General features: G+C 41.0%; 37 protein-coding genes (1 of these 37 running past the window's edge). 26 read left to right on the top strand and 11 right to left on the bottom strand.

Annotation, left to right across the window (positions count from 1 at the left end):
* The 7 genes from KTO63_RS09030 to KTO63_RS09000 all read left to right on the top strand — a co-directional run.
* Window positions 1–1,226 carry the 3' portion of a pectinesterase family protein gene (locus KTO63_RS09030; protein WP_217790932.1) on the top strand. Its footprint begins 298 nt before the window's first position, so the window shows 1,226 of its 1,524 coding nt (coding positions 299–1,524); its start codon lies beyond the left edge, outside the window; its stop codon occupies window positions 1,224–1,226.
* 261 nt (window positions 1,227–1,487) lie between these two features.
* Window positions 1,488–2,621 (top strand): FecR family protein, encoded by a 1,134-nt coding sequence (locus KTO63_RS09025; protein WP_217790931.1) that lies wholly within the window; start codon window positions 1,488–1,490, stop codon window positions 2,619–2,621.
* Between the two features lie 317 nt (window positions 2,622–2,938).
* Window positions 2,939–6,139: a SusC/RagA family TonB-linked outer membrane protein gene (locus tag KTO63_RS09020; RefSeq protein WP_217790930.1), complete on the top strand. Its 3,201-nt coding sequence runs from the start codon at window positions 2,939–2,941 to the stop codon at window positions 6,137–6,139.
* Window positions 6,140–6,147: 8 nt separating this feature from the next.
* Window positions 6,148–7,566, top strand: a complete 1,419-nt coding sequence (locus tag KTO63_RS09015; RefSeq protein ID WP_217790929.1) for a RagB/SusD family nutrient uptake outer membrane protein — start codon at window positions 6,148–6,150, stop codon at window positions 7,564–7,566.
* Between the two features lie 148 nt (window positions 7,567–7,714).
* Window positions 7,715–8,599, top strand: coding sequence for a TlpA family protein disulfide reductase (locus KTO63_RS09010; RefSeq protein WP_217790928.1), 885 nt, complete (start codon window positions 7,715–7,717; stop codon window positions 8,597–8,599).
* 52 nt (window positions 8,600–8,651) lie between these two features.
* Window positions 8,652–9,779 carry a TlpA family protein disulfide reductase gene (locus tag KTO63_RS09005; protein WP_217790927.1) on the top strand — a complete coding sequence of 376 codons (1,128 nt, stop codon included), beginning with the start codon at window positions 8,652–8,654 and terminating at the stop codon, window positions 9,777–9,779.
* A gap of 59 nt (window positions 9,780–9,838) precedes the next feature.
* The gene (locus tag KTO63_RS09000; protein WP_217790926.1) at window positions 9,839–11,071 is read left to right on the top strand and encodes a TlpA family protein disulfide reductase; all 1,233 of its coding nucleotides are present in this window, start codon (window positions 9,839–9,841) and stop codon (window positions 11,069–11,071) included.
* Window positions 11,072–11,435: 364 nt separating this feature from the next.
* Here KTO63_RS09000 and KTO63_RS08995 read toward each other — a convergent pair whose 3' ends face one another.
* Window positions 11,436–12,026 carry an RNA polymerase sigma factor gene (locus KTO63_RS08995; RefSeq protein ID WP_217790925.1) on the bottom strand — a complete coding sequence of 197 codons (591 nt, stop codon included), beginning with the start codon at window positions 12,024–12,026 and terminating at the stop codon, window positions 11,436–11,438.
* A gap of 416 nt (window positions 12,027–12,442) precedes the next feature.
* Between KTO63_RS08995 and KTO63_RS08990 the strand changes: the two genes are divergently transcribed.
* Entirely contained in the window at window positions 12,443–12,955 is a 513-nt protein-coding gene (locus KTO63_RS08990; RefSeq protein WP_217790924.1) for a hypothetical protein, read from the top strand.
* 681 nt (window positions 12,956–13,636) lie between these two features.
* On the opposite strand, the gene KTO63_RS08985 is transcribed toward KTO63_RS08990, so the two are convergent.
* Complete coding sequence (locus KTO63_RS08985) at window positions 13,637–15,772, bottom strand: M3 family metallopeptidase (RefSeq protein WP_232373107.1); 2,136 nt, start codon at window positions 15,770–15,772, stop codon at window positions 13,637–13,639.
* 591 nt (window positions 15,773–16,363) lie between these two features.
* Between KTO63_RS08985 and KTO63_RS08980 the strand changes: the two genes are divergently transcribed.
* The 9 genes from KTO63_RS08980 (at window position 16,364) to KTO63_RS08940 (ending at window position 32,900) form a co-directional block, all read left to right on the top strand.
* Entirely contained in the window at window positions 16,364–19,606 is a 3,243-nt protein-coding gene (locus tag KTO63_RS08980; protein ID WP_217790923.1) for a SusC/RagA family TonB-linked outer membrane protein, read from the top strand.
* Between the two features lie 20 nt (window positions 19,607–19,626).
* Window positions 19,627–21,450: a RagB/SusD family nutrient uptake outer membrane protein gene (locus KTO63_RS08975; protein ID WP_217790922.1), complete on the top strand. Its 1,824-nt coding sequence runs from the start codon at window positions 19,627–19,629 to the stop codon at window positions 21,448–21,450.
* A 166-nt stretch (window positions 21,451–21,616) separates the two neighbouring features.
* Window positions 21,617–23,407: a hypothetical protein gene (locus tag KTO63_RS08970; protein WP_217790921.1), complete on the top strand. Its 1,791-nt coding sequence runs from the start codon at window positions 21,617–21,619 to the stop codon at window positions 23,405–23,407.
* A 44-nt stretch (window positions 23,408–23,451) separates the two neighbouring features.
* The gene (locus KTO63_RS08965) at window positions 23,452–25,818 is read left to right on the top strand and encodes a GH92 family glycosyl hydrolase (RefSeq protein ID WP_217790920.1); all 2,367 of its coding nucleotides are present in this window, start codon (window positions 23,452–23,454) and stop codon (window positions 25,816–25,818) included.
* Window positions 25,819–26,023: 205 nt separating this feature from the next.
* Entirely contained in the window at window positions 26,024–27,862 is a 1,839-nt protein-coding gene (locus tag KTO63_RS08960) for a right-handed parallel beta-helix repeat-containing protein (RefSeq protein ID WP_217790919.1), read from the top strand.
* A gap of 15 nt (window positions 27,863–27,877) precedes the next feature.
* On the top strand, window positions 27,878–29,941 hold the full coding sequence (locus tag KTO63_RS08955) for a hypothetical protein (RefSeq protein ID WP_217790918.1): 2,064 nt from the start codon (window positions 27,878–27,880) through the stop codon (window positions 29,939–29,941).
* 389 nt (window positions 29,942–30,330) lie between these two features.
* Window positions 30,331–30,960, top strand: coding sequence for a hypothetical protein (locus KTO63_RS08950; RefSeq protein WP_217790917.1), 630 nt, complete (start codon window positions 30,331–30,333; stop codon window positions 30,958–30,960).
* Between the two features lie 40 nt (window positions 30,961–31,000).
* Window positions 31,001–31,783, top strand: coding sequence for a DUF2490 domain-containing protein (locus KTO63_RS08945; protein WP_217790916.1), 783 nt, complete (start codon window positions 31,001–31,003; stop codon window positions 31,781–31,783).
* Between the two features lie 67 nt (window positions 31,784–31,850).
* Window positions 31,851–32,900 carry a DUF481 domain-containing protein gene (locus tag KTO63_RS08940; RefSeq protein ID WP_217790915.1) on the top strand — a complete coding sequence of 350 codons (1,050 nt, stop codon included), beginning with the start codon at window positions 31,851–31,853 and terminating at the stop codon, window positions 32,898–32,900.
* A gap of 80 nt (window positions 32,901–32,980) precedes the next feature.
* Here the strand turns inward: KTO63_RS08940 and KTO63_RS08935 are convergent, their stop codons facing one another.
* From KTO63_RS08935 to KTO63_RS08925, 3 genes are all read right to left on the bottom strand, one after another.
* Window positions 32,981–34,051, bottom strand: coding sequence for a fatty acid desaturase family protein (locus tag KTO63_RS08935; protein ID WP_217790914.1), 1,071 nt, complete (start codon window positions 34,049–34,051; stop codon window positions 32,981–32,983).
* A 291-nt stretch (window positions 34,052–34,342) separates the two neighbouring features.
* Complete coding sequence (locus tag KTO63_RS08930) at window positions 34,343–34,924, bottom strand: hypothetical protein (RefSeq protein WP_217790913.1); 582 nt, start codon at window positions 34,922–34,924, stop codon at window positions 34,343–34,345.
* 221 nt (window positions 34,925–35,145) lie between these two features.
* On the bottom strand, window positions 35,146–37,371 hold the full coding sequence (locus KTO63_RS08925; protein WP_217790912.1) for a hypothetical protein: 2,226 nt from the start codon (window positions 37,369–37,371) through the stop codon (window positions 35,146–35,148).
* A gap of 658 nt (window positions 37,372–38,029) precedes the next feature.
* Here KTO63_RS08925 and KTO63_RS08920 point away from each other — a divergent pair.
* Complete coding sequence (locus tag KTO63_RS08920) at window positions 38,030–38,704, top strand: NYN domain-containing protein (RefSeq protein ID WP_217790911.1); 675 nt, start codon at window positions 38,030–38,032, stop codon at window positions 38,702–38,704.
* Between the two features lie 30 nt (window positions 38,705–38,734).
* Here the strand turns inward: KTO63_RS08920 and KTO63_RS08915 are convergent, their stop codons facing one another.
* Window positions 38,735–39,622, bottom strand: coding sequence for a hypothetical protein (locus KTO63_RS08915; RefSeq protein ID WP_217790910.1), 888 nt, complete (start codon window positions 39,620–39,622; stop codon window positions 38,735–38,737).
* Window positions 39,623–39,907: 285 nt separating this feature from the next.
* On the opposite strand from KTO63_RS08915, the gene KTO63_RS08910 reads away from it, so the two are divergent.
* From KTO63_RS08910 to KTO63_RS08890, 5 genes are all read left to right on the top strand, one after another.
* A complete protein-coding gene (locus KTO63_RS08910) occupies window positions 39,908–40,510 on the top strand; it encodes an RNA polymerase sigma-70 factor (RefSeq protein ID WP_217790909.1) in 603 nt (200 codons plus the stop codon).
* A gap of 191 nt (window positions 40,511–40,701) precedes the next feature.
* Window positions 40,702–41,805 (top strand): FecR family protein, encoded by a 1,104-nt coding sequence (locus tag KTO63_RS08905; protein ID WP_217790908.1) that lies wholly within the window; start codon window positions 40,702–40,704, stop codon window positions 41,803–41,805.
* A 322-nt stretch (window positions 41,806–42,127) separates the two neighbouring features.
* Complete coding sequence (locus tag KTO63_RS08900; protein WP_217790907.1) at window positions 42,128–45,373, top strand: SusC/RagA family TonB-linked outer membrane protein; 3,246 nt, start codon at window positions 42,128–42,130, stop codon at window positions 45,371–45,373.
* 37 nt (window positions 45,374–45,410) lie between these two features.
* Entirely contained in the window at window positions 45,411–46,883 is a 1,473-nt protein-coding gene (locus KTO63_RS08895; RefSeq protein WP_217790906.1) for a RagB/SusD family nutrient uptake outer membrane protein, read from the top strand.
* 227 nt (window positions 46,884–47,110) lie between these two features.
* The gene (locus tag KTO63_RS08890; protein WP_217790905.1) at window positions 47,111–48,514 is read left to right on the top strand and encodes a glycoside hydrolase family 30 protein; all 1,404 of its coding nucleotides are present in this window, start codon (window positions 47,111–47,113) and stop codon (window positions 48,512–48,514) included.
* A gap of 233 nt (window positions 48,515–48,747) precedes the next feature.
* Here the strand turns inward: KTO63_RS08890 and xth are convergent, their stop codons facing one another.
* From xth to KTO63_RS08875, 3 genes are all read right to left on the bottom strand, one after another.
* A complete protein-coding gene (gene xth / locus KTO63_RS08885; RefSeq protein WP_217790904.1) occupies window positions 48,748–49,515 on the bottom strand; it encodes an exodeoxyribonuclease III in 768 nt (255 codons plus the stop codon).
* A 182-nt stretch (window positions 49,516–49,697) separates the two neighbouring features.
* Window positions 49,698–51,002, bottom strand: a complete 1,305-nt coding sequence (locus tag KTO63_RS08880; RefSeq protein WP_217790903.1) for an alpha-L-fucosidase — start codon at window positions 51,000–51,002, stop codon at window positions 49,698–49,700.
* Window positions 51,003–51,027: 25 nt separating this feature from the next.
* Window positions 51,028–51,906, bottom strand: a complete 879-nt coding sequence (locus KTO63_RS08875) for an AraC family transcriptional regulator (protein WP_217790902.1) — start codon at window positions 51,904–51,906, stop codon at window positions 51,028–51,030.
* Window positions 51,907–52,295: 389 nt separating this feature from the next.
* Between KTO63_RS08875 and KTO63_RS08870 the strand changes: the two genes are divergently transcribed.
* The gene (locus KTO63_RS08870) at window positions 52,296–53,300 is read left to right on the top strand and encodes a DNA/RNA non-specific endonuclease (protein WP_217790901.1); all 1,005 of its coding nucleotides are present in this window, start codon (window positions 52,296–52,298) and stop codon (window positions 53,298–53,300) included.
* 212 nt (window positions 53,301–53,512) lie between these two features.
* Window positions 53,513–54,550 carry an MBL fold metallo-hydrolase gene (locus KTO63_RS08865; protein ID WP_217790900.1) on the top strand — a complete coding sequence of 346 codons (1,038 nt, stop codon included), beginning with the start codon at window positions 53,513–53,515 and terminating at the stop codon, window positions 54,548–54,550.
* A 54-nt stretch (window positions 54,551–54,604) separates the two neighbouring features.
* Here the strand turns inward: KTO63_RS08865 and KTO63_RS08860 are convergent, their stop codons facing one another.
* Window positions 54,605–55,627 (bottom strand): LLM class flavin-dependent oxidoreductase, encoded by a 1,023-nt coding sequence (locus tag KTO63_RS08860; protein WP_217790899.1) that lies wholly within the window; start codon window positions 55,625–55,627, stop codon window positions 54,605–54,607.
* Between the two features lie 274 nt (window positions 55,628–55,901).
* Complete coding sequence (locus KTO63_RS08855; protein ID WP_217790898.1) at window positions 55,902–57,041, bottom strand: MFS transporter; 1,140 nt, start codon at window positions 57,039–57,041, stop codon at window positions 55,902–55,904.
* Between the two features lie 178 nt (window positions 57,042–57,219).
* Here KTO63_RS08855 and KTO63_RS08850 point away from each other — a divergent pair, with 178 nt between their 5' ends.
* A complete protein-coding gene (locus KTO63_RS08850) occupies window positions 57,220–57,612 on the top strand; it encodes a hypothetical protein (protein WP_217790897.1) in 393 nt (130 codons plus the stop codon).
* Window positions 57,613–57,671: the final 59 nt, after the last annotated feature.

Genomic DNA, 57,671 nt, shown 5'->3' with positions numbered 1-57,671 from the left:
TCAGCTTTATAGGAGAAAGTGCAACAGGCGTAAAACTGACCTATGATAATTATTCGAGTAAGATCAATCCCGCTACAGGCTCAGGTTATGGCACATCAGGTTCTGCCAGTACTTTTATAAAAGGTGAAGGTTTTTATGCTTCCAATATCGTATTTGAAAACTCTTCAGGGCCGGTTGGCCAAGCACTTGCGGTAAACATAACGGCAGATAAAACCGTTTTTAATAATTGTCGGTTTCTGGGGAGGCAGGATACATGGTATGCCGGAAATTGTCGTGTATATTTAAAAAACTGTTATGTCGAAGGCACAACAGACTTTATATTTGGCGCAGCTACTGCTTTCTTTGAAGGATGCAGTTTGTATAGTTATGGCGGTTCTGCTCTAACAGCGGCTAACACTGCTGATTATGTTCCTTATGGTTTGATATTTAATAATTGCACGGTTACCGGAGCTTCTGGAATCACCACCCTTTTAGGCAGGACATGGGGTGGCTATGCAGCAACTGCTTTTATCAATTGTAATTTATCTTCCATTATTAGTGCCAGCGGTTGGAACGACTGGGGGAATGCTGCCAACGACCTCACTGCAAGGTATTGTGAGTATGGCAATACTGGTAGTGGTGCTGCCACTTCCGGCAGGGTGTCCTGGTGCAAACTACTTACGGCTTCACAGGCATCCAATTATAGTTCCTACCTGAATGTTTTAAAAACAACGTATTCCAGTAGTCCCGTAACCGATAATTGGGATCCCCTTGCGGTGATCAATGATCCCTCATCCTCCCCGGGTGCAGGCATAGTTTCTGGTGCTACTTATAAAATCACTTGTAAGCTAAGTGGTAAAGCGCTGGATGTTGTTGAAATGTCAACAGCGAATGGTGCATTAATTCAGCAATGGAATTACGCAGGGGGGGCCAATCAGAAATTTATTGTAAACGATGTCGGAGGTGGTTATTATAGCATAATCAATGTCAACAGTAATAAAGGACTCGACGTAAAGGATGCATCCACTGCCAATTATGGTGTTATTCAACAATGGAACTATTCTGGTGGTTCCAACCAGCAATGGTCCATTGTAAGTACGGGTGACGGTTATTATAAAATTCTTAATCGCAATAGCGGAAAATGCATTGATGTGAAAGACCAAAGTACAAGCAATGGAGCTGCCATACAGCAATACAACTTTGCCAATGGCGATAACCAGCTCTGGCAATTTTCAACCGTAAATTAACTGAATTACAGTTAAAAGGATCGCTTTTCTCGCATATTAGGCAAACGCTTGGTTAGGCCATCGATTGTAGCACGAGGTTGTATCGATTTTTCGATGCAGCCTCTTTTTTTGAGAATACAGTGGTCGTTCTTATCGTATCTGGAAAATTTGTGGTCCGGATCATGGAAATTGAAGAGCTGGTCAAATTTCAATAATAATTTTTTTTGTTGAGTACCCGATCGCCTTTTGCCGTTCGTTTTATTATAGTAAACATGACAATGAATGACAGATAAGGAAGAATTTTTTAAGTTACTCGATAAATATGTCGAGGGACTATGCTCAGAAGAAGAGAAAGCTTATGTTGAAAACTGGTATGCACACTTTAACGAAGACGCTTCCCGGCAGGTACTGTCAGCTGAAACATTGGCTGATGTAGAGGATAGATTAAGGAGCAGGCTCTCCCTTTCGAGAAAACAAAGTTTTCTTAATAAGCACCGTTATTTTGCGGCGGCGTCAGTACTTCTGGTTCTTATTACATTAGGCGGTATTCTTTACCGGTATCAGAATAATGATGAAAAACGACTTGTCAATCAAGCTCAGATATTACCCGGCTCCAATAAAGCAGTTTTAATTTTAGCAGACGGCAGGAGCATAGACCTTGCTGATGCACCAAAAGGCAATCTGGCTTCCCAGGGCAATACCACCGTGTCGAAAAAAAGTTTTGGGGAAATTGAATTTTCCCGGTCTGTTGAAGATGAAGCTAAAACAAATAATAATTTACAAAACACTATAAGTATCCCCAGAGGCGGGCAATGGAAATTGACTTTAAACGATGGCTCGACAGTATGGTTGAATTCAGCTACCAAACTACATTTTCCAACAAATTTTAACGGAAATAAAAGAGAGGTATTCCTGGAAGGCGAAGGTTATTTCGAAGTTGCAAAAGATATACATCACCCCTTTATTGTACACTCCGGTAATCAAACCCTCGAGGTGCTTGGCACAAGCTTTAACATTAATGCGTATTCGGACGAAGGCCAAATACAGACGACACTGTTAGAAGGCGCTGTAAAGATAAACGGATCGGCATTGTTAAAGCCTGGTCAGCAATCTTTATTTGATGGTAAAGATACCAGGGTGGCTAACGGCGATATTGAAGAGGCTGTGGCATGGAAAAATGGAAATTTTATTTTTAACAACACGGATTTGGGCTCCATCATGTTGCAGATTAGCCGCTGGTATGACGTGGACATAAAATTTCAGAAAGACGAGTTGAAAAAAATAACCTTCAGCGGATTCATTGCTCGCTCTGCATCCATATCAACAATTTTAAGACGGTTGTCTCTTACCAAGGAAGTAAACTTTAAAACGGAGGGCCAAACTATCCTGGTTTTGCCAGCTGGAACAGATAAATAATAATTTTTAAACCTCAACCAAATGCTAATGACAAAATAACCATCACTGACCATGAAGCTAAAAAAAGACCGGAGGTGCGGCAAACACCTACCGGCGTAAATTCTGAGCTAACGTTCCGGTAAACCGGCTAAAAAAGTAACCAACTAATTTATTGTTAACCCAAACATTTCAAATGTATGAATTTTCCTGCTTATTCAGAAGATTCCACGTCGTGTAGGCGTGTGTCAAAACTGTTGTTAATTATGAAGCTCTCCTTAATTCTTGTTTTGTGCTCAATTTTTCAAGTCAAAGCCTCAAGTTTTGCTCAAAATGTGACTTTGAAAAAGGATGGTATCAGTTTAAAGTCGCTGTTCCGGGAAATAAAGAAACAGACGGGCTATGATATCATTTATGCGGACAAAATTCTGGACGATCGTCAAACGATTAATGCTCATTTCATAAATACGCCTTTAAACAAAGTATTGGAAAACGCACTAAGCGGCCAAGCTGTAAATTTTGTCATAGATGAGAATGCTATAGTCCTTAACCGAAAAATAAAATCAGAGGATCAAGTCCTTAATTTACCTGATCTTGAACTTAAAGGAAGAGTGACTGATGAAAATGGTCAGCCTTTGGCAAGCGTAACCATAAGGGTGGCTACCACTATTAGTAATTCAACAAGACCTTCCTCTGCGCAACTTCTTTATACGGCGACTATTTTAACAAAGAGTGATGGAACATTTTCATTTACGGCTGGCCCTCAATCTGAATTCTTAATTTTTAGTTTTGTAGGATACGAGAATAAAGTCGTAAAAATTGGCGATCAACGATCTTTTGTTGTAAGTCTGAACGTTAATAAAAGTCCGTTGGATGAAATCCAGGTGATTGCGTACGGAACCACCACCAAGCGTTTTGCAACGGGTTCCATAGGAACGCTAAAGCGTACGGATATTGAAAAGCAGCCGGTTTCAAGTCCTCTACAGGCACTGGAGGGTCGTATTCCCGGAGTTTATATCAGTGAAGCTTCAGGTATTTCAGGAAGTGGTATTTCTGTTCAGATACGTGGTGCCAACTCACTTCAGGCAGGCAGAAATCCTTTATACATTATTGATGGTGTTCCATTTACTGCAACTCCAACAGAAACATCTTCGGGTACCTTTCAGATACCAACTCCTTTGCTTGGAGGAAATGGCACATTTAGCCCGTTTGATAATATTCCAACAAGTGATATTGAAAGCATAGAAGTTCTTAAAGATGCGGATGCAACGGCTATTTATGGTTCAAGAGCTGCAAATGGGGTAGTTATGATCACAACGAAGAAGGGAAAGTCCGGCAAAATGAGGATAAACGCAAATATTTATTCTGGTGTTAGCAAAATTGCCCGTAGTATGGATATGCTTAATACTGAACAGTATTTAAAAGTACGTAATCAGGCATTTGCAAATGACAATATTACCCCAACCTCGACAAATGCACCTGATTTGTCTTTCGGTGATGGATATACTAACTTTTTACAGTCTGTTATGGGCAATACCGGGCATTTCACAGACGGTACCCTTGCTGTTTCCGGAGGTAACAAACAAACGCAATACCTGATTAGCGGTAATTATCGTCATCAGTCCACTGTATTGCCTGGCAATTATGCTGATAAAAAAGCGACAGTTCATTTCAGCATTCAAAGTCAATCTGATAATAGCAAGTTTAGCATAAGTTTATCGGGAGCGTATACAAAAAATAACAATAATCTTCCGTCTGCCAATATAAATTCTTATTACGCACTTCCGCCAAATCTACCGATTTATAATGCTGATGGGACATTCTTTTGGATACCATCCGGCGCTTATACAAATCCGGTAGCTGCGTTGAAGTCCCCTAAAAGTGTAGTAACTGATAATATTATTGGGAACGCAACGCTGAAATATAATATTTTACCTGGGCTTAGTTTTAAAACTGATGTGGGCTTTAATAGAATCAATTTTAATGCAGTAACCGCAACTTTGAAAGCTAATAAAAATCCATTTTTGGCCTCGAGCGCCACTGGTAGCGTTGCCCTGCAGGAAAACTTCAACCAGGTCTTTAATATAGAGCCACAACTTAGTTATACCCGCAAAATCGGAGCAAGCAAGTTTGACGTTTTATTAGGAGATACCTACCAGTATTCGCAGTTTGTTCAACCTTTCCTGATCAATGGCTCATTTACAAATGATGCACTTTACAATGACCTCGGTTCAACTACTATTCAATTGACCAGTAGTGGACGAACTGAAAGTAAATTCACCTCTCTTTTTGGTCGTGTTAATTATACTTTGTTGGATAAATATGTGTTGAATTTTAATGGTAGGAGGGACGGATCTTCCCGATTCGGTCCGGGAAACAAATTTGGAAATTTTGGGAGTGTTGGCGCTGCGTGGATATTTTCTGAGGAGAAGTTTTTCCGCAATAGACTGCAATGGTTATCATTTGGTAAGATCCGAGGAAGTTATGGCACTTTGGGGAACGACCAGTTGCCTGAATATCAGTATTTATCACTCTATTCAAATGGAGCCCTTGCAGCATCCTATAATGGGGTGAATACGCTGGTTCCAGCAAGCTTTCAAAATCCTAAATTGGGATGGGAGGTGACGAAAAAACTTGAGTTCACGGCAGATTTGAATTTTATCAAAGATCGTATCAACTTAAGTGCTTCATGGTACCGTAATGTATCGGACCATTTGTTAACTTACCTGCCTTTGGCTACACAAACCGGTTTCAGCGGTTATAACGGTAATTTTCCTGGCACAGTGGAAAACAAAGGTTGGGAGTTCTCGCTGGAAACCAAAAACATCCAAAAAAAGGATTTCACCTGGAGCACGTCTCTCAACTTAACGATTCCAAAAAATAAATTGGCTTCATATCCCAAATTAGCCAGTTCAATCTATGCAAATAGCTACGTTGTTGGACAATCATTAAGCACCGTTTTAGCGTATCATTTTACTGGTTTTGATCATGGTGTGCCCCAATTTGAAGACATGGACGGAAGCAAATCAATCTCAGGAGGGAACTATGCAACTACCGGAAAGGGTGATTATATTGTAGCTGGAAATACAGATCCGAAATTTTACGGAGGTTTCAATAATAGCTTTAGTTATAAAGGGTTTCAATTAGACTTTCTATTTCAATTTGTAAAGAAGGATGGATACAATATATATAACAGTACCGCTACTCCAGGAAGTGCTACCAATCTGCCTTTGGACGTACTGAATTTACCTTTTCAATACACCACTCTGGCAACCTCTGCTGCTGGTGCCGGTTTTACTCGATATAAAATTTCTGATGCCGCATTCGGTGATGCTTCTTTTATACGATTGAAAAACGTGTCGTTGAATTATAAGTTTAAAGATGTAGTCATAAAACGTATTGGACTTCAAAGTTTAAATGTTTACATGCACGCTCAAAACTTGTTGACTTTTACCAAGTATCTGGGATTTGATCCGGAAACCTTAGGGACTTATGTTCCCCCTACCAAATTAATCAGTTTCGGTTTACAAACTACTTTTTAATAATTGATATGAGAAATATAAAACTAAAAGATATAGGTCATGGTGCTTCACCCATAACCAAGGCCACGCAATTAATGAATAGGTTATTTTTTATTTCTTTTGTTGCATGCGTTATTTTGTTTTCCGGTTGCAGCAAGTTAGTTGAAATTGGACCGCCGCGTAATTCCATTTCATCCACGTCGGTCTTTACTGATCAGGCTGGTACAAATGCAGCGATTGCCGGGATGTATGCCAGTCTTTATAACTACACAACCAGTTATCAATATGGTATAAGCCTTTTGAGTGGTTTGCAGGCCGATGAAATGGTCTATAACGGAACGACTTGGGATCAGTATAAAAACAATGATCTTTTATCCAATGAATCAAATGTAGCGGGAACCTGGTCGGGGTCATATTCTGGGATATATCAGGCCAACGCAATTATTGAAGGAGTATCCAGCAGCAATTTCCCGGCAGCCTATAAAAGCCAGGTGACAGGTGAAGCTCTTTTCATGCGCGCATTTTGTCATTTTTACCTGGTTAATTTATTTGGAGATGTACCGTTAACCACTTCTACTTCTGTACTCGACAATCAACAGAAGCCTAGAACTCCTGCTGATCAGGTATATACCCAGATTATTACAGATTTGGAAGAAGCGGAAAAATTACTACCGGAAGCTTATCCTTCAGGAAATAACCGTACTCGTGTCAACAAATATGCTGCGGCAGCATTACTTGCAAGGGTATATCTATATCAAAAGAACTACAAAAGTGCAGAAGCTAAAGCGACAGAGGTGATCAATGCCATGTCTGGCTCTTCACTCCTTTATGCACTGCCAGCAGATCTTAGCATGGTTTTTCTCAATGCCAGTACAGAAACAATTTGGTGTTTTGATGATGCTATCTATGGTTATACTTGGGTGGGGGGACAAACACTGCCTAATACCAATGTCATTCCGAACTTTATCCTTTTGCAGGGTTTGCAAAATGCTTTTGAGGTGGGCGACAAAAGGAAGGTTAGTTGGGTCGGTGTTTCTGCTGGCCAAAGCTATCCTTACAAATACCGCACTAAAACCAATGTTAAGCAGGAGTATGATGTTGTACTTCGCCTTGCAGAACAATATTTGATCAGGGCAGAAGCCAGGGCATTATTGAATAATATTGAAGGAGGGCAGGCGGACGTAAATGTCATCAGAAATAGAGCTGGGTTACAAAGTCTGACTTTGACAGCTTCATCTATTCTTCCCGCGATTGCTCAAGAACGACGCGTGGAATTATTTTCAGAATGGGGACATCGATGGCTGGATCTGAAGCGTACGGGTAAGGTTGATTCAGTTATTGGAGCATTAAAGCCTGGACTATGGCAATCTACTGATGCGTTATATCCAATACCATTGAACGATATGTCCAACAATACAAACCTCGTACAAAACCAGGGATATTTCTAGCAATTTCCTTAGTGTCATGTCCGGTAATAATTATGCCGGACATGACTTTACACAACCATCTCCACCGCAATCCTAGCAGGATAAATTTCTGTTATACAACCAACTCGAAAGACTAAGAGTAGGCGAGTTGCCATTTTTAAAAACGATTATGAAAATTCAAATATTAACAATTATTGCGCTGTCATGGGCAACGCATATTTTCTCCCAAACTACTACAGAAGCGAGCAAACCTGCGCCAAAGCCAAAGACAGCTGAGCAATTAGCGTATGAAGAACTTTTCAAGGACTGTCATCTCCGAAGTGATTCGTTAACGGCAATATATAAAAATCTTACCGCGGAGGAAAAGAAGTCTTCGCCAGCGTTGGACTCTTTGATAAAGAAAAGCAAGGAAATAGCCGCACAAATGCAATCAATCAGAATAAAATATCTGGAATCACATGCTGAATCTGTCTTTTCTCTCAAGGTTATAAAAGAGATAGATAACGGAGGGTATGTTATGGATGCATCTGTTGAAGAGCCTTTGTTTAATAAACTTTCAGAAAAAGTTAAGGATTCTGAAGAAGGGAAAGCATTTCTTGTAAGATTGGAAAAGGCAAAAAAATTGGCTATTGGACAGCCGGCTCCAGTGTTTACCCAGCCAGATACCAGTGGAAAAATGATATCATTAACCGACTACAAGGGCAAATATGTATTGGTCGATTTTTGGGCTAGTTGGTGTGCGCCTTGTCGTGCCGAAAATCCAAATGTATTGAAAGCATATGAAAAATATAAGGGTCAGAATTTTACGGTTATAGGTGTTTCAATGGATACAGAAAAAGCGAAAGCTGCGTGGCTTAAAGCCATTAAAGACGATGGTATGCCGTGGGCACAGGTTTCTGAATTGAAAGGTTGGGAAAATACCGCGGGAGTCCTTTATGATATAAATGCTATCCCGCAAAATTACCTGATTGACCCATCAGGTAAAATAGTAGCTAAAAACATCCGTGGTGAACAATTGCAAGTAACACTTGCGAAATTTCTTGCCGCTAAATAATGGTGCAATTAAATTTTGAATGAATACACTGGATAACAACATCGCTTAGGATATGAAAAGAGATATTTTAAAAAGCTTCAAATTGATAGTATTCCTGATAGGATCATTTGGAGTTTCAATTTCAACTTTTGCTCAGGGAAACGTTACGCTAAAAATCGGAAGTCAGGCGCCTGAACTTCGCTTTTCTAAATGGCTAAAAGGAACACCAGTTAACAGTTATGAAAAAGGGAAGTTATATGTAGTGGAATTTTGGGCCACCTGGTGCGTTCCTTGTAAAGTGGCGATGCCTCATCTATCACAATTGGCTAAAAAATATTCAGCTAATGCAACCTTTATAGGCGTAAATATTTGGGAAATGACCGGAGATAAGCCTTATGAAAGTGCTTTACCAGAAGTGAGCAAATTCGTTTCAGAGATGGGCGATAAAATGGCTTATAATGTTATAGTTGACAACAGTCAAAAATATATGTCTGAAAATTGGATGAAGGCAGCAGGACAGTCGGGGATTCCAGCTACCTTTTTAATTCAGGATGGCCGGATAATCTGGATTGGACTTCCAAGTGATCTCGATAATGTAATGGAAAAGGTTTTGGCTGGTAGTTATGATATGGCAGACTTTAAATCGGGATTTGATGCGAAAGTATCACAAGCAGCTACAGAGTCAGCAAAAATGACGATGGTACTTAAGCCCATAAGCGAACTCATCGAAGCTAAGAAGTTACCCGAAGCTTTCGCAATGATCGATAAGGCACTTATTGAAAATCCTTCTATGTCTATTACTTTAAAGGATTTGAAGTTTAGCGCTTTGCTGAATAATTCAAGCGAAGCAGAAGCTATTTTATTTGCAAAACAATGGTCAGCGGAAAATAGTGCAGGAGCCTATATTGTGGCCAAAACTATTTCTGATAAAAACGGGCTAAATAAAGACACCTACTTGTATGCGGCACATATTTTTGAAGAAAAGCTAAAAAGTCCAAAAGCTTTAGCGCCTGTTCTTAATCATGCCTTAGCTAGTTGCTATAGTAAAAGTGGAGACAATCAAAAGGCTATAGAAATTGAAAGCAAGGCTATTGAGGGAGCAAAAGCTGCGCTAAGTGAAGGCAAATGGCCGGGAGCGATTATGGCTTCAACAATTACCCAGTACGAACAAACTCTTGAAATTTATAAGGAAAGACTGTAATAATTAATGGACTAGATCTATTAAATGAACTTGCTTTTGAAATTCACAAACTATTAGTAATGAAAAATAATATATTGATATTCTGTATTACAGGTTGTATATCATTATTTGCTGGCATTAAATCGACGGCGCAAACTCCGCCTGCTGACACGAGTTATGTGGGGCTTTTCAATGCATTGAAATCCGAACCTGATGCTTCAAAGAAGGAATTTTTGCTAAACATCATGAAGACCAAGCCTCGACAAAAGAATACGCAATTATTGCTTGATGCGAGTTCGCAATATATAGCAGTGGCATATGCGGAAGCTGGTAATGCAGATAAAGCAATTTATTACAGGAATCAAATCGTTGACTCGAACTGGAGAAATGGAATGACAACGTCAATTGTTCACTACTTGCTTGATCTAAATAAGTTAAAAGATGTTGAGCAAATCCTTGAACCTATTGTTAACCCAACCAATTCAAGAGACACAACTGCAAAACAACTGTCAACACAAGAAATAGGATGGCTGAGCTGTCAATATGGGATACTTAAATATAAGCAGGGTAAATTCAAAGAATCCTTACCTCTTTTAGCACCTTCCTCAGAACGCCAGATACGTGATGGTGCTGAATTGTATGTACTTGCTTTGATTAAAACAAACGATAAAGAATTAGCCTTAAAAGAGGCAGATTCACTTTTAAGTAAAGGCAACAAAGTTAGCGAGGATTTTAAAGCTGCCGTGGAACCAATTTTTGTTAGTTCATATGGAAATTCAGCTCATTATCAATCTCTGTTGGATTCTATTGATGTGAAGTACGAAAGGCAAATAGCACAAAAAATAAGTAAAGGGAAAATCTATGAGCCAGCTCCGTATTTTGAAATTAAAGATACCAAAGGAAAAACTGTTTCTTTGAATAGTCTTAAAGGTAAAACGGTGGTTATTGATTTTTGGGCGACATGGTGTATTCCTTGCATCGCTTCATTTCCAGGAATGCAAAAAGCGGTGAATTATTATAAAAACGATACCTCAGTTGTTTTTATGTTTGTCCATACTTGGGAAAAGGGAAATGTTGGCACTGCCGAAGCGCAAAAATTGATAGATAGTAAAGGGTACAATTTTAATGTCTATATGGATTTGAAAGATAAGGAAAGTGATAAAAATCCATTGTCAGAGGCATTTAAACTTTTAGCGCTCCCAACAAAAGTGGTTATTGATAAAGACGGGATAATACGATTCAAAAGCCGTGGGGGAACTAGGGAGGAAGATGTATTGCCTGAAATTAAAGCAATGATTGAGTTATCAAAATAATTTCAAGTTATGTTTGGGATAATGATGAGCAATAGATACGAACCGTTCTTAAAAATAAAAACTCGCAAGCTTTTATAAGTTTGTAATTTAATATTTGATTTCCTTCCGAATCATATTTTTTCAATATTATTTTGATTAACATTGAAAAAAACTACCAAGTCATACAGGCGTCGAAATGGAAATTTTTATTCATCTAACAAGTCTACACCATAGGTATTTTTGTACGATTAGGCACGTTGATTAAAAATCAAACATTTGCTAACGAAAGTGCTTCTATAATTTGTTGAAAATTATAGAAGCATATTATATCACCTGTTAACCTAAGAGAAATAAAAAAAGGTATGATTCGGCAGGAAATCTTTTATTAGTTGCTACCTAAAATATTTGCAAGGAACACAATGAATATTGCAATTTTTAGTTTCAATCGAAGTGTCTTTAAGGCTTTCTTCATGTGAGTTGCAGCAGTAGCTTCAGAAATGCCCATCTCCTCTGATATTTGCCTAATTGATAGATAGTTTTTGTACCTAAGTTCAAAAGCTTGACGCATTTTGGGTGGCAATAAAGAAATCTCATGAGCTATCAGGGCCTCGAGCTGTTTCTCACGAATTAAGAAATCTGTTGAATAGGTTTTTGTATAGAGATTGCTTGAGTAGAACTCCTCAGTTATATTGCTTAATTTTTTTTTCCTTACATGGTCGATTACTTTGTTTCTGGCCAACAAAAACAAGAAGCCCGGAAACTTATAGGTTAAATCAATTTCATTTCTTTTTATCCAAAATTGGCTAAATATTTCCTGAACTGTATCTTCTGCCTCAAACTCGTTGCGCAACTTATTATAAACATGGGAATAAATTAAAGCATTATATCTTTCGAAAATCATCGAATACGCCAAGTGATCATCATGCTCCTTTATTAGCCTAAGCAACGCTTCATCAGTATATGCTTTATAGTTCAATACTCAATTTATTTTGAAACGAATTTAAGAAATAATATAAATGTAATTTATCAAGGAGCAATAATTGTTGTATAATCAATTTATTTAGTAAAGGTTATTCAAAAACGCCTGAAAGTCTGTGATATATCATTAATCCTCCATTTGCTGCAAACGCCCAAAATAGATTTAAAACTATTTTTGTTACAAAACTCAATACCGCACAGTCAGGCAGCACAATTGGCTTGGTACGTCCTGCGGTAGCGGTGTAAATACAAAAGAAGTGGTTGTGTGCCCTTGATAATTAAATTTGTAATATTTACATAATGAAACATGAACAGCAAATTTGGTAACTATTAAAAGCCTGCTATAACTATTATCCTGTTGGGGCATTAAGGTTTGCTAATAGTTATCCCGGACATTTACTTATGCAAAAAATAATGGACGATAAAATTAGTCAGATAATTGTGGGTCCTAACAGTTCTTGGAAAAATTTGGTAGAGGAGCTAAAAAATAGCAGTGAATATGAAATTGTTGATGAATGCCATCAGCATTTTCCATCATGTAAATGTTATCTAGTACTATCTCGAACAGAGTTACAGGGAAAAGTCTATGAAAAAAGGCTAGTGTTAACAATGTCGTTCCTCGTTGAATACTTTACGTGTTATTTTGAAGAGTTAGTGCATTTTAATGAACTTGATGTTCTTCCATTCAGAGTAATTTATAATAAAACTTCAACGAATGCGAACTCTTATGAAGAAATAAATAGTCGAATAATTGAAATTGCATCTAAGAACTTTTCTACGCACAAATATTTGGATCACTATCCACTTTTTTCACAACGTTTAGATGCGGTTTATCCTTATACGGATGATTATACAACTATTGTTTCTCTATTTACGCTTTTGTTTAACGGGTACGAGAAATTGGAGCAAGTTGAAGTGTTTGAGTGATCCGTTTCAATTAACCTCGCTTTTGACAGGGTCCTTGTAGACTGTAAGATCGTGCAAACTGAGGTCTTAATTTTTTACAGACTTTGATTGCCGATAATCTTGTCGAGCACTGCTTTGCTGAAAGAGAATACTTTATTATTGCGACCCGAAAAGTTGTTAGAGAATTTCTTTCAAGATCAGTTCGCAGACTACAAAAGCAACTATCTGAAGATTGGTTGCATTATTTTCTTTTTAACATTTGGAAGAAAATTATTGATGGCAACATTAAGTTGAAATGCGTTGTACAATTCATCAATTGATCGGGGTAAATATTCGTTGACTTAAGTTTTTAAATTTGAATTGGGGCTATATTTTATCGCATGGTGTTTGTGTGAGAAAATTGAATGCCTGGTAAATTTTTCTATCTTTGTAAAGTTCAAATCTGTTTAGAAAAAGTAAGGTAAGAATTAGCTCTTTTTATAAAGTGAGATCGACTAAAAATCGACTAAAAATATTAAGTGGTTGTAATTTAACTGATTAGATAAGTTAAAATGCGTCCGCTCGGGACCTCAGAAAGGGATTACAGAAATGTGATCCCTTTTTTTATTGTCAGTTAGTACAAGCTTTAACTACTTCGTTCTAAAAGAAAAAAGGAGGTGCGCAAGCACCTCCTCCAAAGAATTTATTTGTGAAGAAAAAAATCTAGTGTTCAATCATTCCGAGATCTTGTAACATCGGCGTAATATCCGGCGTCCGACCACGGAAATTTTTAAACATGGTCATGTAGTCTTCCGTATTTCCTTTCGACAAAATCATGTCTCTGAAGCGCTGACCATTTGCACGGTTGATGCCGCCATTTTCCCTGAACCATGCATAGGCATCTTCCTCCAGCATTTTGGTCCATTGATAAGCATAATAACCCGCTTCATAACCGGTCCAGATGTGCTTGAAATACGAGCTGCGATAACGGGGAGGCACCGGTGTCATCTGCATGCCCACAGCCAGTAGTGCATTTTTTTCGAAAGCATCCACATCTTTCACAAGGGAGGTATCTTTTAGCATATGCCATTGCATATCCAGGATAGATGCGCTAACCAGTTCGCTAAGACTGTAGCCTTTATTGAAGGTTGCAGCTTTTCGTATTTTTTCCACGAGGCTTGCCGGAATAGGTTTTCCTGTTTTGTAATGTACTGCATAGTGAGATAATACAGCCGGGTCAAGAGCCCAGTGTTCATTGAATTGAGAAGGAAACTCAACAAAGTCGCGGGCTGTATTGGCGCCAGATAAACTTGGATATTTTTGATTGGCAAACAGGCCGTGTAGCGAGTGGCCGAACTCATGGAAAATAGTGGTTACATCATCGAAGCTGATAAGTGCCGGCTGCCCATTTGCAGGTTTGGTGAAATTGCAAACATTGTAAATAACCGGTTTCTTGTTAAGCAAATGCGATTGATCCACCAGGTTGCTCATCCATGCGCCACCTTCTTTGTTGTCGCGTTTGTAAGGGTCGCAGAAATACATCGCCATCGGCTGACCGTCTTTGTCAAATACTTCGTAAACCTTTACATCTTCCTGGTAAACAGGAATGTCGTGTCGTGGTTTGAAAGTAATACCGTACAACAAATTGGCAGCATAAAAAACGCCATCTTCCAAAACCTTGTTCATCTCAAAGTAAGGCTTGATCTCGCTTTCGTCCAGGTCGTATTTTGCTTTGCGTACTTTTTCTGCATAATAATCCCAATCGTAAGGCTCCAGTTTAAACCCTCCATTTTGTTTGTCAATCAACGCCTGGATATCTGCAGCTTCTGCATTTGCTTTCTTCATGGCATAAGGTTGCAGCTTGCTTAAGAAGTCCATAACGGCCGTTGGTTTCTGTGCCATTTGATCTTGCAGCTTCCATGCCGCAAAATCTTCGAAGCCCAGTAGCTTAGCTTTTTTAACTCTCAGCGCGACGATTTGGGCAATGATATTTCTTGTGTCATTTGAATCGCCCTTTTCCGCCCTTGTCCATGAGGCATTGAACAAGGCCTCACGAGTACTACGATTTGATAATGATTGCAGCATTGGCTGCTGTGTGGTGTTTTGTAATGGGATGAGCCATTTGCCGTTGCTGCCTGCGGCGCTCGCATTATGCGCAAAAGCAGCCTTGTCATTTTCTGCAACTCCTGCAAGTTGTGTACTGTCGCTGATCAGCAAAGCACCCTGCTTTGAGGCTCCAAGTAACAGGTTATTATATTTTGCGGTCAGTGAAGCTTCCTTTTCATTCAGTTGTTTGAGCGTTGCTTTGTCAACATCAGAAAGCATGGCACCAGCCATCAGGAACTTTTGGTAGTAATATTCTACAAGCCTTTTGGATTCTGCATCCAGTTGCAAATGTTCACGATCGTTATAAATCGTTTCAACCTTTTTAAACAGTTTTTGATTAAGGAAAATCTCATCGTTGTGTACCGCCATCATCGGGTCCACTTCTTCTTTCAATTTGCTGAGAAACTCATTGGTATTTGCACCGGTTACCATGTTAAAAGTGTTCAAAACCCGTCTCATCAGGATGCCACTCGATTCCATTGCCACCAGGGTATTGTCAAATGTTGGCGCTTCGGTGCTTTCGGTAATTTTCTTTATTTCATCACTATGAATTTCGATGCCTTTGAGAAGCGCCGGCCTGTAGTCGGCATCTTTTATTTTATCGAGGGCAGGAATACCATAAGGTAATTGACTTTCTGCCATAAAAGGGTTGTCTTTCAGGCTTTGCTCAGATGTTGATGCCGGTGCATTTGAGCAACCTGTATTTGACATCGCCCATAATGCCATTGCGGTTATTACTGTAACTCGTCTCATTGAAATATGTTGTTTTAAGAGAAAATTCGTTATCCACGAATTTATTAAAACGTGGCTGTCAAATAAATAGATTTACATGTAAGGCAATTATTTGGCTACAAGCCCAGCAAGGCTGAGGACAAACAAATAATCCAATTCGTTAGGGAGAATTGGTTTGCGAAAGCTTATTTGTGAATACAAGCGTCTGCCCCGGATCTTGTAATCCTTATTTTATTTTGTGCCACTTTATTTTCAAGTCGCTTTGCCTCCTCCTGAAGTATATTGGCGCATGGCAAAATAAGTCTTCACGGCAGTATTACTTTTATGTTATTAATAATGTGAATCCGGATATTGGTCCTTCAAATTAACAAATTTGTACTATGTTTTTCATAGTTCGCATTTCGCATATTCCGCCGCAAAGTCGCAATGGGCATTATCTGTTTTCCTGAAGCGAAATGGTCCTTCTTATCACACCCAATAGCTATTTACCCGGCAGCGTAAAATTTTTTAAGGTCTTTCGCAAAATGACAGTTTTTTTTCGCAAACCGCTTAAGCCTCCACATCATTATCAGTTATTTTGCTTCCATTCTTCGATTAAAAACAAAACTAACGATGAAGCTAATTACCAAAAAATGCCTACTCGCATTTTCACTAACCCTCCTTCTGGGTGCTGCTGCCATAGCCCAGACCCGAACCATCACCGGTACGGTAAAAGATCAAAACGGAGCGCCTTTAAAAGGTGTAAGCGTTTGGGTCAAAGGAACCAAAACCGGCAGTACAACGGACGACATGGGTAACTACTCTCTCTCCGTTGATAAAAACGCAGTGCTGATTTTGTCTTTCACAGGTTACGCAAGTAAAGAAATTAAAGTCAGTGCGTCCCAGTCCAGCTTTACTACACAATTGGCTGTTGCCGACAAAAGTCTGGACGATGTAGTCGTAGTGGGCTACGGTAAACAAAAGAAAATCAACATGACAGGTGCTGTGGAAACGATCAGCGCCAAACAATTGGAAAACCGCCCTGTAACCAGTGCGAGTGCTCTGTTGCAAGGAACGGCTCCCGGTATCGTATTCAGCACACCATCTGGTGGTAACACGCCGGGCTCAAGCCCCACTATGCAGATCAGGGGTCAAGCTCTTTTAGGTGGTGCCACTTCTCCATTAGTGGTGATCGATGGTATCCCTACTGAGGGCATGGGAGAATTCAACTCACTGAATCCAAATGATATCGAAAGTATATCGGTTTTGAAAGATGCCGCAGCATCTGCCGTATACGGTGCCCGTGCCCCTTTCGGTGTACTGGTTGTTACAACAAAAATGGCTAAGAGAAACGAAAAGCCTTCATTTACTTATAGCGGCAACTTTTCAAATGTGAAAGCTGTAAGAATGCCTCATTCTGTAGACTCCTACACTTTTGCGCTTAGCAAAAATCAGGCGATGATAAATAACGGTAATGCTGCACCCTTTACAACGGCAGCGTTGGATCTCCTGCAGGATGTTGTAAGTAATCCGGGAAAACATACCCTTGAAGAACTGAATCCCACGTATACTAATGGTACCCTTTGGGGCAACGCTTACCAGGTATATAACAACAATGATCCGGTGGGTATATGGATGAAAACTTCCAGGCGCCAGCAACACGACATCTCTATAAAAGGAGGAAGCGATAAGACTACTTATTACCTTTCTGCTGCTTATGTGAATCAGCCGGGTATTTTGAATTTTATTTCAAGTATTGACAATTTTAAACGCTTTAATATCAATGCGGGGTTGGTTTCCCAGGTAAATGATTGGGCGAGGATAACCTATCGCACCCGCTATTCACTCTCCGAGGCAAAAGCTCCAGTAGGAGAAGCCGGCCTGGGCAGGGACCGAATCTATCAATTCGCTTATGGTGGCTGGCCAGTCTCTCCGATAGTTAATCCGAACGGATCTTATAGCAATATGACAAAAATTGCTTCCTCGGTAGATGGCGGTAACGTGGACAATAAAGCGCATCTCCTGGATAATATATTAGCAATTGATCTTGATCTTGCCAAGGGATGGACAGTACATGCAGACGGTACATGGCGCATGTCATTCAGTGACTACCAAACCCTAAAGAAGCAAGCTTATGAAATACAGCCTGACGGAACACCTTTATCGATTCCGTTAATGGAGACTTCAATAGCCAAAACTTCTGCACTGTCCACATACTGGACCGTTCAGGGTTATAGTGCCTATGAGCATAACCTTGGTAAACATAACCTGAGGATTCAGGCAGGTGCCCAGGCTGAAGAAACTAACAATAAGTCCATGAATGGCTATGTTCAGGGCCTTTACATGCCCGATTTGCCTGCATTCGTGACCGGCTATGGAACACCTGCACTTGGTGATGCACTGAGTACGTGGGCAACAGCCGGTTTCTTTGGAAGGTTTAATTACAATTATGACAATAGATACCTGCTCGAACTTAATGGACGTTACGATGGTTCCGGCCGTTATTCAGCTGATAACCGTTGGGGTTTCTTCCCTTCGGCATCTGCAGGTTGGAACATGAGTAACGAAAAGTTCTGGGAATCCATATCGCCAATAGTTAACCGTGCTAAGCTTCGTGTATCTTATGGTACCGTAGGTAACCAGGGTAATGGAGGTTATGTGCACGTTTCTACCATGACAACAGGCACGCAGTCAGCATGGATATTCGACGGCAAGCGTCTGCCTTATGTTAATCCTCCAGGCATAGTGAATATGGATCTGACCTGGGAAAAATTTACCACGGCTAACTTTGGCCTGGAATTAGGCTTCTTTCACAACCGCTTAACTGCAGAGTTTGATTATTTCAATAGAAATTCATGGGATAACCAGGGGCCGTCAACTCCAGTACCATTTGTTTTAGGTGCACTTGCTCCGGCTGCAAACAATGCTGCATTTGTAACCAAAGGTTGGGAATCGCAATTGAAATGGACAGATAAGATCAACAAGAGATGGGATTATACTGTAGGATTTAATCTGTCGGATGCCACGTCGAAAGTAACCGAATACAATAACACTACAGGCGTTCATGCCCTTAGCGACTGGTATGTAGGCAAACAATTTGGTGAGATCTGGGGATACACTTCTAATCGTTTGTTGAACCAAAATGATTTTCCTGATCCTAGTAAAATAACTGCACAACAAACAACCATTAGTCAGAGCAAGATATTTGCAAAATGGTACGCTGGTGACGTGAAGTATGAAGACCTCGATGGAGACAAGATAATCTCTCCGGGTAACTCAACTCTTGAAAGCCACGGTGACCTTAGCAAGATAGGAAACAGTACGCCCCGCTATCGCTTTGCTTTCAATTTTGGAACAGGTTATAACATCCCTAAAGCAGGACGTGTAGATGTTTCAGTATTCCTTGAAGGTGTTGGCAAACGCGACGTATTTATGTCAGGAAACTATGTCTTCTGGGGATATGCGTACACCGGTAGTACTATTGGAACGGGCATATATCAAGGTAAGCAAATGGACTATTATAGAGATGCCAATAGCGACCCAAGACTTCTTGCAGCGTTGGGTCAAAATGTAGATTCCTATTTCCCAAGACCTTATCATAACACAGGTAATGAAGGTGCTAAAAACTTCCAAACGAGTACCAGGTACATGTTGAATGGCGCTTACATGCGATTGAAAAATATTATGGCAACCTATACTTTGCCGAGTCAGTGGTTGAACCACGTGAAAGTTCAGAACTGTCGCATCTACTTCTCTGCAGAAAACATCGCTGTGTTGTCGAAAATGCCTAAATACATAGATCCTGAGGCCGTGAGTAATGGTCTGATGTACCCAGAACAGGCAACGTACTCATTTGGTGTAAATCTTGGGTTTTAATAGAAAAAATAAAATAAGTCATGACTAATAAATCAATTAAAAAATATATCAGAAGATCCCTCACCTGGGGGACTTCTGCCTACTTAATCTGTTCGCTTGCTTCCTGTCAGAAATTTCTGGATAGGGCTCCTCAAGACCAGGTGTCGACAGCGGTATTTTGGCAAACGCCACAGGAGCTGGATGCCTATATAATAAATTTATACAGCTGGTTACCCGGAGACCTGACTAGTGGATTGGGTGGCTACCTTGTAGCAGACAACGTATCGGACAATATGGTTCTTTCATCAGGGTACAACGCCTTTATGAATGGTGAAAACTCGACCACCCCTGCCAGCGGTACCGGCGGTGCATGGGCTACAGGCTTTACTGCTATACGACAAATCAATACGTTTTTCGATAACTATCAACGTTGCACGGCGCCGTTTGCACAGATCAAACAAACCTATGGCGAGGCTTGTTTCCTGAAAGCATTGAGGTATGAGGGCCTGGTGGCAGCGTATGGAGATGTACCTTGGTATTCACATGTTATCTCACCTAACGATTCTGCACAATTGTATAAAGCCAGAGATCCGAGAAGTATGGTCGTAGATTCCATTATGGCACTTCTTGATCAATCGATCATGTATCTGAACACAAAAGCAGTAAACAATAATGCAAACAGGCTCAATAAAGAATCGGCACTGATTTATAAATCCCGTGTAGCATTGTATGAAGCAACCTGGGCTAAATACCACGCCGGAACACCTTCTGCTTCGAGCGTAGATGCAAATAAGATGTTCCAAAAAGCTATCGACGCATTCAATCAATTTAAAGCTGAGATCCCTGGCGGTTTTACAAATAAATTATATTCTACCAATAATCCACAAAAGGACTATTACAACCTGTTTGGCCAATTTGACTATAAAGCTATTCCTGAGGTTACCTTAGCGAAGAACTATTCGCAGGCTTTGGGTGTAACCAACCAGGTAGGTTATATGGTATGGTTATATGGTTATAGTGGCAACGCATTTAGTTTGGATATGGTAAAGAGTTACCTGAAAAACGACGGAACTTACATAGATATAACAGATACAGTAAATGTAGTAACTACAAAGGGCGCGGCTTCTTTAACTCAAATGGCTAACATGCTGGATCCGCGTATGAGACAAAGTATGTTTATACCGGGTGATTTACTCAATAACAATACGGCGCCTTATAAAGACTCCATATTCAGAGTACCGCAGATGCATCTTGCTACTGCCAGCAGCAATACAATCACCGGATTTTCACCAAAGAAAGGTCATAACCCTAACTCAATAATGAGTAACACTACTGATCCTGAGATTGCAGGTATTGCTTTCAGGATACCAGAGCTAATGCTCAACTATGTGGAAGCTTATGTTGAGTTGAATGGTACTTTCCCTGATCTTTCTGATAACATAGACTTGATCCGCAAACGTGCAGGCATGCCTACACTAACGAGTGTGAAACCAGTAGTAAACGCAAGCTGGCCTAGCTATGGTTATACTATATCAGACAATTTGGCGATCGTAAGACAAGAGCGCAGGGTTGAATTGGCTGGTGAAGGTTTTAGAACGGGTGACTGGAAAAGATGGCGCGCACATGCACTATTTAGCGGCAGCCGTCCAAAAGGCTATAAGCTTGTTATGGCGGACTATGCTCCGTACACTACTAAACCAAGCGTAAAGCTGGATGCACAAGGTTATGTTGATCCATACCAGGCTATGCCTAATGGTAAGTACAATTTCAATGCAGGAAGGGACTACCTGTCTCCGCTTCCATTGGATGAACTTATCCGTAACAAGAGCCTGGTACAAAATCCGGGATGGGATAAACCACAATAGCGTTTTTTAGTTTTTAATCACGTGGAAAGGGTATTCTATTTTCATAAAAAAATAGGATATCCTTTCTTCACATTAATTAGCAACCGGATAATTCAACTTCTCTGGCTACTCAACTCAAAAATTTTCGTTCTGTTGTAAATTATTAACGAGAGAAAATAACAATCATATGAACACCCGTCTTTTATTATTCTGCAGTCTTTTTATTTTTTCATTACATGCTTACTCGCAAAATAAAGACGGGCGTTATATTTTGGACATGGTTCATAATAATCCCGGAGAGCCATTAACCCAATCCGTGTTCAACGATCCCAAAGCACTAAAAGATCAAGGATACACGGGCCAGGTTTTCAACGATTTTGTATTTGCACATGCTGCTATTACTTTTAAAAAACTAAACCCCGCCATCTTTCCGGAAGGTTCAAAAGAGTGGCAATGGGTAATGAACGCGGCAGAGACCGTAAGAAAAAATATTAAAGCAGCACACGCTGCAGGAATCAAAGCATACTATTTTACCGACGTCATTGTACTACCTAAAAAACTCGTGGAATTGTATCGCAGTGATATCTGCGACAGCCTCGGCCGCATATCATTTGAGCGTCCACGCACGTTGGAGATACACAGAATAATGTTGGAGGAATTGTTTGAAACTTTTCCCGACCTGGATGGATTGGTTATTCGCACAGGAGAAACCTACTTAAACAATATACCTTATCATACAGGCAATAATCCAATTACCAATGGACCGCAGAGCCATATCAAACTAATTAATCTGTTGCGCGATGAAGTGTGTGTAAAAAGAAACAAAACCATATTTTATCGTACATGGTCCTTCGGCGGCATGCACGAGTCGCCAGACTATTATCTGAAAGTAGTCAACAGTATAACACCTCATCCGCAACTCATATTTTCCATAAAACATACACAAGGTGATTACCTGAGAACCGTTGGTTTCAACCCCACCTTAACACTCGGCAACCATAGCCAAATTGTTGAGGTGCAATGCCAGCGCGAATACGAAGGAAAAGGTGCATATCCTAATTATGTAATGAACGGTGTGATCAATGGGTTTGAGGAATATGAAACCAATTCACCACAAAAAGGTTATAAATCCCTCAATGATATAAAGAACAGTCCCAACTTTAAAGGTGTGTGGAGCTGGAGCCGTGGAGGAGGCTGGGTTGGGCCTTATATCAGCAACGAATTCTGGTGCAAACTCAATGCCTATGTAATTGCTCATTGGGCCACCAATACTGCACAAACAGAAGAAGAAGTTTTCAATCGTTTTATGGATGAAAATGGAATCGCAGGAGCTTCACGCAAGGAGTTTAGAGAGTTGTGTTTGCTTTCAGCAAAAGCAGTTTTGAGAGGACATTTCAGCAGTGAGCTGCCATTCGAAAAAGATTGGACATTCTGGATGAGAGACGAGTTTCTTGCTGGAGTAGATTCCCTTCCGGAAAGTCCATCGTACGCATCCGAAGGGATGTTGTATCGTGCGTTTTCCAAATACTACAATCAGGGCGTTTTGGAAAAGGCAGTTGCCGAAAAATATGAAGCAGCGGCTATGTGGCAGAAGATAGAATCCTTAAGCAGGAAAATAGTTATGCGCAACAAAGCAGATCAGGCTTATGTAAGAGTATCCAGTCAGTATGGACTTTTGTTACATAAGATCATTGCAGAAGGTTGGAACATCATGGCGCTAGGCTTTGAGGGAGATAAAACAGGCGTTTACAATAAGAGTAAAATAAAAACGTCCATTGAAAACTATGATCATTATTGGAAGCAGTATGAGAGTTTGAAGAATGAAAACCCCGCCTGCGCAACATTGTACAAACCTTACGCCTTCGTGTACATCGGGCCGGCGTATCATTTAAAAAAAGGTATGGGTGCCTCGGTGGATAAATATAGAAAGTTGATCAATACTGGAAGCATGGATGATAAGGCTTCAGTAACAAAATAATTTTTTTCGTTTGGATCGTTTGTAAAAATAAATACTGAGTAACAATGAAAATGCGAAACTTTTTCTGTGTGTTATCTTTTTTCATGTTTGCAAAAGCATACAGTCAGCAACCGGCCGACCTCGCAAATCCGCTGGTAGCTACAACAAAGCCACGGTTTGATTTTTTTGCAGCCGCATCGCTTCCTTATGGCATGATAGCTTTAAGTCCGGATACCCATCATGGTGATTTGTGGAGTGCCGGCTATCGATACAACGATCCTTATATTCTCAACTTTAGTCACATTCACAACGCGCAAACTGCCGGTATTCCGGTAATGCCTGTAACAGGTGCCTGTAAAGCATTGCAAGGGTTAGAAGCTTCTCGCGCCAAACTCGACCACACAACAGAGATAGCGAAAGCCGGATATCATAAAATATTGTTGCCGGATTATGGCATCACCGCAGAACTAACCGCCTCACAGCGTGTGGGTTTTCATCGTTATACTTTTCCTGCTGCTAAAGAAGCACACATCATTATGGATCTAACCGCTGCCCTTGGTCCTGTAAATATGGTGAAGGGATATGCAAAAAAAGTAAGTGGCAACGAGATAGAGGGTTACTCAGTAAATGCTCCCACTTTCAGGAGAAAGAAAAATTGCACGGTTTATTTTGTAGCAAGATTCAGCAAGCCATTTGATAAGATAAATTTCTGGAAGTCTGCTACCGATTCTACAAAGGAGCTTGTTAACGCAGATTTTACTGACGATAAAAAAGCAGGCTTGTATGCAAGCTACTATAACCTTCACGAAGGCGAACAAATATCGATGCAAGTCGGTGTTTCATTTGTAAGCATCGAAAATGCAAGAATGAATCTTGAAAAGGAAATGCCCGATTGGAATTTTGAGGCAGCAGTGGCAAGAGCAAAAACAGCATGGAACGATTACCTCGGAAGAATTGAAGTAAGCGGAGGAACGAGAAAACAACAGGTGAAATTTTATACAGATTTGATGCATACTGCCATTGGTCGCAGACTAACTGAAGATGTGAATGGCGAGTATACTGACAATACAGGGCCAAAGCCTGTGGTGAGAAAAATTCCACTCACAGCAAGCGGCAAACCAACATATCATTTCCTGGATGCAGATGGATTGTGGGGAAGTCATTGGAACCTCAACATTTTGTGGTCAATGGTATATCCTGAATCCGGAAATGACGTTGCCACCACTTTTCTTGACTACTACTACAATACAGGTATTATGGGTCGAACATCGTGGGGAGGACAGGAATGTTGGGTGATGGTGGGCGATCAAACGGTTCCTTTGATGGCCGCCTTGATTCAAACACATCGTGCAACATTTAACACAGAAGATGCTTTTAAAGGAGCTTATAAAAATGCATTTCCCGGAGGAACAAGAGACAGGGGAGGTTATGAAGCAGGCCCATCTCCAAAGGGTGGTGGTATTGATTGGTATTTAAAGTATGGTTATGTGCCTATTGAAATCAGGGACAGAGGTGATGGATACAATCGGGGAGGTGCCTCCATGACGCTTGAATATGCTTACCAGGATTGGTGCATAGCCAACATGGCATCTATTTTAAATAAACAGAAATATCGACCGGAGTTTTTGCAAAGAGCAGGTTATTGGAAAAATATTTTTGACTCATCAACGGGATATACAAGACCAAAGGATACTTTGGGTAAATGGCTTACTCCATTCGAAGCTATTGGAACAAAAAGAGGCGTCAATCATGCTACACCAGGCTTCATTGAATCGAATGCATCCATCTACAGCTATTATGTGCCCCAGGATGTGAAAGGATTAATAAAAGCTATGGGAGGCAATGATGTTTTTATAAAAAGATTGAGTGCCGATTTTGAAAGCGCAGTTAGTTCTGGCTTCGCTGCCGAACATGGTGAGCATTATGCAGCACGTGTTGATTACGACAATGAACCCGGCTGTCATTTGGCCCACCTGTTTAGCCACGCCGGAGCGCCATGGCTCACACAGTACTGGGTTCGCCAGGTGAAAGAAAATACTTTTGGCGATACAACGAGTTTTGCAGGTTATAGAGGCGATGAAGATCAGGGACAAATGGGTGCGTTAAGCGCTCTGATGTCCGTTGGTCTGTTTGATGTACAAGGGCTTGCAGATGTAAACCCAACACTGGAAATTACTTCACCTATATTCGACAAGATCATCTTTCATTTGCCAGGCAAAAAAACATTTGTAATCCAAACGTCAACTCCTTCAGGAAAGGATAACACCTACATTCAGTCGGCAACTCTGAATGGCAAATCGTGGAAAAGTTTTGAATTGCCTTTTAGTGAATTTGCGCGTGGCGGTTCCATGAAGATTGATCTGGGGCCAACGCCAAACAAAGCATGGGGCACAAGTCTGGGCTCCGTTAAACAGACAATAACAAAAAAATAAATTTCGGCTATTTATTTACGTTAACAAATTGTATCCGTTAACTGGTGGCTCTATTCAAATGAAATAAACTTATTACAACAAACTAATGATGATTCTAAGAACTAATCGAAGCTCTAATAAATCGCCAAACCATAACGCCTCTTACTTTCATTTGCTGAAGCTATGTTTGGTTGTGTTGTTAGTAGTAATAACAGCTCTGGGGGCAATGGCGGGAAAACCGATTAATTATTATGTAGATCCTGTTAAAGGAAATGATATCACCCATGATGGAACCAGTGCAGGAAAGGCATTTAGAACAATTGAAAAAGCCCGCGATGTAGTGCGTACCATGCATGCAAATATGAAAGGAGACATACATGTCTATTTGAGAGGTGGCACTTATTGGTTGAAGTCCACTTTGCTTTTTGATACAACAGACTCGGCCACGCGTGGCTTTAATATTATTTATGCAGCGTATAAAAATGAAAAGCCTGTTATTAGCGGAGGCACGGAAATCACCGGATGGACGCTATATGATACAACAAAAAACATTTACAAAGCATATGCAGGCAAGGAGCTTGAAACAAGACAATTGTTTGTAAATGGCATCCGCGCAACCCGTGCCAGGAGTACAGTAACTCCATCTTCATTAACCTTCGTTAAAGCATTTGGCTACACTGCGAAAGCCGATGTATTTGCCAACTCCTCCATTCCAATGCAGCACTGGAAAAACCAGGGTGATATTGAATTTGTCTTTAAAAACGAATGGACTGCGCCGCGAATAGGAGTCAATACTATTTCCAGCAATGACAGCATTACCACCATCAACATGAAGCAACCCGGCTGGGGATTTGTAACCAATAAAGGGGGAACCTCTGTTGGCGGAAACCACAATGCCAAAGGGCTTCCATGGTTTATTGAAAATGCTTACGAGCTGCTGGATGAAGAAGGTGAATGGTACCTCGATAGAACAACAGGCTTCATTTATTATAAACCTAAAGTTGGAGAAAACATTACAACAGCATCTGTTGTGGTGCCTGTGTTAGAAGAATTGGTAAGGATACAGGGAACTGCTCCGGCTAATAAGGTTGGCAACATTCAATTCAAGGGCGTCACTTTCGCACACGCTACTTACCTGAGAGCAAGCGGAAAACGCGGATTACCTGATGCGCAAAACAACGTAATGAGGGATGACCAAGGAGAGAGCATTATCAGTGCCGCTGTCAATCTTAAGTATGCAAGGGCCATCAAATTTGAGCGAGTTGTTTTTGAACATATGGGAGGTAACGGGCTCAATATGTATAGTGGTTCACAGGATAATTTAGTTGCAGGATGTGTATTCACTGACATCTCCGGCAATGGCTTGCAAGTGGGCGATTACGCAGGAATGTTTACTGCCGGAACAGAAAACTATGCACAGAATACTGATAGCCTCGTATGGCTTCGCAATAACGATGTGTACAACAGTTATTTCAATAAGATCGGCGTTGAATATTTCTCCTCCACAGCCATAGCCGCAACGCTGCCCGTGGATATGGACATCGTGCACAATGAAATTAGTAATGTGCCTTACTCGGGTATTCATATTGGATGGGGATGGGACAGGTTCGCCACTTCAGTGCATCAAAGAACGAATATTCAATACAACTATATTCACGATATCATGTCTGTATTAAGAGATGGTGGAGCGATCTACACACTTGGGCCCACCAACGGCTCCGCTACGAACAAGGGCTACATTACAAACAACTATATTCAAAATGTAAATAACCAGTTTGGTGCTTTGTATGCCGACGAAGGAAGCAGTTGGCTTGAGCTAAGCGATAATGTGATAAACAACACGCCAAGGTATGCGCATATCTGGACAAAATCTATTCATGATATCAGCATCAATAACAATTATACTACCACATTAGATAACGTAAACAAGGGAATCAATACCAGCATGACAAACGCCACCCTTGTTGCCAATGGCAAATGGCCTCCCGCTGCAGTAAAGATCATGAACAATGCAGGCTTAGAGAAGGCCTATTTGAATATAAAACCAGTAAATAGCAATAGATAAATCAATAACCTCACTATGAAATATTGTCTTTGTGTTTTAATGTGTTTGCCTTTGATTGTATTCGGAAAAAAGTTTACAATAGTTGATAAAAGTGCGGCTGGAGAATTAACGTATGCAAAACAGGAATTGAAATTGTTTTTGGATAACAAAAATGATTGGCACTATTCCCCTGATGAAAAAGACGCAGATTGGGTAATTGTTCTGTCAAAAAAAACTGGTTTGGCAGAGTCTGCCTTCAGCATAAAAACAACAGGCAGACAAGCTAAATTAAATGTTGAGTTAGCAGGGCGCAGCAATAGTGATGTGCTTTGTGCGGCTTATACATTGCTGGAGCGACTAGGCTATACATTTGAATTAAACGGTTATCAAGTTCCAGATCAATTGAAAGTGAACATGCTTAAAAACGGGTGCGACACAATTGTTCCTGTTGCAAAGTACAGAGGCATCAGGCAGCATATAAATTTCCCGATGGATATTTCATCCTACAGCATTAATGATGCGAAACAATACATTCGCAATTTGGCGAGGATGAGATTTAACTTTATTACGTTTCACAGTTACCCTGGTCAATGGTATGAATTCAATGGAAAAGACACTACATACTTAGCAGGTAACTTTTTCTACGGACATAGACATCCTGTGCCCAATGATCCGTTTTTTCATCAACACATCAAAAACCAGAATGTCTTTTGCATCCCGGAGATAGAGCCTTATTACGATAGCGTTTCCATCAAAAGCAAAATGGCTGTTCAATGGTTGCAGGAGGTGATGAAGGAAGCTAAGCACGTTGGACTTAAAGTGCAGTTTTCATTTGAGCCAAGAAGTACATCGCTCGATGTTGACTCTACCATAAACCTCATCCAGCAAATACAAAAACAATTTCCTCTGGCGGATGCATTTGAATTAATGACCGAAGAAGCAGGAGGATGGGGGCCGGCTAATACCGATGTAGAAACGAAGCAATACCTTACTTCTTTCTTTGGAAACGAAATTCTAAAGGATACAATGGTTACCCGATACATTCAGGCAAAACAAGCAGATCTTGGTTATCTGTATGCACAGGTGGGGCATTTCGTTAAAACATTTAATACCATCAAAGCGAGAGGAATCAAAACCAAAGAACTGAAGATCGGAATCTATTGCGATGGTAAGTACAATGTTCCTGTTTATTACTTAGCTAAGAAATTCGCAAACGGGCATGAAATAGCCATGCTTCCTTCACATGGAAGCGACAACGTGGCAAAGCATACAACCAACTTGCTAAAAGACAAAACCGACTGGAACATTACCCAACTTTATTCATGGTTAGAATTTGACGGAATGATGTTTTTCCAACAAAACGGTATCGATGGTATTTATAACCTGTTAAAATACGAGAAGGATAATTTTCCTTCATCGAGGATCAATACGCTGGCATTTAATCACTGGCGAACTTCTGAAAATAAAATTGCTGCGAGATACGCCGCCCTTGCAACTATCCAAGGTCCCATCGACCCCACAACATTCTACAAAGCATATGCAAAGCGAATCGGTATTATTCAAGCTGATTCATTTGCCGTTGCCATGAATTCAATCGGGACTGCTTATAATTTCAGGAAATCTAACATGGCATTTGCATGGCTTGGATACTGGAAAAATGGAATCAGGTTCGAAGACGCAAACGGATTGGCAAAACAATATGCACTATATCAAAATGCAGCCGCAGCATTGAAAAATTGTATAACGGGTAAGGAGAATGCATATGCGGATTATACACTTAAGTTTTTAGACAATAGAATAGATGCATCACTGATGTATTTAAAAGCATTTCTAAAACAAAATGAACTACAGAATAAAAATTTATCCAATGCAGAGTTTGATGCAATTGGTGAACAGGTTATTGGTCTTTTTAAGGACTGCATGAAAACTTATGCCCAGATGATGCCTGATCGCGGTTGTGAAGGAACATTAGTAAACATTTATCATGGACCTATTCGCGCTGTACAAATAAGCATCGCTAAAAAAACAGGTAAGCCGATCAGTGAGATACAAAACAGTAAGCCTTTCGACTCGCCTGCACCTCCGGTTTTTCAGAACTAACAAAAGTCAAAAGTCAAAAGTCAAAAGTCAAAAGTCAAAAGTCAAAAAAATCTTACCCCCCTCATTGCCGGACAAGAGAAAATTAATTCCGGGAGTTGGGCATTTTTTGAATTTTGACTTTTGAATTTATCCTGGATAACACTAAAGTATATCCGAAATTTAATCGCCTCATTTTTAGTTTTTCTTCCTGCCAAAAGCAAAAAGCTTCATGAATTTGATAAGATAGCCAGGGCTATGTAAACAATCCACCCTACGGTACTTCCTAAAGAATTTTGTGAAAAATTGAATGTCGATAAACAAACGGCTGGTGTCGCGTGTTCTTGGTTTCAAGACTGGCAGGCAGTTTTCGGCGCGAATACATTTTTGTTTAACTCAAAATTTGTGGAGTAATGCACTGGTTCTTTTGGTATCGCAACAAGCAACTACGGTACATGGAAAAAATAAATCCATTGTGTGTAGGTGTCGCAATGGCTATAGCAATAATATTTTTTAATGCAAAGGCATATGCCCAAGATGAAGAGCCGTTTAAACCAAAACACAGCCTTGGACTCAATATTGGTCACGAGCAATCATTCAGCGGAGTTGATGAAAATGGAAACAAGAAATTAGTTGGATTGCCTTACTGGGGCCTGGATTATAATTTCCAGTTTGCACGCAAGTTCGCTGTAGGGCTCCATACGGATTTTGTCACCGAAACCTTCAAGGTAGAAAAGAACCTGGAATCAGGCGAAAAGGAAGTGGTGGAAAGGTCATTCCCTATAGCACCTGCGGTCATGGGGCTTTACAAGCCTACTGAGCATTGGAGTTTTGGGCTGGGCATGGGTGCTGAGTTCGAAAAGGAAGAGAATTATGTATTGAACAGGGTTGCCGTAGAGTATGGCGCAGAGATAAGAAATGGATGGGAGGTGTTTGGGGTATTGCAGTATGACTTTCGCTGGAAGGCGTATGATACCTGGACCATAGGGCTGGGCATTTCAAAAGCGTTCGGCAGGCAGCAAAAAAGTGCCGCAGCCGATTAAATGATAATGAAGTAATATGAATGTAATTAAAAGGGGGGTGATGTTAATTTTTAGCATGGCGGCGGCATGTACCATGCATGCACAGTCACCTCCACCTTATACGATGGGTTTTGTTCCTGCCTCCATTGCAGAGACGGATGTTGCATTCCCGCTTTATGAGAAATGGCATTTGAGTGGCCAGGCGGACGTTCAGCTGGTCACACAGGGAGCTTACACCAACAAGAATCCGTTTGCGTATGCGCAACGCTTTGTTGTGCGTCCGTGGATTGTGTACTCAGGTTTTAAGAATATGAAGCTCTGGCTTGGCTATGCACACAATAAAAAATATGAGATCAAAGAAGCCGGTAACTATGAAACGCTGGAGCAGCGCCTAATTGTAATGGGTACTTATTCGCAGAATATGCCCAAAGGATCAATATTCGAGCAGGTACGTTTTGAAACCAAATTTTTTGATGACAGGAATGGTGTACATCAAACAGTTCCGCGGCTCAGAGCCAGGTTTGGAGTAAACCACTTCCTCCACCAGAGCAGTCAAAAGCCCGTGTTCCAGGCGCCAAACATTTCCTACTACACGGAACTGATGCTCAAGTTTGCCTCCAAGGATTACGCGGAAGAACATTTTGACATATTTCGATTGTCGGTGTATTATAGCGCCGGTATAACTCCGAATCTTCACTTTTTGGCTGGCATTATCGGGCAAATGCAACTGCGTACCAATGGCACGCAGTTCGATGTGTATTATGGCCCGATGGTGTCGCTTAAATACACCATCAAACCTAAAGAGCGGGAAACATTTGATAGTGTGGATGGCGGCGCAGATTAATGCCATGCCAGATCCCTGCCCCGGTAATGAAAACTGCAAGTTGTAAACAAGCTTAAACTTTTGATTGATGCCCAGATTTTCTATTACCTGTAGCACCGGAGCGGCCATGAAATGGTTCCTGGCTATTGCATGTTGTTCCTTTTCACTTGTTGTATTTGGTCAACATGACTCGCTTATACTCAAGAATGGCGATGTTATCGTTGGTGAAATAAAAACGCTTGATAAAGGCGTGGTGACGATAGAAACAGATTATTCAAAGAATGATTTTACCATCGAATGGTCTGGTATCAAGGAGATCTATTCAAAAACGCGTTTCCTGATCACATTGACAGACGGACGACGAATCAATGGTAATATGCGAACAACAGATGGAGGTACTAAGGTGATCATCTCAGATGCGGACACTGTACGAGCAGAGACCACTCTCTCAGATATCGTTTATTTGAAAGGCGTCAAGTCCAGTTTTTGGAGCCGCGTTTCCGCCAGTATTGACATTGGTCTCGGGCTTACCAAAGCGAACAACCTAAGGCAATATAGCGCCCGCACCAACCTTGGATACATGGCTGATAAATGGCAGGCAACATTATTCTACAGTGATCTCAGGTCCAAACAGGATAGTGTTACAGAAACAAAACGTACTGAATTAGGTGCCAGCTTCAGGTATTTTCTACCCCATGATTGGTTTTTGAATGCTTCTCCCGACTTTCTTTCCAATACCGAGCAGGCACTTAAGTTACGCTTCACGGGAAAGCTGGGTGGTGGCAAGTATCTGGTCCACAACAATAAAACATATGTAGCGGCAGGGGCCGGCCTTTCCTTTAACAATGAAACTTTTACCAATGAAACTCCTTCCAGAAGGAGCCTGGAAGCCTACTTTGGCGGGGAGGTCAATTTATTTGACGTCAAGGATTTTAGTTTGCTTACTAACGTGTATGTATATCCCAGTTTAACGGAGAGCGGCCGTTGGCGCACTGATTTTTCGCTTGATACCAAATATGACCTGCCTTTGAATTTCTACATCAAATTAGGCGGAACGCTGAACTATGATAACCAGCCTGCTATCACGGGCAAAGAAACAGACTACGTGCTCAATTTTTCAATAGGCTGGGAGCTTTGAGAAAGAAGGGATTCTTACAAATAAAAAAGCTATCCAACTTTTCAGTTAGATAGCTTTTTGCATTTGCTACTATTTTGCAATTATGGTTTTTTGCCCATCGATTTTATGAAACGGAAATGAGAGTTTATTGCACCTCCCATAGAAAGGTTGTTGTTATAAGGGATATTGTAAGCTATGCATTCAGTTTCTACAAGATGGCTGAGCGCAGGATAATGAACATGGCTTATACGTGGAAACAGGTGATGTTCGATCTGGTAATTCAGTCCACCGGCAAACCATGAAATGATTTTATTTTTGGCCGAGAAATTTGCTGTCGTTCTAACCTGGTGCACAGCCCACTCATTTTCAATTTGCTTATTACTGCCGTTCACAAATTCAAATTCTGTCTCTTCTACCACATGCGCCAGTTGAAATACGATGGATAAAGTAAATCCTAACCCAACATGCATACATACAAAATATAGTAACCACAATTTCCAACCCACCAATAGCATTGGAATGACGAGGTAAAAAGCAACATATAACACCTTGCTGCTCCAAAACAGGAAATGATCTGTGCGCGTCATTTTTCTGAGTTGAGTGCTGCAGATCTTTCTTTTGAAATATTTTTCAAAATCCTGGTACAATACCCAGATCATCGAGCTTAAGCCATATAATACCGGAGTATATAAATGTTGTAATCTGTGAGCAGGGGCCCAGCGTTGCGTGCTGCACATGCGAATAAAAGGGCTTTTAGCTATATCATCATCAACACCATCAATATTGGTATAAGTATGGTGAATAATGTTGTGCTTTTGCTTCCATATAAAACTGTTTCCGCCCAAAGCATTAAGCGTTAAACCAAGGATCTTGTTCACCCACTTTTTTGAAGAATAGCTGTCATGATTGGCATCATGCATAACATTAAAACCTATGCAAGCCAATACAAAACCAAACAACAGGCTCACCAATATACCTGCAAACACTGGCATTTTTACAAACAAAAGAGCTACATACAAGCCAACAGCGGAGAGTATAAAAACTACTGATTTGGTATACAAATTAATATTGCCGGTTTTCCTCAAACCATTTTCTTCAAAATGTTTGTCAACGCTTTTTTTCAGCGATGCAAAAAAAACTGCTTTGCTGTTGTTGTAAGTGACTTTGTTCATTGTGTAAGTTGCGCTTATTAAAACGAAAATTTGTGTTATAATAGAAGTGAAGTATTGGGTTCGGGTATCGTTTAACAAGGGCAAACCGGTCTTTCACTCAGTACCAAATACTGGATTTCCCCGAAAGTAACGTTTCTATCTTGATCACAGCCGTTTTTTGAAAATATAACATTTCCAATTTTTGCGTTAAAACTGTATCTCGCCTGATTTCAGTGAGTTGTATGCCATAAAACAAGAAAGCTATCAAACATTTCAGTTTGATAGCTCTCAGTAATAATTTATCAAGATGGGTTAGTCTGGCTTTATCAGCTCTTCAGGAGAGGGAGCAACTTTTTTGGTGCTTTTTCCTTTGTTTGCGAATTCATAAAAAAAGATCCTGCCATATTCCTGATCGGTAGTGCGGAACAATGCGCTCATGCCATCACTGATTTTCCAGAGGTCGGCGCCAATTGAGGTCACAAATTCCGGATCGAGTTTCTTGCCTAATTCTGTGGAAGTTTTGTAATCCCCATTTTCTTCCTGGACATATAGTGGCGGTTTTATTTTTCCACCCACTATCTCTATTTTTCCCATAAAGCAATGGCAGCTTTCTCCGCTTTTAAATGTGATAACAACTTTCTGCATTCCATCAGGAACTGGCTTTGCGCCATGGGTTCGCATAAAGTCGTACCACTTAGTATAACAGTTTTGAGAGGCCTTGACAGCGGCCAGGCTGTCGGCTGTATGTTTAGCCAGTGCTGCCGTGTCAACTACGGGTTTGGCCAATGTATCTGCCAATGGCTTAACAGTTGTGTCGGCTGCAGGTTTAACGTCTTGGCCTTGTGCAAAAAATGATAATGTCATCCAGGCGATGATAAAAAAGTATGATTTCATAATAACATTTTTAAGGTGGTGATAGGTGACGAGAAGTGATTTTAAAGGTATAGTAAAATAGAAGAAAAGTTTAAATTTTACCGTTAAATAACATGTTTTTACCCTTTTGGCAGGCGGGTGTTATTGAAGCCCAAAACAAAAAAAAGCTATCAAACTTTTCAGTTCAATAGCTTTCAGAAATAAAAATATGGGTACGACCTTTTATTGTCGCTAGTAGATTGTTAGAATACCACTTTGTCGCTGAATAGTATTGCGTTGTTTTTCAACAATACAACAACTCCAACTACATTTTTCTGGAACGCACTGGAAGTGATCTCCAGCGTATTTAAACCTTTTTGCAAATGAACCGGTTTGTTAACCAATACCTGTCCAAGAATATTGCAGATAAGCAGGTTGCAATTGTAGTCTGTTTCTACATCGCATGTCAATGATATGTTTTGACTTTGCGAGTTTCTTGTAAGATAGAATCTGCTATCCGCCCCATCCGCAATTTTAAGTGTGTTGGAGTATGCAGCCGTTCCATTTTTTTGTATGCCTTTGATGCGATACCAGTTTGTTTTATAAGCAGGCTGCGCATCGGTAAAACTAAACTGGTTGTTTATTCCCGAAGCCGGCGACACTACACCCACGGTCATATAACTGATTCCGTCAGCGCTTTTTTCTATTTGGTAACGGTCAACATAGTTTGAACCTTTGTCATCCCATTTTATCGCAATCGCCTTGTTGGTATATTTTCCGGTAAGAAGAATATTAGGATTTGACATTACCGTAAACATTCCTCTGATCACATCCTGGCTTATAGTATCTATGCAACCATTTCTGTTTTCCGTAACAACCAGTTTGTAGTTTCCCCAGGTTGTATCATTTATAGGGTTCTGTAAGGATGATACAAAACCATTCGGGCCTACCCAACTCCAGGTCAAACCATCAGAACCTCCAAATGGAGTAGGATAGTTGCTGGCCACAGGGTCGCCGCCGAAGAACTGCACGTGCCCAAGATCCGCACCTATGCCCACATACACAGAAGCAACAGGAGGGAAGGTATCCAAAGGCACAACGATAGTGTCTATGCGCGTTGGAGGGCATCCGGTTGCAGGCGATCCCGATACGATATAAGTTCCGGGCTTGTCAAGCGTAATTTGAGAGCCATCAGTACTCGAGCTCGTAATGCTTGCTCCGTCTGCTGTTGTCCACGTATACTTACCGATTGTTGAGTGATTGGTAATAGTAATGCCGCCCGCAGATCTGTTACATCTCAACGTGTCTGACTGAACCGTAAAATCCATGATCGGCAGAGAAACAAAAGGAAGAGGCGTAACAAAATCCTGCATGTTCGATGTAAAGGAATTTGATGACCTCGACTTGAAGAAAAGATCCGTAAACATCGGTTGACATGGGCTCAAAGCTGAATAAAGCGCAGGGTCTACTCCAATCCTTGTCAGGTTCAGGCCAATCTCCACAAGCTGGAGGGATTCGTATTTCGTGCCCCAACCTGCGGAAGAAGTTTGTGTTCCCCACGGTGTTGAGTAGGTGGTATCGTTTGTTGCCGTCGTTGAATAATTTGAGGTACCTGTACCAAAGTTTGTAGTACCGGCTTTTGAGGTAATGGATACGTAACCAAACGCAGCAGTGGAACCATCAAGAACAGCTCCAAAATCAAAATATTTAGGAATAGTGCCGGTGAAAGTTGAGTTGCTTACCCAAATACGCGTATCAACCACCGGCGGAGCTCCCGGATTGAAATTCACGGCAAGTATCATGTCCCCTGTTTGAGTAATGTTCCCTGCGGCGTCAAATTTCCATTGTGTGTGGCCCGCGTCCGGCCCTTTGCTTATGAAAGTGCCACCTTTATAGTTAAAACTGTCTTTATAGAGTTCTATGTCAAAATACCTGGAACCATTTGTTCCTACTGTCGACGCTCCAACAAAAAGCCACAACGAATCATATACACTAGAACCGTCTCTGCGCATATGGGCAAATACGTCTACGAGGTCGGTTTTATTGGGAATGTTAGAAGTGGTTCCCCCCCAATTGCCAGGATTATCTCCGTTTTTTGCGGAGGATGCAAAAACGGTCGAATCGAATAGCGGATTGGTACAAGCGTAATCCCTTCCATAAACCGCATCGAGCCATAGTTTGCCATTTACTCTTGAAAACAACGGAACCGACATTCTTTTGTTGAAAGAAATGTTACCTCCTCCTGATAGAACGGTTCGGTAATACGACGCGTTTGATGTATCGACTACATTTTGACCAGAAGCTATACCTGAAAACCAGTCATCACTTGAAATGAATCCTGTAAGCGGGCCATACTTCACATAGTTGCCACGGGTATCACCGTCAATACCAAAATAGGCATTAATGCCTCCGTTTGAAAGTTGGGAAAAGCCCGCCAGCGGACTGCTTAGCAGGAGCAAAAAAAGAAGTTGTTTAAAATTCTTTTTCATGGAATACGGATTTGATTAAAAAGACGGATTAAGATGGATGAAAAGTACAAATCAGAATCCGATACTGCAAGCTCTTTATCTTTTTAACTAACTGAAATGCACAGGGTTAAATTGAAAAAGCCTCCTTGTAAACTATAACTAACGAGTATGTGTATGGTAAAAAATGGTAATACGAGGGTAGAAATGTTAATAAGTATTGTTGAAAATAGAAATTTTACGATGGTGATTTGCAGGATTTACGGGGGTAAGTTTTTTAAAAAAATGATGGATGATTCAAAACTCGTCTGCGTAATTCCATTCCGCCACTGTCAATGGAAAAATAGGTTTGAAGAAGAGACAGTAAAATGTTATAAGTTGCTCAGTCGGAAGGTTATGAAAATTTTTTGCAAAAAACGCCTTTACAGAGAAGTTACGCGAACGGATAAGCGAAAAGCATGAAATACTAGATGTATTAGACTACATAACCTGGCAATACAGAAAAACAATATGAATTGAAACTTGCTTTTTTTTTGAATAAAAATTATAGCTTTGTGCCAGCATACAAATTGATGTGTGCCTCCCAAATTATTATAGTGCCTTTGGCTACGCATTCTCCGTTTTTTTAGAAAATTATGATGAGGATGCCTAACCCAAAGGCTTTTTTTATTCCCTAAACTCAATGAGACAAAATCATTCAATTGCTATTTTCGTAGACGGCGGTTTTTTCTTAAAACAATATCGAAAGATTTTTTCTGAGGCATTGACTCATTCACCAGAAGAAGTAGCGAAAAATCTGTACACAATTGCGCTGAGACATGTTGCAAAAGATGAACACCTCTATCGAATATTTTATTATGACAGTTTACCTCTATTAAAAAAAGTTCACAATCCTATTACCAAAAAGTGCATTGATTTTTCCAGGTCTGAACAAGCCAGGTTTCGATTGGAATTTTTCGAACAACTGAAAAAGAAGAGGAAGTTAGCATTACGATTAGGTACGATAAAAGATTCATCAAACTGGGTAATCAAGCCGGAAAAGACAAAGCAGCTTTTGAATAAACAAATTGAAATATCTGATTTGACGGAGAATGATATCACCTACGAAATGAGGCAGAAAGGAATTGATATGAAAATAGGCGTCGATATCACTTCACTGGCATTAAAGGAATTTGTCGGTAAGATGGTGCTGATTTCCGGCGATTCAGATTTTGTTCCCGCTTCAAAACTTGCCAGAAGAGAGGGTATTGACTTTGTTTTGGATCCTATGTGGAATCATATTGATAGAAATTTATTTGAGCATATCGATGGATTAAGATCAACATGTCCTAATCCAAGGGGAAAAACTGTCATTTAACAGAGGAATCAACTTGGATGTGTTCGTGGGTCACTTATGATACAACGGAGTCCTCTTCAATAAATACTGCAATGTGCTCACGTATCCATCTTGTGAAGTAGACGAGAACAACGCCTTTCTTTGTTCGTTGTATAAACTCTCACCTTTGTCGTTGAATATTTTTAAGATCACAGTATTGTCAAAATTCTGTTCTGTATAGGAAGTAGAAGAAGAATAGCCACTGGAGTTTTTACTGCCATCACCGCTTTTGTTGTTGTCCGTACTTTTGCTTTTGTCTGAATAGCTTGAGGACTGTGTGCTTGTTTGAGTCGCCTTGTTTTGCATAATGGTTCCCTCTAGAACATATTCCACACTAAGCAGGCGGCACAATTCATCTCTTGTATATTCTTTAAGGGCTTCTTTTTTTATCCCGGACTTCAGTAAAAACGAATTTGTTGTTTGCGGGTCGAGGATCGTAAGCGTGCCTGCATGTTTATTTAGATAACTGAAGCATTCATCCTGCGCTTTTTCGTTCAGCTCGTCTGCGGCATATAGACCGTCCTTCAATAAGGTAAAAGGAAGAATGGCTACTTTATTATGAGGGTCTCCGCCTCTCGTAGCAATGGCAGAAGAAGTAACAGCAGATTTTTCCGGCGTTGCAGGTTGTGCAGGCTGAGCCGGAGCAGTTTGTGTTGCGGGCTGGTTGTATGTTTCTACCCGTCCACTGGAAAAAGTGATCTTCGCGATGTCAGACTTTTTGATTACGTACACAACAGTTTCCCCGGTGTAAGTGAACTTTACACCGGCGTCACTTACTTCTAAAATTTTGCCCTTCATTTGCTCACCATTTTGCTTCGTAATAATATCAGGTTTTGCCGGTTGCCCGTAAGAGCTCACAATTAAAAAGAGGGCAAAAAATAAGGCGATAATTCGGGTCATAAGTTTTAATGTTGGTCTAAGGAATTGAACAATTTTGCTTGGATATTGTTCACGTTTTGGCTGTTTTTTGGCACGCAGATGACGCTGGTTGGAATGACTGAATGACTGAGTAACTGAATAACTGGGTCGTAGAACGTTGAACAGCATCATTTTCTCCGAAATCTCAATAATTCAGTTATTCAGTTACTCAGTTATTCAGTCATCTGCGTCCTCTCTTAATAAATTTGAATTTCAATGCAGCATATTCTTTCATAATTTTATCTATCTAAAGGGCGCTTGCTGCTTATGAATAATTTAAACGGAGAAAAAGAGAATTATTTAATCCTGCAGGGAATTGCTGCCAACGATCAGCAATCTTTCAGAAAGCTATTTGATCTTTTTGCGCACCGTCTTGCAAATTTTTCACAGGCCATATTAAATAGCCGCGAAACCGCGGTAGAAGTAGTGGACGACGTGTTTGTGAAACTTTGGAAGAACCGCCAGCAGGCACTTGACATTCAAAATATCAGCGTATATCTGTATACTGCCGTAAAAAATTCCTCCCTTAATTATCTTTCCAAAAAAGCAAAAGAACAGGTTACCGATCCGTTTGATTTCATTAACATCAACATTTCTGCTGATCAAACACCTGAACAAAAAATGATCACCAAAGAGCTATTCAAAAAAATAGAATCTGCGATAGATCAGCTGCCTCCCCGATGTAAAATGGTTTTCAAGCTGGTGCGCGAAGATGGCTTGAAATACAAGGATGTCGCCGAAATTCTAAACATTTCTATAAACACGGTGGACGCTCAAATGGTCATTGCCGTTAGACGCATTAGCGAGAGCATGAGAGGGAATTTGAGTTTGCCTGTAGTTAGACTGCCCCAAAAAAATAATCGACGCTAACTGACGAATTAATAATTAATAATTAAGAATTAATAAAGTTGCACCAAACAATGTTCAAAAGTTCATTACCTGCAGCACCTATTAATTGTTAATTATTAATTATTAATTCTTCTGCGAGCTGCAATAAAAAAATATTCAACTCCTTTAAGGTCATCTCCCCATTTCCCTGTCTGTAATAGTAACACACCGCTATGCAGAACGAAAGACTTGCCGTTTTAATTACCAGGTATTTGTCCAAGGAGGCTTCAAAGCAGGAGCAGGATGAATTGTTTGACCTGTTGGGGAAAGATCCTGAGCAGCAATATTTCTTTGAATTGCTTAATAACTTCTGGTCGGCCACAAAATCATCCATTGTGAAGTATGATGAAGATGATGAACATTTCAACCACATCCTTGCACTGGCCGACGAAACAGAAAACCCCGGATTAGAGGCACCTCCCGAATCTGCACCGAAAAAAATCTTCCACATTGGCCGCAAGAAAATATACGCATGGAGCGTAGCCGCCGCTGTGTTGGCTGCGGTTGTGATTATTGGCTACAATATCTACACTCCCCCAAAACCTATTCAGGCAGAAATAGCCCAAACGGCCCCTCATAAAAACGAAGTGAAAGCGAAAAGCGGCGCCAAATCGCGACTTACATTGCCAGATGGTACGAAGGTGTGGCTGAACGCTGAAAGCAGAATTACCTACAACAATAATTTCAACACAAAAACAAGAGAGGTAGAACTTGAAGGCGAAGCTTTTTTTGATGTGGTAAAAAACCCCGGAAGCCCCTTTATTGTGCACACCACGGGCATTGACATCAAAGTGCTTGGCACGGCATTTAATGTAAAATCTTATCCTCACGAACAAACGATAGAAGCTACACTTGTACGTGGGTTGATAGAAGTTGTCAAAGCAAATGAGCCGATGGGTCCAAAAGTGATCCTGCAACCGCACGAAAAACTTGTTTTTACAAAGTCTATTGACAGTTTGCAAAAAATAGCCACCACAAAAGCGCCGCAACAGGAAATGATGATCACATCCGTATCTGCAAATGCACCTGACAGCGTGATGAAGGAAACTTCCTGGGTGTACAACAAACTTTATTTTGACGGAGACACATTTGCTGAGTTGGCGGCAAAAATGGAACGCTGGTTTAATGTGCGCATCACATTCAAAAGTGAAAAAGTGGCCGCCTATCGCTTTAAGGGTGTATTTAAAAATGAAACGATAGAGCAGGCGCTAAAAGCTTTGCAGTTAACAGCAGATTTTAAATACAATTTTGATGGAAGCGAAGTAGTGATTTATTAGCGATTGTATAGGCGTTATGGGCCGGCTGTTTTAATCCAAACTCAAAACTTATTACTTAAACCAAAACATTACACTATCGACAAGAACCATTAAAAAATTTATTACGTAAAAAGGGAAACCTGCTTTTACAATCTGCATCTCTTGCAAAAATTACAGGTTGAAAAAAGCGAGGTTGCCCCCGAAAAACGAAGGCTTAAACGGAGGCGTGCAATCTTGGACAATTGTACGTTCCAATTGTTAAACCCACAATTTCAAATGTATGAAAAAAAATGGACCTGTCTCCAGGTACCGGCACACCGTGCTTGTCAAATGCTTGCTTGTTATGAAAATGATTATTTTCCTTACGCTATTCACTGCTTATCAGATACATGCCGAAGGTGTGTTCGGACAAAGAATTACACTTAAGGTACAGCAAACAGAGATCAAAAACATTTTAACCCTTCTCGAAAAACAGGCAGATGTACGTTTCCTGTATAACTATAATCTCAATTCTTCACTAAGTAAAAAAGTGGACTATAGTGTACACGATCAGAGTTTTGAAGAGGCAATGAACAAGTTGTTTCAAAATACAGAATTCGCGTATCGCCTGCTTGACAATAAACTCGTGGTAATTCTTGCCAAAACAGAAGCAGACACTTACAAAGCTGATGTAATAACCGGTACAATAGTCGGTGAAAACCAACAGCCTTTGGCAGGCGTAACTGTAACAGTAAAGGGAACCAACAACGGAGTATCCTCAGACATGAAGGGTGCTTTTCGTATCAATGCTCCTGCCGATGGTGTATTGGTTTTCTCATATGTTGGTTATGAAAACAAGGAGGTGGCAATAGCGGGGCAAACCAACATCGTTGTTCAACTTGCTATTTCTAACAAACAACTCGAACAGATAGTGGTGGTTGGTTATGGCAGTCAACGCAAAAAAGATCTTACAGGTTCTGTGTCTGTTGTAACTGCCGCAGACATGGCCAACAGGCCTCTGGTAAATGCCGGTGAAGCTTTGCAGGGTAAAGCTGCAGGCGTGCAGGTGGTGTCCAACTCAGGAAAACCCGGTGCTGGCCTGACTATTCGCGTGAGAGGTTCTTCTTCCATCAGTGCCGGTAATGAACCGCTGTATGTCGTTGATGGTGTGCCTATGACAGACATTTCCGCCTACACAACAAATGATATTGAATCAATCAGCATTCTTAAAGACGCTGCATCTGCTTCTATTTATGGTACGCGTGCCGCGAATGGCGTTGTTGTTATTACAACGAAAAAGGGCGTTGCAGGAAAATCAAGAATTGATTTCAGTGCTTACTATGGTACATCATCCACCACCAAAAAATTAGATGTGCTGAATGCAAAACAATACCAGGATTATGCAAACAAGGTTTTGGGACCTAATTCCATCACAGATTCAATGGTGAATGCCAACAACATCAACTGGCCGGATGAAGTGTTCAGAAAAGGAAATCAACAAAACTATCAGTTGTCATTTTCCGGAGGAAGTGAAAAAACACAACACTATATTTCATTGGGTTATAACGACCAGGTGGGTACCATCAAGCCGGCAAAATTTGATCGCTTAACCGGAAGAGTTAATTTGACAACCAAGGCCGCTGACTGGTTAACCTTGTCAACTAATACCATCATTACGAGAAGCCATAGCAACGACGTAACAGATAATACAGGTGTTGCAAGAGGAGGGGTGGTATTGAGTGCGTTGGCAACCCCGCCTACTGTGCCGAAGTATAATGCTGACGGGACCATTGGTCTAAATCCTTTCTCAGGCTGGCAAAACCCGTTAGGCGCCATTGACGGACAATACACCAGAAGCGTAACGGACAGAATGGTTTCAAGTTTAGCTGCCGATGTTAGATTGGCAAAAGGGTTATTGTTCCGCTCAAGTTGGGGTATTGATTATACCAACTATGAAAAAAGTTTTTTCCTTGATCCGTATTTAACAACCTATGGACAATCTACACAAGGACAACTGAATCAAACAAAGTACACTGAATTTGTGTGGTTGGGTGAACAAACTTTAAGTTACACAAAGGCTGTGGGACAACATCATTTCATGGCAATGGCGGGTTATACGGTGCAGGAATCCAAGTATGACCAAACCTACATTTCCGGAAGCAAACTCGACACCGCATACCGGCATAAATCCTGGGATGAAATGTATATGCTTACACAAACTAAGCAGGCAAGTACTAAATCAATAGATGAGTGGGGGCTTGTGTCTTATCTTGGCCGTATTACCTATGATTATGCAGGAAAATATTTATTGCAGGCAAATTTGCGGTCAGATCATTCTTCAAGATTTGCACCAGGCAATCGAAATGCGACCTTTCCTTCTGTATCGGCAGGATGGAGAATCTCCCAGGAAAAATTCATGAAAGATGTGAATGTCGTTTCGGATCTGAAATTGAGAGCGGGCTGGGGTCAAAATGGTAACCAGGAAGGTGTGGGCAGTTATGAATATTTGTCTCTGAATAATATTGATGCTGCAACTGGCAATCCTTATGCCGCCACTATTGCAGCCCAGGATTTAACCTGGGAGACAACCACTCAGACAAACATTGGTGTTGATGCGACTTTCCTGAGTGGCAGGTTAACTTTTACCGGCGACTTTTATATTAAGAAAACAAAAAATGTTCTTGTAAGAGTTCCATTGTCCTCACAGATTGTTGAAAGTATTTTACTGAATATGGGAAATATGGAAAACAAAGGCGCGGAGTTTTTAATATCCAGCAAGAACATTGTGAAGAAAGATTTTACGTGGTCAACAGACTTCAATATTTCATTTAATAAAAATAAAGTAACAAGCATTGGTAATGACATCACCTTCATGAATATTTATGGCAGTATTTATGAAAGAGGAAATTCAATAGCGCTTGTACAAGGGTATGGATTAGGCGAATTTTACGGCTATGTTGCTGCTGGTGTAGATCCGCAAACTGGTGATCAGTTGTATCTCTCATCAGAAGGTAAACCAACGAATTACTCAGGCATTAAAGCATCTGACAGAAGGTTAATAGGTAGCGCACAACCGGATTTTATTTATGGAATGACGAACAATCTTACTTACAAAAATTTTGATCTTACCATATTCTTCCAGGGCTCACAGGGCAATAAAATATTCAATGGTGTAAGAGTCGAAACAGAAGGTATGAAGGACTCCCGCAATCAAAGCACAGCAGTGCTTAGCCGGTGGCAGAATCCGGGCGATGTGACCGACATGCCAGGTATTAAAGCAAACAGTAATGATAACAGCCAGATATCAACACGCTTCCTTGAAAACGGTTCTTATCTGCGTTTTAAGACGATCACACTGGCTTATAGGATAGATCCCAAAGTGCTTAGCCATATTGGCCTGAGTGCTGCATCAGTGTATGTATCTGGTCAAAACCTCATCACTATTACAAAGTACAAAGGGTTTGATCCGGAAGTGAGTACCTATGGCACCGCAGTTACCAGTACTGGCGCTCCTGACATTGATAACAGGAACGTTTCCATAGGCGTGGATTATGGTGCATACCCTCAGCCGAAGATGATTTTGTTTGGTTTGAATCTGTCACTCAAATAATTTCCCGGTGTTTTGCATTGGGATAAAAATTGTCGTTATGAAAAAATATAAAATCAGTATATCAAGTAGCATTGCTTTAGTAATTATTGCTGCTTCCATTTTCACCGGTTGCTCAAAAGTGCTGGACAAGCAGCCCGTTACACAAATAGTCAGACCCCAGGACAGCACAACAATATCCGCATCAGAAGCAGAGGATCAGATCGCTGGAATTTACACAACATTCAGAGGTTACGATTACGGACTTGAGTTTAACGTGCTCGATAGAATTACAAACGGCGATGCGATTTCGGATAACGCCTATGCAGGAGGTGATAATACAGATAACATCACATTGGATCTGTTCACTGCCAACTCATTAAATGGAAATGTGGCCCGTGACTGGAAAGATGCATACGGCATCATTGGTCGTATCAACATAACCGTGGATCAAATAGCAAGATGTGTGGATCCGGCACTGACCGCCGCAAGAAAAAATCAAATGTTGGGAGAAGCTCGTTTTCTGAGAGCATTTGCGTATTTTGATTTGGCAAGATTGTATGGTCGTGTGCCATTGCTTCTGGAGCCTGCCGATACAAAAACGGCAGAAACCTTGCTCAATTCTACCATCGTCCCACAGTCATCAACTGACTCTGTATACATGGCCATTTTAAGCGACCTGTGGTTTGCAAGAAGCGGTGTAAGACCCGTGAACCAGGGTGAGACTAAAATGACCATCACCATTGGCATAGTTAATGCCGTGCTGGCAAAAGTATATGCATCTATGCCAACAAAGAATTGGGATTCTGTGGCGTACTACGCCGATCAAACAATTCCCAATTATACAATGTTGCCAGACTACAGGCAGCTTTGGGATAACAATCATAAAAACAACAGCGAAGCCATCTGGGAGTTGAACTATGAAGGATGGAACGTAATCGGTAACTGGATTCCAAGTCAGTTCATAGGAACAGACTGGAAAAAATTCAATACTCCATCGAATGACCTGGTACGTACGTTTGAAAGTGAAGGTGACAGCATCCGCGAAAATGCAACAATTTCGTTTTCGGATATTTCAGGTCACTGGACTGACCCGCACTGGAATCTGACAAGATATCCATTCACTGTTAAATACAATGACCCGTATGATGGGACAAATGATTTTTACATGATTAGGCTGCCCGACATTCTTTTGTTGAAAGCGGAAGCCCTTGTAGCAAAAGGTGATATTAACGGAGCAATGACTATAGTGAACCAGATTAGAGCAAGAGTAAAACTCAATCCTAAAACGGCAGCGAGTGCAGACGATGCGAACGCTATCATTGCTAACGAAAGGAGATTGGAACTTGCATTTGAAGGGCATAGATGGTATGACCTGTTAAGGACTGGAAAAGCACTAACCACAATGAATGCGCAAACAGATGGAAATGGCAACAACCTGAACTACAATGTTCAGCCGTATCGTTTGTTAATGCCAATACCTCAGGCGCAAATAGATTTGAACCCGTTGCTGGTACAGAACGAAGGATATTGATGTTTGGATGTACGAATTGGCGCCCAAGATTCACCACTAAGGCGCTAAGAACACTAAGCCTCACTAAGGAATGCCTCTGCTTGCTTTGTACTTCTTAGTGAAGCTTAGTGTTCTTAGTGCCTTATTGGTAAGAGTCGAGTCTTAAGCTCCGCAACGTTCGTACGCCGTAGTTGTATAGAGTATGGTTTCCCATTTTCGGTGTCGTAGTGATAAATCAAACGAACATAATGAAGAGACTTAGTTTATTTTTTGCATTCGCCTGTTTACTTGGTTGTTCGCACAAAATACATCCCAGCGGCAATGGTAAAGGGCATGTAGAAGTATGGACCACTGATCCAGCAGCCGGAATTTTATTTCAGAAAAAAGATAATACGGTTATTGCATCAGCAAGCGGAAATGAAGCAACTATTCATGTTGATGTTTCTAAAACATATCAAACCATTGATGGCTTTGGCTATTGCTTAACGGGAGGCAGTGCCTTTCATTTGTACAATATGAATAAAGCTGATCGTGCAGCATTGTTGAAAGAATTGTTCGCAACGGATGCCAACAACATCGGCGTGAGTTATTTGAGGCTAAGTATCGGAGCGTCTGATCTGGACGCAAAAGTTTTTTCTTACAATGATTTGCCGTCAAGTGAAACAGATACCGCAATGCAAAAGTTTAGCATCGCGCCGGACAAACAATTTCTTATTCCTATGCTAAAAGAGATTTTAGCCATTAATCCTTCCATCAAAATTCTTGGTTCGCCATGGTCACCACCAACCTGGATGAAAACCAACAACAACTCCAAAGGCGGAAGTTTAAAAAAAGAATATTACAACGCCTACGCAAAATATTTCGTGAAGTACATACAAGCCATGAAGGCAGAAGGCATCACCATCGATGTTATTACTGTACAGAACGAACCACTGCATCCCGGCAATAATCCGAGCCTTTTGATGCAGGCAAATGAACAGGCAGATTTTATTAAGCAAAGTCTTGGTCCGGCATTTAGGGCAAACAATATTGCCACCAAAATAATTGTGTACGATCACAACTGCGACAGACCTGACTATCCCGTGACTATCTACAATGATAAAGAAGCAGCGCAATATGTTGATGGTGCTGCCTTTCATTTGTATGCAGGTCCCATCGACACACTCTCCATGTTGCACGACGCGTTTCCTGCAAAAAATCTGTACTTCACGGAAGAGTGGGTAGGTGCCCCGGGCGACATGCCGGTAGACTTTAAATGGCACACAAAGAACGTGATCATCGGAACCATGCGCAACTGGTGCAAAACCGCGCTGGAGTGGAACCTTGCCGCCAACTCGCAATGGCAACCACATACACCGGGAGGTTGTACAGAATGCTTGGGTGCTGTAACAATTGATGGAAACAATGTAAAAAGAAATCCTGCTTATTACATCATTGCCCAAGCTTCAAAATTTGTGCGCCCCGGTTCTGTAAGAATTGCGTCGGATGAGCCGCAAGGTTTGGCAAACGTTGCATTCAAAACAACAGATGGCAGGAAAGTACTCATCGTGTTAAATGAATCTGAGCAGACGCAAGAATTCTCTGTTAATGATGGGGTAAAAACCTTCAAAAGCTCGTTAGCAAAAGGAGCCGCAGCAACATTCGTGTGGTAGTGAAAATGCTAAACGCCCAACGCCCAACGCTAAACGCCTAACGCCAACCGCAGAGTTTCTGCGTTAAGCGTTAGGCGTCATATCGCTCTGCAAGGCTTGTACCTTGCAGTTTTATTTTATTGCCTTTGGCAATATTTATTTGATGTTGTTGCCACAAGCAACAGAGTGAAGCTGCAAGGCTACAAGCCTTGCAGAGCGGTATTCAGTTACTCAGTTATTCAGTTATTCAGTCATTAAATTTCAATCCACACCGGAGCATGGTCACTCGACTTTTCCCAACCCCTCACATATTTATCGACCCCAGCAGATTTTAATTTTTTATCGAAATGAGAACTTAATAAAAAGTGATCAATACGCAAACCCGCATCCCTGCCAAATGCATTGCGGAAATAATCCCAGAAAGTATAAATCTTTTCGCCCGGATGCAATTTGCGCAACGCATCCGTCCAGCCCTGCGCCACCAATGTGTGAAATGCCTCACGCACCTCTGGACGAAACAACGCATCATCCACCCATTTCTCCGGTTTGTAAACGTCAAGCTCCGTGGGCATCACGTTATAGTCACCGGTGAGGATCGTTGGTTCGCCACGCGACAACAGATCCTTTGCATGCGCAGTCAATCTTTTGAACCATGCCATCTTATAATCTAGTTTGGGGCCGGGTGCAGGATTGCCATTGGGCAAATACAAACAACCGATCGTAATGCCATCAATTTTTGCTTCGATATAACGGCTGTGCAAATCTTCAGGATCGCCGGGGAGCGCCCTGCAAACCTCCTCTATAGCATGTTTGCGCGAAAGAATAGCAACACCGTTCCAGCTTTTTTGCCCATGCCAAATGCAGTTATATCCCGCATCTTTAATTGCCTGCTCAGGAAACTTTTCCTGGGGCGCTTTCAATTCCTGCAAGCAAACAACATCAGGCTTCGATTCTTCCAGCCAACGTAGTAAAACCGGCAGCCGGCCATTCACACCATTCACATTATAAGTTGCAATCTTCATATAGATAAGTTGTGGTGAAGTAATGCACTAAAGCTAATAAAAAAGGCGCAAGGCTCAATGCCCAACGCCTAATGCTATATTGAATGCTTAACGCAGAATGCCTAACGTTTAATGTTTTGGGCGAATGCGATTCGCCCCTACGGCATTTTTTCAACTCTCAACTCTCAACTCTCAATTCTCAACTACATGGCCAACTCCACCACATAATCCATCTCATCCGGCACCTTGTCAAGCGTAATCACCACACCATCCTGGTTTTGCGTAAACTTCAATGGAGACTTGGTTGCGAACACAGTTGCCTTTTTGATTTTTTTATCTTTCAGAGGAACAAATAAAACGTTATCCTGTAGTTTCAAAATGTGTACGAAAAGTTTGTTGCCCTTTTGAGTGGTCACACCCCATGCTCTTGGAGAAACAGCGCCACCTCTCGTTCCGTAAACTGTTTCGCCGTAAGTCTGCATCCAGTCACCTACTTCTTTCAAACGTTGAATACTTACTGCAGGAATTTCTCCATTTGGTTGAGGCCCTACATTTAGCAGGAAATTTGCATTGTTGCCTGCAGCCTTTACAAGATATTGAACAATGTCTTTTGTTGATTTGAAATTGTTGTCGTTGATGTTATATCCCCATGAATTATTCATTGTTTCACAAGTCTCCATAGGAAGCACACCAACTTTTTGTTCGTCAGCAAATCCCGTAGTGTTCTGGCCAGGCAGATCTTTTTCAAACATTTGAAAATCTTCTCCGGCAATGGTTGCTTCATGATGGTTATTGCCAATCATACAAGCAGGTTGAAGAGAATGGATCAGCGCATATTGTTCATCAAGGCGCCAGTCAAAATTTTTATTTTGATCCTGATCCCATTTTCCATCGAACCATATAGCACCGATCTTGCCGTAGTTGGTGAGTATTTCGGTTAACTGATTGTTCATGAATTTGAAGTAGCTGTCATAGTTCTGTGATTTGCCCGTGCGGCCCGTGTTGCGGCCCGTTCTGCCTACCGGATAATCTTCTCTTCCCCAATCAAGATGCGAATAGTAAACATGCAATCTAATGCCTTGTTTTGCGCACGCTTCCGATAGCTCCTTCAAAATATCTCTTTTAAAAGGCGTTGCCTTTACAATGTTGTAGTCAGAATATTTTGTATCAAACATGGAGAAACCATCATGGTGACGAGATGTGATGCAAATGTATTTTGCTCCAGAAGCTTTTATCGCCGCAACCCATGCATCAGCATTGAACTTTGAAGGATAAAAGCCAGAAGCCAGTTGCTCGTAATTTTTCTGCTTAAGGCTCTTTGTTTGTAGCGCCCATTCACCATCCGCCAGCATACTGTAAATGCCCCAGTGAATAAAAATGCCAAACTTATCATTTTGAAATTCCTCCCTGTTTGCAAGGTTTTCAGCAGTAGGAGTGTAGTTGGGTTGCGCTTTTGAAAGCAGCGGACACAAAGCCGCAAACAACGCAATCGTCAGTAGTTTTTTCATTCGTAAAAAATGGTTTGTTTTTGTGTTATGCAACCTCACTTTCTCTTACAAGATTGAAGTAATCTCTTTGATATTGCAGCGGACTAATGCCCATTAATTTGTTGAACTGATGATAAAAGTTGGAAAGGTTATAGTAGCCACAGCTGTAGCCAATTTCCTTTATCGACAAATTGCTTTCCACCAGCATTCTGCAGGCCATACCAATTCTGAATTCTATCAGGAACTGAAAATATGTTTTGCGTGCGATCTTCTTAAAGAACCGGCAGAATGATTCTTTCGTAAGGTTCACCAGTTCTGCAACTTCATTGATCGTGATTTCGCGATCATAGTTCTGGATGGTAAACTCGTAAACCTTTTTTATGCGTATGTCATTCTCGTCAGAAATGTCGTAGACAAATCCTTTGCTTGCGATGATTGCATAGTCTTTTTTCTGTGCAGCAATTTTGAGGATCTTAATCAGCAGCAGCATTCTGTCTAATCCGGAAGCATCGGGCATTTTTTCCAGCAATGGAGTAATTTCCCGCTGTACTTCATTTGATAATCTCAAGCCCGACCTCGCTGTTTGCAAAAGTTGTTTTATCTCCTTCATTTCTGGAAGTTGCAGAAATGCATCGCCCCAAAAGTTTTCATAAAAATGAACAACAATAGCTTCCGATTTTTTATTCAGGCCCTTTTGTTCAAATAAAAAAGTGTGTGGAAGATTAGGGCCAAGCAGCACGAGATAGGTGCTGTTAAAGTGCTCCACCTTATCTGCGATGATAGAAGTGCCCGAAGCATTTTTGATAAGCAAAAGCTCCAACTCCGGATGATAGTGCCAGTTACTGTTCAGTTTTTCTTCGCGATCAATTCTTACACTGAAAGATGATAAGGGATTGATAGAAATTTTTCTGAGGCTTGGTCTCATATCACAATCGTTAATTGATGCTAAAATATTACAACGATTAAACTATTTAAAATAAAAGTATAGGATTTTATCATAGGCTACATGTTTATTGTCAAATTGACCTTTAAAAAAATAATCAAAAAGGAGTGTAATTAAATGGGCGTAAATTATTGATAATGAATTTATTTTGGTGTTTTGTATTGGTTTTAAAAACCAATGGCTTGCGTCAAAAACGAAATTTGAACATCCCGGGTTGATGTTAAAATAGTATAGCGATATGGTAATTCTTGCACATTTGGCTTAGTAGGCGATTTCGGTTTTGTTACCTCTCCGGAATTGAAAATCGACTAAAAACAGGGTTTATTTCGCGAAAACTTCTTTGTAAATTTATAATCAAACCCGCCCGTTTTATGACTTCTGTACTAGATAAAGCTTTTGCAAAAGCAACATTGCTTGCGTGTAAAGGTTATGCCCCTGCATTTATCAATAATAACGCTAACATTTCATTGAACAGCATTCTATCTGCAACTTACAAAAAGTCATTGCCCAAAGTGGAAGGAAACACAGATGGATTCCTGAATTATACAGACCTCACTGTTTTGTATGACGCCGACAGAAAAGTGCCGTTCTTTTCAGCCTATAACATTGATGGCGGCCAACGAAGTATAAAAGTGAGCAGGGCAAATAAGTTCAGGTTAGATCCCCGGATTGATCCAAGCATTCAGTTAAATAGTGCCTTTTACGACTTGCGGACAGACATCACTGAATTTGAAATCGGTCATATGGCGGCCAACAACGAAATGGCCTGGGGCGTTGATGCCCAGCTGAAAGCTTATCAAACATTCCATTTTCCCAACAGTGTACCGCAGGCTGAAAATCTCAACACGGGTATTTGGAAAACATTGGAGACCTATATAATTGACGAATCTGCAACTATAGAAAGCGGTAAAAAGATCTGCGTTTTTACCGGACCTCTTTTGCTGAAAACAGATCCCGGCTATATCAAACAACCGGATTTTAAAATTCCTTTGTTCTTTTTCAAGGTCATTGTATTCATGAGCAGCAAAGGATTGTATTCAACTGCATTTATGATGAGTCACGAGCAAAGAATGAAGGATCAGCATATGTTTGCAACAATTGCAGAGAGAGGACTTACCGCGACTGCAGACACTACTTTCAAAGATTTTAAATACCGCAAAGTGTTCCAGGTAAATGTCGGTTATCTCGAAGATATCTCAGGAATGAATTTCACCTGGAAAGGCGTAAAAAAAGTACTGTTGAAAAACGGCGCGCAAATACAAGAGATCGCACAAATAAAAGACGCCAGCGATGCACAAAAGCACGAAGATGAAATGCTACGCGGTGCGGGTAGCAAGCTTACAAAAAAATATAAACTGAATATTACACTGCCCTAGAATTTAACCGCAAAGTTTTCAAAGGTTGCGCAAAGGTAGCTAAGTAGATTTTCTCTTTGCTTCCTTTGCGCAGCCTTGGCGTATTCTTTGCGGTTAAAAAAAGGCCGCGAATCAACTCGAAACTAGCACGTAGAATTTTCAAATTTTCAAATCCTCAAACTTTCAAATTGACTCTCAGAACGTCGTACATTTGAGCATTCAAGCAAGCGCTTATGGCAATAAAAGCATTTGGTAAAAATCCATCGGGAAAAGAACTAGACAGAGTAAAATTATCGCCAAACTACAGCAACGATATTTTCAATAATCTTCATGACACGCCCATGATGACAAGTGAGTCGCCGATGATCAAACAGATATGGCGTTTCATGAACAAACCCGCACACACCGCGCCACCAAAGGAATTGCCTTCTGTTCGCACCGACTTGAAAAATATTAAAGAAGAAAAACCTGTTATCGTTTGGTTTGGTCATTCATCTTATTTTATCCGGGTAAACGGAAAGAATATTTTAGTTGATCCTGTGTTCAGTGGGCATGCATCGCCATTTTCTTTTTTTGCTAAAAGCTTCCCGGGCTCGAATGTTTATTCAGTGGAAGACATGCCGCCAATAGATATTCTGATCATCACCCACGATCACTACGATCACATGGATTATGAAACGATCACGAAGCTAAGATTGAAAACATCACTTGTTTGCACGTCACTTGGGATCGGCGCAACACTGAGTTATTGGGGCTTTGATAAAAACAAGATCATAGAATTTGACTGGTGGACCGAAAAACAAATTGATGAAAATATTTTTATTGCTGCTGCGCCTGCCCGACATTTTTCCGGAAGAAGTTTGTCACGATACAAAACCTTGTGGTCCTCGTTCGTTTTAAAATCCGGTAGTTACTCGTTTTACATTGGTGCCGACAGTGGCTACGATACGCATTTTAAAGAGATAGGAGACAAGTATGGGCCTTTCGATATAGCTATGTTGGAAACAGGACAATACAATGAAGACTGGCGCTACATCCACATGATGCCCGAAGAAGCAATACAGGCCGCTATCGATTTAAAGACGAAAGTATTACTACCCGTGCATTGGGCAAAATTCGCATTGGCACTTCATCCCTGGGATGAACCCATAAAACGCGTTGCCGCCAAAGCAAAAGAACTCAAAGTACCTATCACCACACCAATGATCGGCGAACCTATTATCATCGATAAATTATATCCACACGAACACTGGTGGTTGACTGTTTCTTAAGTAAGGACTTTTCCATACGGAAGAAAAAATCCGTGTAAATCAGTCTAATCCGTGTCATCTGTGTGCCGTAATTGTTAACTCAAAGGCCTCAGCAAGCAACTCAAACGACTTGAATCTATCATCCCTGCTATGCGTCATACAAGTGATCATTATTTCATCCACATCAAAATCCTCTGCCAGTTGCGTTAACTGCTCTTTCACTTCCTGCTGTGTGCCCACAACAATACGTCCCTTATTTCTTTCAATAATCGCCAGTTCGTCATAAGAAAACTCATAGTCCTTTATTTCCTCGAAAGAAGGAGGAGGCATAAAGTTGCCTTTTTCAAATTGAAGGAAAAAATAGTGCGCCTGTTTGCGCAGCTGATTCGCTTTATCCTCCGTTGGCGCGCACAATACACTGATAGCAAGAAACGCGTGTGGTTGCTCCATTTGGGCAGAAGGCTGAAATTGCTTGCGATAAGTTTCAACAACATCAGGAGTTGCGTGACCGTTAATGAATTTTGCTACTGCCAATCCCATTCCAAACTTTGCCGCAATACTACTACTACCGCCGCTCGAGCTAAGTATCCATTGAGCCGGAATGCCCGGAGCTTGTGGCACAGCGAGTATTGGGCCATATTGCGTGCTGGCTGTATCCGTAAAGAATGCCTGCAGATGTTCCAGTTGAGTTAGGTAACGCTCTTCGCTAAAATCATTTGATGGGTTCAACAAAGTAGCACTAATCCGATCTCCGCCCGGTGCACGACCCATGCCCAAATCAATCCGTCCGGGGAAAAGTGTTTCTAACATGCGAAAGTTCTCGGCCACTTTAAACGAACTATGATTAGGGAGCATAATGCCGCCAGAGCCAAGCCTGATCGTATTTGTTTCATCACCCAGTTTAACAAGCAAAAGCTCCGGTGCAGAGCCTGCAATAATATCAGAGTTATGATGTTCGGAAACCCAAAATCTATGATAGCCTAAGTTCTCTGTGAACTTAGCCGTGGCAATAGTTTCCATCACGGCATCTCTTGCAGTAAAACCCTTTCTTACAATCGATTGATCCAGTACGCTAAGTTTAATATTCTTCTTTGCCATATCCATTTTTTAAAAATTAGAGATGATTGTTCTACAGAAGAGGAGGGGATGCAAATTTACGGAGAGAGAACACAGATTTTCATGGTTGTCATGATTCTTATGATTTGATTTGAGAAACAATTTTTTTAACACTTAGGCACTAAGGCCACTAAGTTTCACTAAGAGAAGCCGATATTAAAACAACCCTAAGTGAGGCCTAGTGGCCTTAGTGTCTAAGTGGTAATTTTTGGAGCAAGAACAGAAGCCGTGTCCGAAGAAAACTGGCGTCCCCTCCTTATTTGATGTTCCTCGACAGAAAAGTGGTACTTAAGCCAAGAATCGCGATCACAGCAAACGACCAACGCAGGCTTGCCATTTGCGCAATGAAACCGATAAATGGAGGGCCAAATAAGAAACCTAAAAAGCCAATGGAAGAAACGGCTGCCAGCGCAACACCCGGCCTCATGGTTTTGCTCCTTCCTGCAAGTCCATATACGAGCGGTACAATTGATGAAACACCAATTCCCACCATCAGGAAACCAATCGTTGCAGGAACAATGTATGGGAACAAAATGGAAAGAAGCAAGCCAATTGCAATGATAATGCCGCTTGCCTGCAATACGTTTTTTACACCAAATTTTGTAACGAAGTAGTCCGCAGTAAATCTTCCTCCGGCCATCGTCGACATGAAAGCTATATAGCCCAGGGTAATCAATGCTTTCGGCGCCATCACTACCTTTTCAAAATAGACTCCGCTCCAGTCAAACATTGCGCCTTCGCTCACCATACTCGCCAACGCAATCAAACCAAGATTGAGAATGTACTTATCCGGCTTTACAAAAATAGGCTGCTTTGATTCGTGGCTCTCATCGCGAGGTAGCAGGTATCTGTAAAAAACGATAAGGCACAAAAGAGTGAAGGCCCAAATGATTACAAAGTGTATAAAAGGAGAAATATTTTTTGCAATCATGGAAGTACTCACCAATCCGCCCATAAATCCCCCCAGGCTCCATAACCCGTGAAAGGAGGCCATGATCGATCTTCTGTACAATTTTTCAATACCCACAGCTTGCGTGTTCACAGAAATGTTCATCAGGTTTACAAAAAAACCAAACAGGGCAAGCGCCAATGCCAGTTGCCAAACCGCAGTAACCAAGCCGAGTAACATCAATGTAGCAGGATACAAGACAGCGCCGGTAATCAAAATTTTGCGGCTTCCATAACGGCTTACCAGATAGCCGGCCAATGGCAAACCAAGAATTTGCCCCGCAGGCAGCGCAAACAACAAAGCGCCAAGGCTTGCATCATTTAACTGAAGCATGCCCTTAATTGTTGGTATCCGGTTTGCCCAACTGGCAAACGTTATACCCTGAACAAAGAAAAATACACTGGTTGCTATTCTGTAATATCTCTGCGCTGGAAGGCGTCTATTCATACTGTCTGCAAAAGAAGCTGCAATTTATCCTAAATGTATCTATTTAGTGGTAAAACGTTTAATTGGAATTATTAATTGACCTATAGGTTTTCTGTTTTAACCCAAACTCATAACTCTCAACTCTCCATTCTCAACTTTCAACTCATTAACTATATTTGCGCAACTTTAAACATAGCATATGAAGTTTTCCAAATGGGTGGGCGTTGCAATGGCATTTTTGGTTATCGGTTCTTGTTTGTTGCCATGGGTGTATATTGAACCCATCAATAGCACAGTTACCGGCATCAGCGCACCCGGCACTAACTTTGGAAAACCTGGCTTAATGAATATCATCGTAAGTGTACTGGCCATATTTCTCTTCCTGATCCAGCGTGTATGGGCCAAGCGTACCAATATTTTTGTATGCGCCTTTAACCTCGCCTGGACAGCGCGTAACTTCATCATCATTCCCGCTTGTGCTGCGGGTGACTGCCCCACAAAAAAGATCGGACTATTTCTCGTAGCCCTTTTCTCCATTTTTATGATGGTAGCGGCGTTGTTTCCGGATATGAAAATTGAGGAGAAGAAGTAATTAATAATTAATAATTGATAATTAATAGGTAGCAGGGCCGCATTCTTCATTGAATGCGG

Origin of the sequence: Pinibacter aurantiacus (assembly GCF_019130065.1) — a bacterium.
GTDB classification, from domain to species: Bacteria; Bacteroidota; Bacteroidia; order Chitinophagales; family Chitinophagaceae; genus Pinibacter; species Pinibacter aurantiacus.
This window is presented reverse-complemented; position numbering and strand designations above follow the sequence as displayed.

What these genes read in the sequence shown, in the direction of transcription:
- KTO63_RS09025 (WP_217790931.1), top strand. Translation starts at nt 1,488, where the DNA reads ATGACAGATAAGGAAGAATTTTTTAAGTTACTCGATAAATATGTCGAG.
- KTO63_RS09015 (WP_217790929.1), top strand. Translation starts at nt 6,148, where the DNA reads ATGAGAAATATAAAACTAAAAGATATAGGTCATGGTGCTTCACCCATA.
- KTO63_RS09010 (WP_217790928.1), top strand. Translation starts at nt 7,715, where the DNA reads ATGAAAATTCAAATATTAACAATTATTGCGCTGTCATGGGCAACGCAT.
- KTO63_RS09005 (WP_217790927.1), top strand. Translation starts at nt 8,652, where the DNA reads ATGAAAAGAGATATTTTAAAAAGCTTCAAATTGATAGTATTCCTGATA.
- KTO63_RS09000 (WP_217790926.1), top strand. Translation starts at nt 9,839, where the DNA reads ATGAAAAATAATATATTGATATTCTGTATTACAGGTTGTATATCATTA.
- KTO63_RS08990 (WP_217790924.1), top strand. Translation starts at nt 12,443, where the DNA reads ATGGACGATAAAATTAGTCAGATAATTGTGGGTCCTAACAGTTCTTGG.
- KTO63_RS08985 (WP_232373107.1), bottom strand. Translation starts at nt 15,772, where the DNA reads ATGAGACGAGTTACAGTAATAACCGCAATGGCATTATGGGCGATGTCA.
- KTO63_RS08980 (WP_217790923.1), top strand. Translation starts at nt 16,364, where the DNA reads ATGAAGCTAATTACCAAAAAATGCCTACTCGCATTTTCACTAACCCTC.
- KTO63_RS08975 (WP_217790922.1), top strand. Translation starts at nt 19,627, where the DNA reads ATGACTAATAAATCAATTAAAAAATATATCAGAAGATCCCTCACCTGG.
- KTO63_RS08970 (WP_217790921.1), top strand. Translation starts at nt 21,617, where the DNA reads ATGAACACCCGTCTTTTATTATTCTGCAGTCTTTTTATTTTTTCATTA.
- KTO63_RS08965 (WP_217790920.1), top strand. Translation starts at nt 23,452, where the DNA reads ATGAAAATGCGAAACTTTTTCTGTGTGTTATCTTTTTTCATGTTTGCA.
- KTO63_RS08960 (WP_217790919.1), top strand. Translation starts at nt 26,024, where the DNA reads ATGGCGGGAAAACCGATTAATTATTATGTAGATCCTGTTAAAGGAAAT.
- KTO63_RS08955 (WP_217790918.1), top strand. Translation starts at nt 27,878, where the DNA reads ATGAAATATTGTCTTTGTGTTTTAATGTGTTTGCCTTTGATTGTATTC.
- KTO63_RS08950 (WP_217790917.1), top strand. Translation starts at nt 30,331, where the DNA reads ATGCACTGGTTCTTTTGGTATCGCAACAAGCAACTACGGTACATGGAA.
- KTO63_RS08945 (WP_217790916.1), top strand. Translation starts at nt 31,001, where the DNA reads ATGTTAATTTTTAGCATGGCGGCGGCATGTACCATGCATGCACAGTCA.
- KTO63_RS08940 (WP_217790915.1), top strand. Translation starts at nt 31,851, where the DNA reads ATGCCCAGATTTTCTATTACCTGTAGCACCGGAGCGGCCATGAAATGG.
- KTO63_RS08935 (WP_217790914.1), bottom strand. Translation starts at nt 34,051, where the DNA reads ATGAACAAAGTCACTTACAACAACAGCAAAGCAGTTTTTTTTGCATCG.
- KTO63_RS08930 (WP_217790913.1), bottom strand. Translation starts at nt 34,924, where the DNA reads ATGAAATCATACTTTTTTATCATCGCCTGGATGACATTATCATTTTTT.
- KTO63_RS08925 (WP_217790912.1), bottom strand. Translation starts at nt 37,371, where the DNA reads ATGAAAAAGAATTTTAAACAACTTCTTTTTTTGCTCCTGCTAAGCAGT.
- KTO63_RS08920 (WP_217790911.1), top strand. Translation starts at nt 38,030, where the DNA reads ATGAGACAAAATCATTCAATTGCTATTTTCGTAGACGGCGGTTTTTTC.
- KTO63_RS08915 (WP_217790910.1), bottom strand. Translation starts at nt 39,622, where the DNA reads ATGACCCGAATTATCGCCTTATTTTTTGCCCTCTTTTTAATTGTGAGC.
- KTO63_RS08910 (WP_217790909.1), top strand. Translation starts at nt 39,908, where the DNA reads ATGAATAATTTAAACGGAGAAAAAGAGAATTATTTAATCCTGCAGGGA.
- KTO63_RS08905 (WP_217790908.1), top strand. Translation starts at nt 40,702, where the DNA reads ATGCAGAACGAAAGACTTGCCGTTTTAATTACCAGGTATTTGTCCAAG.
- KTO63_RS08900 (WP_217790907.1), top strand. Translation starts at nt 42,128, where the DNA reads ATGAAAATGATTATTTTCCTTACGCTATTCACTGCTTATCAGATACAT.
- KTO63_RS08895 (WP_217790906.1), top strand. Translation starts at nt 45,411, where the DNA reads ATGAAAAAATATAAAATCAGTATATCAAGTAGCATTGCTTTAGTAATT.
- KTO63_RS08890 (WP_217790905.1), top strand. Translation starts at nt 47,111, where the DNA reads ATGAAGAGACTTAGTTTATTTTTTGCATTCGCCTGTTTACTTGGTTGT.
- xth (WP_217790904.1), bottom strand. Translation starts at nt 49,515, where the DNA reads ATGAAGATTGCAACTTATAATGTGAATGGTGTGAATGGCCGGCTGCCG.
- KTO63_RS08880 (WP_217790903.1), bottom strand. Translation starts at nt 51,002, where the DNA reads ATGAAAAAACTACTGACGATTGCGTTGTTTGCGGCTTTGTGTCCGCTG.
- KTO63_RS08875 (WP_217790902.1), bottom strand. Translation starts at nt 51,906, where the DNA reads ATGAGACCAAGCCTCAGAAAAATTTCTATCAATCCCTTATCATCTTTC.
- KTO63_RS08870 (WP_217790901.1), top strand. Translation starts at nt 52,296, where the DNA reads ATGACTTCTGTACTAGATAAAGCTTTTGCAAAAGCAACATTGCTTGCG.
- KTO63_RS08865 (WP_217790900.1), top strand. Translation starts at nt 53,513, where the DNA reads ATGGCAATAAAAGCATTTGGTAAAAATCCATCGGGAAAAGAACTAGAC.
- KTO63_RS08860 (WP_217790899.1), bottom strand. Translation starts at nt 55,627, where the DNA reads ATGGCAAAGAAGAATATTAAACTTAGCGTACTGGATCAATCGATTGTA.
- KTO63_RS08855 (WP_217790898.1), bottom strand. Translation starts at nt 57,041, where the DNA reads ATGAATAGACGCCTTCCAGCGCAGAGATATTACAGAATAGCAACCAGT.
- KTO63_RS08850 (WP_217790897.1), top strand. Translation starts at nt 57,220, where the DNA reads ATGAAGTTTTCCAAATGGGTGGGCGTTGCAATGGCATTTTTGGTTATC.